General features: G+C 72.5%; 49 protein-coding genes, 3 tRNA genes and 1 pseudogene (1 of these 53 cut by a window edge). 26 read left to right on the top strand and 27 right to left on the bottom strand.

Translation table 11 applies throughout. The annotated features are described in order from the left end of the window. The first annotated feature begins 219 nt into the window (after positions 1 to 219). The 4 genes from ppdK (at position 220) to OG490_RS12190 (ending at position 5700) form a co-directional block, all read left to right on the top strand. The gene (gene ppdK, locus OG490_RS12205) at positions 220 to 2928 is read left to right on the top strand and encodes a pyruvate, phosphate dikinase (protein ID WP_330296309.1); all 2709 of its coding nucleotides are present in this window, start codon (positions 220 to 222) and stop codon (positions 2926 to 2928) included. A gap of 503 nt (positions 2929 to 3431) precedes the next feature. Beyond that, the gene (locus tag OG490_RS12200; protein ID WP_330296308.1) at positions 3432 to 4529 is read left to right on the top strand and encodes an ArsR/SmtB family transcription factor; all 1098 of its coding nucleotides are present in this window, start codon (positions 3432 to 3434) and stop codon (positions 4527 to 4529) included. Positions 4530 to 4693: 164 nt separating this feature from the next. Further along, a complete protein-coding gene (locus tag OG490_RS12195; RefSeq protein ID WP_330296307.1) occupies positions 4694 to 5158 on the top strand; it encodes a group III truncated hemoglobin in 465 nt (154 codons plus the stop codon). 134 nt (positions 5159 to 5292) lie between these two features. Beyond that, complete coding sequence (locus OG490_RS12190; protein ID WP_330296306.1) at positions 5293 to 5700, top strand: VOC family protein; 408 nt, start codon at positions 5293 to 5295, stop codon at positions 5698 to 5700. A 27-nt stretch (positions 5701 to 5727) separates the two neighbouring features. Here OG490_RS12190 and nirD read toward each other — a convergent pair whose 3' ends face one another. Genes nirD through OG490_RS12175 form a run of 3 tightly spaced genes read right to left on the bottom strand, consistent with a single transcriptional unit; the run spans position 5728 to position 9928 of the window. Continuing rightward, positions 5728 to 6063: a nitrite reductase small subunit NirD gene (nirD, locus tag OG490_RS12185; protein WP_330296305.1), complete on the bottom strand. Its 336-nt coding sequence runs from the start codon at positions 6061 to 6063 to the stop codon at positions 5728 to 5730. Next, on the bottom strand, positions 6060 to 8603 hold the full coding sequence (nirB, locus tag OG490_RS12180) for a nitrite reductase large subunit NirB (RefSeq protein WP_330296304.1): 2544 nt from the start codon (positions 8601 to 8603) through the stop codon (positions 6060 to 6062). Before nirB ends, nirD begins: the two co-directional genes overlap by 4 nt. Positions 8604 to 8605: 2 nt before the next feature. Further along, positions 8606 to 9928 (bottom strand): NAD(P)/FAD-dependent oxidoreductase, encoded by a 1323-nt coding sequence (locus OG490_RS12175; RefSeq protein ID WP_330296303.1) that lies wholly within the window; start codon positions 9926 to 9928, stop codon positions 8606 to 8608. A gap of 168 nt (positions 9929 to 10096) precedes the next feature. Here OG490_RS12175 and OG490_RS12170 point away from each other — a divergent pair, with 168 nt between their 5' ends. Genes OG490_RS12170 through OG490_RS12155 form a run of 4 tightly spaced genes read left to right on the top strand, consistent with a single transcriptional unit; the run spans position 10097 to position 13576 of the window. Continuing rightward, positions 10097 to 11392 (top strand): ferredoxin reductase family protein, encoded by a 1296-nt coding sequence (locus OG490_RS12170; RefSeq protein WP_330296302.1) that lies wholly within the window; start codon positions 10097 to 10099, stop codon positions 11390 to 11392. A 53-nt stretch (positions 11393 to 11445) separates the two neighbouring features. Then, entirely contained in the window at positions 11446 to 11760 is a 315-nt protein-coding gene (locus tag OG490_RS12165) for a hypothetical protein (protein ID WP_330296301.1), read from the top strand. Positions 11761 to 11796: 36 nt separating this feature from the next. Continuing rightward, the gene (locus tag OG490_RS12160) at positions 11797 to 12573 is read left to right on the top strand and encodes a sulfite exporter TauE/SafE family protein (RefSeq protein ID WP_330296300.1); all 777 of its coding nucleotides are present in this window, start codon (positions 11797 to 11799) and stop codon (positions 12571 to 12573) included. Between the two features lie 22 nt (positions 12574 to 12595). Then, positions 12596 to 13576, top strand: coding sequence for a class I SAM-dependent methyltransferase (locus OG490_RS12155; RefSeq protein ID WP_330296299.1), 981 nt, complete (start codon positions 12596 to 12598; stop codon positions 13574 to 13576). A 3-nt stretch (positions 13577 to 13579) separates the two neighbouring features. Here OG490_RS12155 and OG490_RS12150 read toward each other — a convergent pair whose 3' ends face one another. The 4 genes from OG490_RS12150 to OG490_RS12135 form a co-directional block, all read right to left on the bottom strand. After that, positions 13580 to 14200: a class F sortase gene (locus OG490_RS12150; protein ID WP_330296298.1), complete on the bottom strand. Its 621-nt coding sequence runs from the start codon at positions 14198 to 14200 to the stop codon at positions 13580 to 13582. A 138-nt stretch (positions 14201 to 14338) separates the two neighbouring features. Then, positions 14339 to 14887, bottom strand: a complete 549-nt coding sequence (locus OG490_RS12145) for a hypothetical protein (protein WP_330296297.1) — start codon at positions 14885 to 14887, stop codon at positions 14339 to 14341. Positions 14888 to 15088: 201 nt separating this feature from the next. Continuing rightward, the gene (locus OG490_RS12140) at positions 15089 to 16396 is read right to left on the bottom strand and encodes a HAMP domain-containing sensor histidine kinase (protein ID WP_330296296.1); all 1308 of its coding nucleotides are present in this window, start codon (positions 16394 to 16396) and stop codon (positions 15089 to 15091) included. Next, positions 16393 to 17088, bottom strand: a complete 696-nt coding sequence (locus tag OG490_RS12135; RefSeq protein WP_330296295.1) for a hypothetical protein — start codon at positions 17086 to 17088, stop codon at positions 16393 to 16395. Before OG490_RS12135 ends, OG490_RS12140 begins: the two co-directional genes overlap by 4 nt. 161 nt (positions 17089 to 17249) lie before the next feature. On the opposite strand from OG490_RS12135, the gene OG490_RS12130 reads away from it, so the two are divergent. Continuing rightward, entirely contained in the window at positions 17250 to 17693 is a 444-nt protein-coding gene (locus OG490_RS12130) for a gamma-glutamylcyclotransferase family protein (protein WP_443065794.1), read from the top strand. 24 nt (positions 17694 to 17717) lie between these two features. On the opposite strand, the gene dnaG is transcribed toward OG490_RS12130, so the two are convergent. From dnaG to OG490_RS12110, 4 genes are all read right to left on the bottom strand, one after another. Further along, entirely contained in the window at positions 17718 to 19631 is a 1914-nt protein-coding gene (gene dnaG, locus OG490_RS12125) for a DNA primase (protein WP_330296293.1), read from the bottom strand. A gap of 35 nt (positions 19632 to 19666) precedes the next feature. Continuing rightward, positions 19667 to 20941, bottom strand: a complete 1275-nt coding sequence (locus tag OG490_RS12120; RefSeq protein WP_330296292.1) for an NAD(P)/FAD-dependent oxidoreductase — start codon at positions 20939 to 20941, stop codon at positions 19667 to 19669. Between the two features lie 93 nt (positions 20942 to 21034). Next, complete coding sequence (locus OG490_RS12115) at positions 21035 to 22357, bottom strand: deoxyguanosinetriphosphate triphosphohydrolase (protein ID WP_330296291.1); 1323 nt, start codon at positions 22355 to 22357, stop codon at positions 21035 to 21037. A gap of 66 nt (positions 22358 to 22423) precedes the next feature. Beyond that, on the bottom strand, positions 22424 to 23161 hold the full coding sequence (locus tag OG490_RS12110; RefSeq protein WP_330296290.1) for a sirohydrochlorin chelatase: 738 nt from the start codon (positions 23159 to 23161) through the stop codon (positions 22424 to 22426). A 330-nt stretch (positions 23162 to 23491) separates the two neighbouring features. Between OG490_RS12110 and OG490_RS12105 the strand changes: the two genes are divergently transcribed. The 3 genes from OG490_RS12105 (at position 23492) to OG490_RS12095 (ending at position 27309) form a co-directional block, all read left to right on the top strand. After that, positions 23492 to 24211 (top strand): SanA/YdcF family protein, encoded by a 720-nt coding sequence (locus tag OG490_RS12105; RefSeq protein WP_330296289.1) that lies wholly within the window; start codon positions 23492 to 23494, stop codon positions 24209 to 24211. Between the two features lie 78 nt (positions 24212 to 24289). Further along, positions 24290 to 25051, top strand: a complete 762-nt coding sequence (locus OG490_RS12100; RefSeq protein ID WP_443065793.1) for a glucose 1-dehydrogenase — start codon at positions 24290 to 24292, stop codon at positions 25049 to 25051. Between the two features lie 80 nt (positions 25052 to 25131). Beyond that, entirely contained in the window at positions 25132 to 27309 is a 2178-nt protein-coding gene (locus OG490_RS12095) for a molybdopterin oxidoreductase family protein (protein WP_330296287.1), read from the top strand. On the opposite strand, the gene OG490_RS12090 is transcribed toward OG490_RS12095, so the two are convergent. Then, positions 27291 to 28379: a nucleotidyl transferase AbiEii/AbiGii toxin family protein gene (locus OG490_RS12090; protein ID WP_330296286.1), complete on the bottom strand. Its 1089-nt coding sequence runs from the start codon at positions 28377 to 28379 to the stop codon at positions 27291 to 27293. The two genes, OG490_RS12095 and OG490_RS12090, sit on opposite strands and share 19 nt — an antisense overlap. Beyond that, the gene (locus OG490_RS12085; RefSeq protein WP_330296285.1) at positions 28376 to 28960 is read right to left on the bottom strand and encodes a hypothetical protein; all 585 of its coding nucleotides are present in this window, start codon (positions 28958 to 28960) and stop codon (positions 28376 to 28378) included. The genes OG490_RS12090 and OG490_RS12085 overlap by 4 nt, the downstream gene beginning before the upstream one ends. 175 nt (positions 28961 to 29135) lie before the next feature. Between OG490_RS12085 and OG490_RS12080 the strand changes: the two genes are divergently transcribed. Continuing rightward, positions 29136 to 30239, top strand: coding sequence for an RNA polymerase sigma factor (locus OG490_RS12080; RefSeq protein WP_330296284.1), 1104 nt, complete (start codon positions 29136 to 29138; stop codon positions 30237 to 30239). A 75-nt stretch (positions 30240 to 30314) separates the two neighbouring features. Here the strand turns inward: OG490_RS12080 and OG490_RS12075 are convergent, their stop codons facing one another. The 4 genes from OG490_RS12075 to OG490_RS12060 all read right to left on the bottom strand — a co-directional run bounded on the left by OG490_RS12075 (position 30315) and on the right by OG490_RS12060 (position 36057). Continuing rightward, complete coding sequence (locus tag OG490_RS12075; RefSeq protein ID WP_330296283.1) at positions 30315 to 32294, bottom strand: ABC transporter ATP-binding protein; 1980 nt, start codon at positions 32292 to 32294, stop codon at positions 30315 to 30317. Next, a complete protein-coding gene (locus OG490_RS12070) occupies positions 32291 to 34024 on the bottom strand; it encodes an ABC transporter ATP-binding protein (protein WP_330296282.1) in 1734 nt (577 codons plus the stop codon). Before OG490_RS12070 ends, OG490_RS12075 begins: the two co-directional genes overlap by 4 nt. A gap of 178 nt (positions 34025 to 34202) precedes the next feature. Continuing rightward, a complete protein-coding gene (locus OG490_RS12065) occupies positions 34203 to 35642 on the bottom strand; it encodes an FGGY family carbohydrate kinase (protein WP_330296281.1) in 1440 nt (479 codons plus the stop codon). A 106-nt stretch (positions 35643 to 35748) separates the two neighbouring features. Beyond that, positions 35749 to 36057, bottom strand: coding sequence for a YtxH domain-containing protein (locus OG490_RS12060; RefSeq protein WP_330296280.1), 309 nt, complete (start codon positions 36055 to 36057; stop codon positions 35749 to 35751). 146 nt (positions 36058 to 36203) lie between these two features. Here OG490_RS12060 and OG490_RS12055 point away from each other — a divergent pair. From OG490_RS12055 to OG490_RS12040, 4 genes are all read left to right on the top strand, one after another. Next, positions 36204 to 36276 (top strand) — tRNA-Asn (locus OG490_RS12055). Between the two features lie 5 nt (positions 36277 to 36281). After that, positions 36282 to 36354, top strand: a tRNA-Asn gene (locus OG490_RS12050). A gap of 188 nt (positions 36355 to 36542) precedes the next feature. After that, positions 36543 to 36616: transfer RNA gene (locus OG490_RS12045), tRNA-Ile, on the top strand. 85 nt (positions 36617 to 36701) lie between these two features. After that, positions 36702 to 37064: a hypothetical protein gene (locus OG490_RS12040; protein ID WP_330296279.1), complete on the top strand. Its 363-nt coding sequence runs from the start codon at positions 36702 to 36704 to the stop codon at positions 37062 to 37064. A gap of 62 nt (positions 37065 to 37126) precedes the next feature. On the opposite strand, the gene OG490_RS12035 is transcribed toward OG490_RS12040, so the two are convergent. Beyond that, positions 37127 to 38281: a carboxylate-amine ligase gene (locus OG490_RS12035; RefSeq protein WP_330296278.1), complete on the bottom strand. Its 1155-nt coding sequence runs from the start codon at positions 38279 to 38281 to the stop codon at positions 37127 to 37129. 226 nt (positions 38282 to 38507) lie between these two features. On the opposite strand from OG490_RS12035, the gene OG490_RS12030 reads away from it, so the two are divergent. Further along, positions 38508 to 39779, top strand: a complete 1272-nt coding sequence (locus OG490_RS12030) for an MFS transporter (protein ID WP_330296277.1) — start codon at positions 38508 to 38510, stop codon at positions 39777 to 39779. 63 nt (positions 39780 to 39842) lie between these two features. Here the strand turns inward: OG490_RS12030 and OG490_RS12025 are convergent, their stop codons facing one another. After that, on the bottom strand, positions 39843 to 40217 hold the full coding sequence (locus tag OG490_RS12025) for a cupin domain-containing protein (protein WP_330296276.1): 375 nt from the start codon (positions 40215 to 40217) through the stop codon (positions 39843 to 39845). A gap of 49 nt (positions 40218 to 40266) precedes the next feature. On the opposite strand from OG490_RS12025, the gene OG490_RS12020 reads away from it, so the two are divergent. Further along, complete coding sequence (locus OG490_RS12020) at positions 40267 to 41085, top strand: AraC family transcriptional regulator (RefSeq protein ID WP_330296275.1); 819 nt, start codon at positions 40267 to 40269, stop codon at positions 41083 to 41085. 134 nt (positions 41086 to 41219) lie between these two features. Next, positions 41220 to 42320: an esterase-like activity of phytase family protein gene (locus OG490_RS12015; RefSeq protein ID WP_330296274.1), complete on the top strand. Its 1101-nt coding sequence runs from the start codon at positions 41220 to 41222 to the stop codon at positions 42318 to 42320. On the opposite strand, the gene OG490_RS12010 is transcribed toward OG490_RS12015, so the two are convergent. The 3 genes from OG490_RS12010 to OG490_RS12000 all read right to left on the bottom strand — a co-directional run bounded on the left by OG490_RS12010 (position 42317) and on the right by OG490_RS12000 (position 46358). After that, positions 42317 to 43669 carry a carboxyl transferase domain-containing protein gene (locus tag OG490_RS12010; protein ID WP_330296273.1) on the bottom strand — a complete coding sequence of 451 codons (1353 nt, stop codon included), beginning with the start codon at positions 43667 to 43669 and terminating at the stop codon, positions 42317 to 42319. The two genes, OG490_RS12015 and OG490_RS12010, sit on opposite strands and share 4 nt — an antisense overlap. Before the next feature lie 77 nt (positions 43670 to 43746). Beyond that, complete coding sequence (locus OG490_RS12005; protein WP_330296272.1) at positions 43747 to 45324, bottom strand: sensor histidine kinase; 1578 nt, start codon at positions 45322 to 45324, stop codon at positions 43747 to 43749. Then, positions 45321 to 46358, bottom strand: coding sequence for a rod shape-determining protein (locus OG490_RS12000; protein WP_330296271.1), 1038 nt, complete (start codon positions 46356 to 46358; stop codon positions 45321 to 45323). The genes OG490_RS12005 and OG490_RS12000 overlap by 4 nt, the downstream gene beginning before the upstream one ends. Before the next feature lie 242 nt (positions 46359 to 46600). Between OG490_RS12000 and OG490_RS11995 the strand changes: the two genes are divergently transcribed. Next, positions 46601 to 47293 (top strand): esterase/lipase family protein, encoded by a 693-nt coding sequence (locus tag OG490_RS11995; RefSeq protein ID WP_330296270.1) that lies wholly within the window; start codon positions 46601 to 46603, stop codon positions 47291 to 47293. A 7-nt stretch (positions 47294 to 47300) separates the two neighbouring features. Here OG490_RS11995 and OG490_RS11990 read toward each other — a convergent pair whose 3' ends face one another. Continuing rightward, positions 47301 to 47891: a hypothetical protein gene (locus OG490_RS11990; RefSeq protein WP_330296269.1), complete on the bottom strand. Its 591-nt coding sequence runs from the start codon at positions 47889 to 47891 to the stop codon at positions 47301 to 47303. A gap of 78 nt (positions 47892 to 47969) precedes the next feature. Between OG490_RS11990 and OG490_RS11985 the strand changes: the two genes are divergently transcribed. Beyond that, positions 47970 to 48683, top strand: a complete 714-nt coding sequence (locus OG490_RS11985; protein WP_330296268.1) for an SCO2400 family protein — start codon at positions 47970 to 47972, stop codon at positions 48681 to 48683. 28 nt (positions 48684 to 48711) lie between these two features. Here the strand turns inward: OG490_RS11985 and OG490_RS11980 are convergent, their stop codons facing one another. Then, a complete protein-coding gene (locus OG490_RS11980; RefSeq protein ID WP_330296267.1) occupies positions 48712 to 49134 on the bottom strand; it encodes a MarR family winged helix-turn-helix transcriptional regulator in 423 nt (140 codons plus the stop codon). A 109-nt stretch (positions 49135 to 49243) separates the two neighbouring features. Here OG490_RS11980 and OG490_RS11975 point away from each other — a divergent pair, with 109 nt between their 5' ends. The 3 genes from OG490_RS11975 (at position 49244) to OG490_RS11965 (ending at position 51657) form a co-directional block, all read left to right on the top strand. Further along, entirely contained in the window at positions 49244 to 50266 is a 1023-nt protein-coding gene (locus OG490_RS11975) for an NADP-dependent oxidoreductase (protein WP_330296266.1), read from the top strand. A gap of 66 nt (positions 50267 to 50332) precedes the next feature. Next, positions 50333 to 50755: an organic hydroperoxide resistance protein gene (locus tag OG490_RS11970; protein ID WP_330296265.1), complete on the top strand. Its 423-nt coding sequence runs from the start codon at positions 50333 to 50335 to the stop codon at positions 50753 to 50755. Between the two features lie 101 nt (positions 50756 to 50856). Further along, entirely contained in the window at positions 50857 to 51657 is an 801-nt protein-coding gene (locus tag OG490_RS11965; protein ID WP_330296264.1) for an EI24 domain-containing protein, read from the top strand. On the opposite strand, the gene OG490_RS11960 is transcribed toward OG490_RS11965, so the two are convergent. After that, positions 51654 to 52406, bottom strand: coding sequence for a class I SAM-dependent methyltransferase (locus OG490_RS11960; RefSeq protein ID WP_330296263.1), 753 nt, complete (start codon positions 52404 to 52406; stop codon positions 51654 to 51656). The two genes, OG490_RS11965 and OG490_RS11960, sit on opposite strands and share 4 nt — an antisense overlap. A 231-nt stretch (positions 52407 to 52637) precedes the next feature. Continuing rightward, on the bottom strand, positions 52638 to 53363 hold the full coding sequence (locus OG490_RS11955; RefSeq protein ID WP_330296262.1) for a carbon-nitrogen hydrolase family protein: 726 nt from the start codon (positions 53361 to 53363) through the stop codon (positions 52638 to 52640). A gap of 153 nt (positions 53364 to 53516) precedes the next feature. Here OG490_RS11955 and OG490_RS11950 point away from each other — a divergent pair, with 153 nt between their 5' ends. Continuing rightward, positions 53517 to 54725 (top strand): RNA-guided endonuclease InsQ/TnpB family protein, encoded by a 1209-nt coding sequence (locus OG490_RS11950; RefSeq protein ID WP_443065949.1) that lies wholly within the window; start codon positions 53517 to 53519, stop codon positions 54723 to 54725. Positions 54726 to 54821: 96 nt separating this feature from the next. Here the strand turns inward: OG490_RS11950 and OG490_RS11945 are convergent. Next, positions 54822 to 55920 (bottom strand): annotated as a pseudogene (locus OG490_RS11945) (low temperature requirement protein A); it runs 55 nt beyond the window's last position.

The raw sequence follows: 55920 nt of genomic DNA, 5'->3' as shown, positions 1-55920 counted from the left end.
TGATCGCTCATCCGAGCGTGAACAGGCCTCAGTGAGCCCCTCAGTCTTCGGGAGATGAAGACTCTTCGTATGTTCTGGCTACTCGCCAGTTACATTCGATCTGCTGGCGGGTGGGTGGTTACGGCCACATGACGGCCAAGTGGACGTACCCATAAGCCTTCGATCTGGGTATGTTCCTGGCCGTCAGGGCAGCCACCGAGCCTCGAGGAGTCGAGACCCGTGTCGGAAAACAAAGATCAGAAGTTCGTCTACGACTTCACCGAGGGCAACCGCGACCTCAAGGACCTTCTCGGCGGCAAGGGTGCCAACCTCGCCGAGATGACCAACCTGGGTCTGCCGGTCCCTCCCGGCTTCACCATCACCACCGAGGCCTGCAAGGTCTACCTCGAAAGCGGCGAGGCCCCGGCCGCGCTGCGCGAGGAAGTCGGCGCGCACCTCGCCGCCCTCGAGGCGAAGATGGGCAAGAAGCTCGGCCAGTCGGACGACCCGCTGCTGGTCTCCGTGCGTTCCGGTGCCAAGTTCTCGATGCCCGGCATGATGGACACCGTCCTCAACATCGGCCTCTCCGACGCGTCCGTGACCGGCCTCGCCACCCAGGCCGGTGACGCGCGCTTCGCGTGGGACTCGTACCGCCGCCTCATCCAGATGTTCGGCAAGACCGTCCTCGGCGTGGAGGGCGAGCTCTTCGAGGACGCCCTCGACCAGGCCAAGGCCGCCAAGAAGGTCACGGTCGACACCGACCTCGACGCCGCCGACCTCAAGAAGCTGGTCACCCGCTTCAAGAAGATCGTCGCGAAGGAGGCCGGCCGCGAGTTCCCGCAGGACGCCCGCGAGCAGATGGACCTCGCCGTCGAGGCGGTCTTCAACTCCTGGAACACCGACCGCGCCAAGCTCTACCGCCGCCAGGAGCGCATCCCCGGCGACCTGGGCACCGCCGTCAACATCTGTTCCATGGTCTTCGGCAACCTCGGTCCCGACTCGGGCACCGGCGTCGCCTTCACCCGCGACCCGGCCAGCGGCCACGCGGGCGTCTACGGCGACTACCTCCAGAACGCCCAGGGCGAGGACGTGGTCGCGGGCATCCGCAACACCGTCCCGCTGGCGGACCTGGAGGCCCTCGACAAGGTCTCGTACGACCAGCTCATGGCGATCATGACGAAGCTGGAGAACCACTACAAGGATCTCTGCGACATCGAGTTCACCATCGAGCGCGGCCAGCTGTGGATGCTCCAGACCCGCGTCGGCAAGCGCACCGCCGGTGCCGCCTTCCGCATCGCGACCCAGCTCGTGGACCAGGGCCTGATCACCGAGGCCGAGGCGCTCCAGCGCGTCAACGGCGCGCAGCTGGCCCAGCTGATGTTCCCGCGCTTCGACGAGGACTCCAAGACCCAGCTGCTCGGCCGCGGCATCGCCGCCTCCCCGGGTGCGGCCGTCGGCAAGGCCGTCTTCGACTCGTACACGGCCGTCAAGTGGTCCCGTTCCGGCGAGAAGGTCATCCTGATCCGCCGCGAGACCAACCCCGACGACCTGGACGGCATGATCGCCGCCGAGGGCATCCTGACCTCGCGCGGCGGCAAGACCTCGCACGCCGCCGTCGTCGCCCGCGGCATGGGCAAGACCTGTGTCTGCGGCGCCGAGGACCTCGAGGTCGACACCAAGCGCCGTCGGATGACGGTCGGCGGTCAGGTCATCGAAGAGGGCGACGTCGTCTCCGTCGACGGCTCCACCGGCAAGGTGTACCTGGGTGAGGTACCGGTCGTACCGTCCCCGGTCGTCGAGTACTTCGAGGGCCGCATGCACGCCGGGGCCGACGACGCCGACGAGCTGGTCGGCGCCGTGCACCGGATCATGGCCTACGCGGACCGTGTCCGCCGGCTGCGCGTGCGCGCCAACGCCGACAACGCCGAGGACGCGCTGCGCGCCCGCCGCTTCGGGGCCCAGGGCATCGGCCTGTGCCGCACGGAGCACATGTTCCTGGGCGAGCGCCGCGAGATGGTCGAGCGCCTGATCCTCGCGGACACCGACAAGGAGCGCGAGGAGGCACTGAGTGCCCTCCTGCCGCTCCAGAAGAAGGACTTCGTCGAGCTGTTCGAGGCGATGGACGGGCTGCCCGTCACCGTCCGCCTCCTCGACCCGCCGCTGCACGAGTTCCTGCCCGACATCACCGAGCTGTCGGTCCGCGTCGCCCTCGCCGAGTCCCGCAAGGACCACAACGAGAACGACCTGCGCCTGCTCCAGGCCGTGCACAAGCTGCACGAGCAGAACCCGATGCTGGGTCTGCGCGGTGTCCGCCTCGGCCTGGTCATCCCCGGCCTGTTCGCCATGCAGGTCAGGGCCATCGCCGAGGCCGCCGCCGAGCGCAAGAACGCCAAGGGCGACCCGCGCGCCGAGATCATGGTCCCGCTCGTGGGCACGGTCCAGGAGCTGGAGATCGTCCGCGAGGAGGCCGACCGGGTCATCGCCGAGGTGGAGGCCGCCACAGGCACCAACCTCAAGCTGACCATCGGCACCATGATCGAGCTGCCGCGCGCCGCGCTGACCGCCGGCCAGATCGCCGAGGCCGCGCAGTTCTTCTCCTTCGGTACGAACGACCTGACCCAGACGGTGTGGGGCTTCTCCCGCGACGACGTCGAGGCCAGCTTCTTCACCGCGTACCTGGAGAAGGGCATCTTCGGGGTCTCTCCCTTCGAGACCATCGACCGCGACGGCGTCGGCTCGCTGGTCCGCAGTGCCGTCGAGGCCGGCCGGGCCACCCGCCCCGACCTCAAGCTCGGCGTCTGCGGAGAGCACGGCGGCGACCCCGAGTCCGTCCACTTCTTCCACGAGGTCGGACTGGACTACGTCTCCTGCTCGCCGTTCCGGATCCCGGTCGCGCGCCTGGAGGCCGGCCGCGCCGCCGCCGAGGCGAAGGGCAGCGACAGCCGCTGACCGCCCCCGGCCCCTTCGTGGGGGCCCGCCTGGCCCTGTCGTGAGGGCCCGCTTGGACTGCGCCTGCCCCCGGGTTCCCTGACACCCGGCGGCAGGCGCGCCTATTTCCCGGCTGTTCGCCGCTGTTCCCGGCTCTTCCGGTCGATCCCGTCGTTCCGGGCCGTTCCGGGCGGGCCCGGCCGGTCAATATTGGTTCAATGTTGTTCCATACGCCTTAACGGCACCAGGCGGTGGACGGATCCCCACCCGTCCACCGCCTGCCGCCAATCCGCCGGACACGTCGGCGCTTCCCGGTGCGACCGACCGCCAGGCCCCGCAAAGCCCCCCACGGCCTTCGCGGAGCGTTTCGGTCGCGCCGGAGTGTGCCCGGCGGAGTACAGGATTTCGGTTGTCACACCTCCGCCGAAAGGGGTTTCAACTGTGGCTGAAAGGCCATGGTGACCACGTGTGACGGCGTGCATACTCATGGGGCGGGGGGTTGCGGTTGCACATGTGGGGGTTCGGTGCTGCGTATCCATTTCACTGGAGTGGACCTCGCTCGCGTAAGGATGGCAGGTCGTCCCGATGCGTTGTGGGAAACGATTCTGAGTTTTCACCGTTTAAGAGACCGGCGAGATACCCGGCTCTTCGGTGAATGGCGTACGGAAACCCGGAGCAGGTTGAATGGTGAAACACGTCTGCTGGGTGCGCTGATACCCAGCCGCGGCTATTTCCCCGATTTCCTGACCCCCGTAGAGGGTCAGTACGGATGGGACGTGGGCCTCGACGCCCTGCGCGGGATCCGTCCCGAGCGGATGCGCCGGGAGCTCGCCATCCTGGGCCGGAGCGCGGGTGCGGGCGCGGGCTCCGGTATGGCCGCGGCCTTCGGGATGCCCGCGGACACGGGTACCCGTGCGGCTACGGGTGCCCGCGCGGCCACGGTCGCCGACGCCCCCGTCCCGCGGCGGCTGCGGGACTTCATGGAGGGTGCCACCGCGCACCTGCCCCGCCTCATGGGCGAGCTGCGCGGCTACCACCGGGCCGCCGTGGAGCCCTACTGGACGCACATCCAGGCCCAGATCGAAGCCGAGCGGGCCGCCCGCGGCCGGGCGCTGCTCGACGGCGGAGCGGACGAGCTACTCGCCTCGCTGCCGTCCATGCTGCGCTGGCGGGCTCCGGTCCTGGAGTGCGACTACCCCGTGGACCGTGACGTACGGCTACGGGGGCGCGGGCTGCTGCTCCAGCCGTCCTTCTTCTGCCGGCGCACGGCGGTGACCCTGCACGACCCGGAGCTGCCGCCGGTGCTGGTCTACCCGGCCGCGGCGCAGCTGGCTTCGGCCCAGCCGGGCGGGGAGGCGGCCCGTCCGGCGGAGGAGCAGCGCCGGTACCGCCAGCGCACCCTGGGCAAGCTCGTCGGGCACACCCGCTCGGTGGTCCTCGAGGCCATCGGCGACGGAGCCACCACGAGCGAGCTCGCCCGCCGGGCCGGGGTCTCGCTGGCCTCCGCGAGCACGCACGCCGGGGTGATGCGGGAGGCCGGCCTGGTGACCACCCTGCGCCAGGGCAACGCCGTCCTGCACACGGTCACCCCGCTCGGGGCGGCGCTGCTCAAGGGGACGTGAGCGCCCGATAGGACATGTGCTCGAACGCACGCTCCGGTTATCGAATTCATGTGCGTTGAATTCCGACCGCCGGAGCGTGTTTTCGGCGCTGTCTGGCCTGATGTGACCTGTCGCGGGACTTTCTCCCCTGGGTGGGCTCCGCCTTGGGGGAGGATGGTGGAGCAATGAACCACTTCGCCGCCGATGCCGACATCTCCGGCCGCGCCGACCTCGACGTCGTGCTGCGCCGCTTCTACACGGCAGCCTTCGCCGACCCGGGGATCGGGCCGTTCTTCACCGAGCTCGCCGGCACCGACCTCGACGTGCACCTGCCCCGGATCACCGACTTCTGGGAGCGGGCCCTGTTCCGCAGCGCCGACTACCGGCGCAACGCCTTCGCCCCGCACGCCGCCCTGCACTCGGCACGCGAGCTGACCGCCGAGGACTTCGGCCGCTGGGTGCAGCTGTGGCGCGCCACGATCGACGGACTGCACCGCGGTCCGAACGCGGAGCGCGCCAAGGCGATGGGCGAGCGGATCGCGCTGACCATGCACAAGCGGCTGAACGGCGCCGAGGCCCCGCTGCGGAGCGAGGACGGGCTCGGCTTCATCCCGCTGGCCGCCCTGGAGCTCGGGCTGGCAACTGCCTGACCCCTGCCCGACCCCGCCTGACCTGCGCTTTCAGGTCATCGGAAAAAAAGTTCGCGGGGAGCGATGAGTTTCCCGGGGCGCCGGGGTCTACCTCTCGAAAGCAACGGAAACACACCGAGAGAAGAGAGACCGCGATGTCCTCCACCATGATCTTCGTCAACCTGCCGGTCAAGGACCTCGAGGCCACCAAGACCTTCTGGAGCAAGCTCGGCTACGGCTTCAACGCCCAGTTCACCGACGAGAACTGCGCCTCGATGCCCATCACCGAATCGATCGTGGCCATGTTCCTGACCGAGGCCCGGTACAAGGACTTCACCCACAAGGCCATCGCGGACGCCACCAAGACCTCCGAGGTGCTGCTGTGTCTGAGCGCCGAGAGCCGCACCGCGGTCGACGAGCTCGTCGACGGGGCCCTGGGGGCCGGGGCCACCGAGCCCCGCCCCGCCCAGGACCACGGCGTCATGTACGGCCGCGCCTTCGACGACCTCGACGGGCACACCTGGGAGATCATGTGGATGGACCCCTCGATGATCCAGGGCTGAGCCCCGGGCCGGGATCCGGCCCGGTCCTCAGGACGAGGTCGCGGCGGTCCGCACCGGGTAGGTCCGGACCGCCACCTCCTCGTCGTCCAGGCAGCGCCCCGACTCCAGGTCGAAGCGCTGCTTGAGCAGCGGGGAGGCCACGAAGGCCCGGCCGGCCGCCGAGCCGACCAGCCCGCGCGAGAGCACGTACGCCCCGGTGAAGGGGTCCCGGTTGCCGATGGCGTACGGGCGCCCCTTGCGGTCGACGAACACCGCGGCCTGGCTCCCGTCGGGGAGCAGGGCCGCGACCCCGCGCCCGGGGACCAGGGAGGACAGCTCGCACACCGTCAGCCAGCCTTCGTCCACCTGCAGTTCGACGGTCATCGGGTGCCTCCTACGGGCTCCAGGGTGAGGATCGCCAGGTCGGGCTTGACCTGGTCGCGCTCGGGGACGAACTTCACGGTCGGGTCGGGGGCGCCGGGCGCGTTGACGAAGGACACGAACCGGCGCAGCCGCTCCGGGTCCTCCAGCGTCTCGGCCCACTCGTCGCGGTAGTGCGCCACGTGGTCCGCCATCAGCGACTCCAGCTCGGCGCACAGCCCCAGCGAGTCGTGCACGACCACGTCCCGCAGGTGGTCCAGGCCGCCCTCCAGCCGGTCCAGCCAGGTGGAGGTGCGCTCCAGGCGGTCGGCGGTGCGGATGTAGAACATCAGGAACCGGTCGATGAGCCGGACCAGTTCGGCGTCCGACAGGTCCTGGGCCAGCAGGTCGGCGTGGCGCGGGGTGGCTCCGCCGTTGCCGCCGACGTACAGGTTCCAGCCACTCGCCGTCGCGATGACCCCGAAGTCCTTGCTCTGCGCCTCCGCGCACTCGCGGGCGCAGCCGGAGACCGCCGACTTCAGCTTGTGCGGGGCGCGCAGCCCCCGGTAGCGCAGCTCCAGGTCGATGGCCATGCGCACGGAGTCCTGGACCCCGTAGCGGCACCAGGTCTGGCCCACGCAGGACTTCACCGTCCGCAGGGCCTTCCCGTACGCGTGCCCGGACTCGAATCCGGCGTCGACGAGCCGGGCCCAGATGCGGGGCAGCTGGTCCACGCTGGCGCCGAAGAGGTCGATGCGCTGGCCGCCGGTGATCTTCGTGTAGAGGCCGAAGTCGCGGGCCACCTCGCCGATCACGATGAGCTTGTCCGGGGTGATCTCGCCGCCCGGGATGCGCGGGACGACCGAGTACGAGCCGTTGCGCTGCATGTTCGCGAGGAAGTGGTCGTTGGTGTCCTGGAGCGCCGCCTGCTCGCGGTCCAGGACGTAGCCGCTGGCGCCCAGGGTGGGGGCGAGCGAGGCGATGATCGAACCGAAGGCAGGCTTGCAGACCTCGCAGCCCTCGCCGCCGCGGGCGCCCTCGCGGCCGTGGCTGTCGAGGAGCTGCTCGTACGAGGTCACGCGCAGGGTCCGGACGATCTCGTAGAGCTCGGCGCGGGTGAAGGGGAAGCAGCCACACAGCCCCTTGTCGGCGGCGGCCGGCAGCAGCTGTCCGATCACCTTGAGGCAACTGCCGCAGCCGGTGCCCGCCTTGGTGCACTTCTTCACCTCGGGCAGGGTGGTGTGCTCGGTGATGGCCTTCTTGGTGACGTTGTGGCAGGAGCAGATCACCGCGTGGTCGGGGAGCGAGGCCGGGCCGAGCGCCACCGGCGCCCCCACCCCGGCGGGCAGCACCAGCTGCTCGGGGGTGACCGGAGGCACGGAGCCGGTGAGCGGGCGCAGCAGGCCGTAGGAATCGGCGTCGCCGACCAGGACCCCGCCGAGCAGGACGCCTTCGGAGGAGACGACCACCTTCTTGTAGACCCCGGAGCGGGAGTCGGAGTAGACGACGTCGAGGCTGCCCTCGGTCGCGCCGTGGGCGTCGCCGAAGGAGGCCACGTCCACGCCGAGCAGCTTGAGCTTGGTGGAGAGGTCGGCCCCGGTGAACTCCTTCTCCCGGCCCAGCAAGTCCTCGGCGGCCGTCTCGGCCATCTCGTAGCCGGGGGCGACCAGCCCGTAGACGCGGCCGTCGGCGGCCAGCGCGCACTCGCCGATGGCGTAGATCTGCGGGTCGGAGGTGCGGCAGTGGGCGTCGACCGCGATGCCGCCGCGCTCGCCGACGGTCAGGCCCGAGTCGCGGGCGAGCTGGTCGCGGGGGCGGACGCCCGCGGAGAAGACGACCAGGTCGGCGGGGACCGTGGAACCGTCGGACAGCTTCATGCCGCTGACCGAACCGTCCTCGCCCGTCACCACCTCCTGGGTGCCGACGCCCGTGTGGACGGTGAGCCCCATGTTCTCGATGGTGCGCAGAAGCGCCGCGCCGCCGCCCTCGTCGACCTGCACGGGCATCAGCCGGGGCGCGAACTCCACTACCCGGGTGGCCAGCCCGAGCCCCTTGAGCGCGCCGGCGGCCTCCAGGCCGAGCAGCCCGCCGCCGACCACGGCGCCGGTCGTGCGCGTCTTGGCGTACTCCTCGATCGCGAGGAGGTCCTCGATGGTGCGGTAGACGAAACAGCCCGGGGCGTCCTTGCCGGGGACGGGCGGCACGAAGGGGTAGCTGCCGGTCGCGAGCACGAGCACGTCGTACGGGAACACCCGCCCCGACCGGGAGGTGACGGTACGGGCCTCCCGGTCGACGGTCTCGGCGGGGTCGTCGAGGTGCAGGGTGATCCCGTGCTCCGCCATGAACCCGGCCGGGACCATCGACAGGTCCTCCGGGGTGCTGCCGGAGAAGTACGAGGTCAGGTGCACCCGGTCGTAGGCGGGCCGGGGCTCCTCGCAGAGCACGGTGATCCGGTGCGTGGCGGTGGCGCCCCGCTCGGCGAGTGCCTCCAGGTAGCGCTGGCCGACCATGCCGTGGCCGATGAGCACGATGGCGGGGGTGGGCGTGGGCGTGGCTGCGGCCATGATCAGGAGCCTCCGTCGTCGGTGAGCAGGTGGAACAGGTCGGTCGGGCCGTGCTCGTCGGTGAGAGCGGCGCTCTCCTCCCAGCTGCGGGCGAGGGCGCCCACGCTGGAGAGTTCGCCGAGCAGGACCCCGCCGACGAGGCGGTCGCCGCGGACGACGACCTTGCGGTAGGTGCGGCGGGTGGCGTCGGTGAGCCGGACCACGTCGTCGCCGGGGAGCGGGGTGGTCTCGCCGAAGGCGGCGAGGTCGAGCGGATGGTCGCCGCCGGCGGTGAGGGTGAGGCGGGTCAGGGCCCGGGTCCCGGTGTATCCGCAGGCGGCGGCGGGGATGCCCTTGCCGGTGCCGAGGAGCACGCCCACGAGGGCGTCGGCCTGCTCCAGGGCGGGGCCGGCCAGACCGTAGACCCGGCCCGCGTGCTCGGCGCAGTCGCCTACAGCGTGGATGCGGGGGTCGCTGGTGCGGAGCTCGTCGTCGACGAGGACGCCCTTGCCGACATCGAGGCCGGCGGCCTGGGCGAGTCCTGTGCGGGGGCGGACGCCGCAGGCGAGGACGACGAGGTCGGCGTCGAGGCGGTAGCCGTCGGCGAGTTCGACCCCGGTGACGCGGCGGGGTGCTCCGGCAATTTCAGCCTCGCCGGCGTTTGAGGCGCGGGGTCCGGGGCGGAGTCCCGGGAGCGGAGCCGCGGAGGTGGTCGACAGCCCGCGGACCCGGCATTCCGTGTGGATCTCCACGCCCAGGCCGGCCAGGTGCAGCCGCAGCAGCGCCGAGGCCTCTGCGTCGAGTTGGCGCTCCATCAGGCGCTCGCCCTGCTGGGCCAGGACCACCTGGGCGCCGCGCTCGGCCAGGGCGCGGGCCGCCGAGACGCCGAGGAGGCCGCCGCCGATCACCACCGCGCGCACGCCGGGACGTACGGCACCGGACAGGGCCAGGCAGTCGTCCATGGTGCGGAACGCGTGGACCCCCTGGGGGAGTTCCCGTCCTTCCGGTTCGAACAGGCCGCGCAGGGCGGGCAGCACCGGGTTGGAGCCCGTGGCCAGGACCAGGGTGGAGTACGGCTCGACCGTTCCGTCGTCGCAGTGCACTACCTGTTCCGCCCGGTCGATCCGGACCGCCCGTACCCCCCGGCGCAGCGCCGGGCCGGGGGACGGGAGCGTGATCACCTCCGGCGCGTACCGGCCCGCGAGGACCTCCGCGAGCAGCACCCGGTTGTAGGGGGAGTGGGCCTCCTCGCCGAGGACGGTCACTCCCGCGCCGAGCCGGGCCGCGACCCGCAGGCCCGCGAGCCCACCGCCGATCACCACCACACGCTGCTGTTCCGAGGTCATGACACGAGCGTGCGCGGCCGCTGTTTCCCCGCCGCATCGCCGTTGTTACCCGCACGGAACGCCGACCTCAGCGTCCGGGTTAAGGGTCCGTGAGGCGTTCCTCAAGGCCGCCTTAAGGATCACCGGGAGGGCCGGGGAGCCGCCCGGAGCGCCCTTAGCGTGGCCCGTATGCGAGATGCGGCGGTACGGGTCAAGGGCGGGATGCTCGGTGGGGCGGGGGTCGTGACCCTGCTGTGGGCCGCCCAGGTGCACCCCTCGGCCCGGCTCGACGCCCTGTTCGCGACCGCCGCCCACCTGTCCGGCCTGCTCGCCGGGTACGGGGTCCTCGTGCTGCTGTTCCTGATGGCCCGGGTCCCCGCCGTCGAGCACGGGGTCGGCGCCGACCGGCTCGCCCGCTGGCACGCGCTGGGCGGCCGCCACGTCCTCCTGCTCTGCTTCGGGCACGGGCTCCTCGCCCTGTGCGGGTACACCGTCCACGAGGGGATCGACGTCCTCTCCGCCGTCCGGGCCCTGCTCGGCTACCCGGCCCTCGCCGCCGCGGCGGCCGGTACCGTCCTGCTGGCCGCCGTCGGCATCACCTCCGCCCGATCCGTACGCCGCCGGGTCCCGCACGAAACCTGGCGCGGGGTGCACCTGCTGGTCTACCTCGCCGCCGCCCTGGCCTTCGGGCACCAGCTCGCCGGGCCCGACCTGGCCCTCGTCGCCTGGTTCTGGGCCCTGGCGCACGCCGTCGTCGCCGTCCTGCTCGTCTGGTACCGCGCCGTGGTCCCCGTACGCCAGGCCCTGCGGCACGCACTGCGCGTCGCCGAGGTCCGCGCCGAGGGGCCGGGGGTGGTCTCCGTCGTCGTCTACGGGGAGCACCTCGCGGAACTGCGCGCCGAGCCGGGGCAGTTCCTGCGCTGGCGGTTCCTCCAGCGGCGGCTGTGGCACACCGCGCTGCCGTTCTCGCTGTCGGCGCCGGTCCGCGGGGACACCCTGCGCATCACCGTGAAGGCCCTCGGAGGCCACTCCCGCCGGATCCGCCGGCTGCGCCCCGGCACCCGGGTCATCGCCACCGGCCCCTTCGGGGCGCTCACCGCCGCCCGCCGGACCCGGACCAAGGTGCTGCTCATCGCCGGCGGGGTCGGGATCACCCCGATGCGGGCCCTGTTCGAGACGCTGCCCGGCGGGCCCGGGGACATCACCCTGCTCTACCGGGCCGGGGCCGAGGAGCAGCTGGTCCTGCGCTCCGAGCTGGAGGCCATCGCCGCCGAACGGCGGGCCGGGCTGCACTACCTGCTCGGGCGTTCGGACGAGGCCTACGATCCGCTGGCTCCGCGGGCGCTGCTCGGGCTGGTCCCGGACCTGGCGGAGCACGACGTGTACCTGTGCGGGCCGCCGGGGATGGCGGACGCCACCCAGTCGGCGCTGCTGCGGGCCGGGGTGCCGGCCGACCGGATCCACTCCGAGTGCTTCAGCTTCTGAGCCACCCGCTCCTGACTCCGCTCCCGATCCTGCTTCCGAGAGGCCGTCGCATCATGCGTCACCCGCTGCACGTCGCGCTGTCCGTGTCCGTACCGGCGGTGTCCGTACCGGCCGGGCCCGGGCCCGGGCCCGGCCCGGCCGTCGCGGCGGTCGCCCGGCACCGCAGGCCGCGTAGCTCCCCGGTGCATGTCGTGCGGGCCGCGCTGGCCTCCGTACCGCCCGCGCGGCGGCTGGCGGCCGGGCTCGGGCTGGCCAGCGTGCTGGCCGCGAGCGTGCTGACGGTGGTGGTGGACCCGGCGGCTCCGGCGGCCCCTGACCGGGTGCCTTCCGGCGGAACCTCAACCTTTGCGAAAGTTTCCCGGGATTGATGGCTGCTACAGCCAACGGCTCCGTAGGGTCGGGCCGTGCCTGACATATCGACAACCATGATCATCATCTTGTGCGTGGCCGCCGCGGCGGCCGGCTGGATCGACGCCGTCGTGGGCGGCGGCGGCCTGCTGCTCCTGCCCGCCCTGCTGCTCGGTCTGCCGAACGCCCACCCCGCCACCGTCCTCGGCACCAACAAGGCCGTGGCCATCGTCGGCACCTCGGGCGCGGCCGTCACCTACCTGCGCAAGACCACGGTGGACGTGAAACTGGCCGTCCGCATCGGACTGGCCGCCCTCATCGGCTCGATGGGCGGAGCCGCCCTGGCCGGCGGGATCAGCAAGGACGCGATGCGCCCGCTGATCATGGCCGTCCTGGTGGTGGTCGCCGGCTTCGTCATCTTCCGCCCCGCCTTCGGCACCGCGCCCGGAGCCACCCCCGTCAGCCGCCAACGCGTCCTGCTGGCCATCGCCCTGGCCGGTCTGGGCATCGGCTTCTACGACGGCCTCATCGGCCCCGGCACCGGCACCTTCCTCGTACTGGCCCTGACCGCCCTGCTCCACCTCGACCTGGTCACCGCCTCCGCCACCGCGAAGATCGTCAACGTGTGCACCAACGCCGGGGCGCTCGCCATGTTCGCCTACCAGGGCATGGTGCTGTGGCAACTGGCCGCCCTGATGGCCGTCTTCAACCTCGCCGGCGGCATGATCGGCGCCCGGATGGCGCTGAAGAAGGGGAGCGGGTTCGTCCGCGGGGTCCTCCTGACGGTGGTCGGCGCCCTGGTCGTCAAGCTGGGCCTCGAACAGTGGGGCTGACCTGGGGCGTAAGGTTCGGGACGTGCCCCGTCTCGAAATATCAGACCTGATCACCGTCACCGACCCGCACAGTCTGGCCCGGTTGCCCGTACGCCGCGCCGATGTGGTCCGCAGGCTCGCGGACAGCGGTGACCGGCTCGGGGCCCGTATCGTCGCGGAACTGCCGGCCGGCCCCGACGACGTACTCGATCCGCTCGCCGTCGACCGCCTGATGATCGGTGTACACACCGGGACGCAGCAGCTCGGCGAGGAACTGCGCCTCGACGAAGGGCTGGCGCGGATCCTCGGCCCGGTCTTCGAAACCGTCCGCGAGCTCACCGGGCGCCGCGGCCGCTTCCGCCTCGTCGACATCGGCTGCGGACTCGGCCACCTCGTCCGCCGGCTCGCCGCCACCGGCGCCCTGGGACCCGGCGTGGAACTCATCGGGGTCGACCTCGATGCCGCGCTGGTCGCCGAGGCCGACCGGCTGGCCCGCTCCGAGGGGCTCGACTGCCGGTTCGTCCACGGCAACGCCTTCGACCTCCCGGAGGTGGCCACCGTCTACGTCTCCACCGGAATGCTGCGCCGGTTCCGCGGCCCCGACCTCGCCGAGTTCTTCCGGGCCCAGGCCGACTCGCCGGCTCTCGCCTTCTGCCACTTCGACATCGCCGCCACCCGGCTGGCACCCGTCGGAGCCTGGATCCAGCACCGCACCCGCACGCGCGATCCGCTCGCCCGCCACGACGGGTTCGCCGCCGCCCTGCGCGCCCACTCCGACGAAACCCTGCTGCGCGCCGCGAGCATTCCGGGCATCCGGCCCCTGGTCTACGGACCCCCGCGGCCGGCCCGTCCCTTCCGTACCGCCATGCGCCCGGTCATCGGCATCCGCCCGGAGCTGGAGGCCCCGCTGCGCGAGGCCCTCGGGCGGTCCTCCGGGCGGCTGATGGGCGCGGAGCGGTTGGGCGCGGGCGGCCCGTGGCCGAGCAGGGACGGTGCCCAGTCCGGCGCCGGCGCGGGTCAGTAGGGGTCAGTAGGTGCCCGTGAGGTGGGCGAAGACGACCACGTTGCCCTGGTAGCCGGTGCGCGGGGAGAAGCCGCCGCCGCAGGTGATGACGCGGAGCTCGGCGCGCGGTGAAGGCCCGTAGACGCGCGCGTCGGGAAAGGCCTTGGCGTCGTAGACCTCCACCGCGTGGACGGTGAACACGGCCGTACGCCCGTCCGCGCGGGCCACCTCGATCAGGGCCCCGCGGCGCAGCGCGCCGAGGTGGTAGAAGACCGCCGGGCCGGTGGCGTCGTCCACGTGTCCCGCGACGACCGCGGTGCCCGTGGCGCCCGGGGTGGTCCCGTCGCGGTACCAGCCGGCCAGGTCCCGGCGGGCGGGCGGCGGCACTTCGAGGCTGCCGTCGGACTGCAGGCCGAGCCCCATGAGCGGGGCGTCCACCCGGATGGACGGGATCCGGATCCGGGTGGGCGGGGATCCGGGGAGCGCGGAGATGGACCCCGGGTACTGCGCCTGGGCGCTCAGCGCCTCGCCGGGGGAGGGCAGCGGGGGCCGGACCTGCTCGCCGGAGCCGCTGCCGACGAGCCAGACGCCGATGCAGGCGGCGAGCGCGACGAGCCCGCCGCGGCGGGCTCGGCCTGTTTCCATGCGGGCCCCCTTGCCGTTGCGCCGTCGGCGCGTTGGTGAGTGTCCGTCGCCCGGCCCCGCGAACGGGGGGGACCTCGCGGGGCGGGCGACGGGGGGCGGTACCGGTCGGACCGCGGCCGGGGCCGCGGTGGGCGTCCGTCAGCTCTGCGTGCCGCTCGCCCGGCGACGCAGGAGCCAGATACCGCCGACGGCGGTGGCGGCCAGCACTGCCACTCCCGCCGTGATCTTGGCGGGGTCGGCGGTGGTGGTCGTGCCACCGCCCACCCCGGTACGGACGTGGCCCTGCGGGCCGCGGTCGTGTTCGGTGACGATCAGGTCGCCGGTGGCGAACTTGCCGTTCGCGCAGGTGGCGCCGATGCCGTAGGTGCCCGGGTGGACGGAGTGGCCGACCTGGAACTGTCCCACGACCACCTCCTTGTGAGTCCCCGGGGCCAGCTTGAAGCGGCCGCCGCCGACGGTGGAGGCATCGCCCTCGGCGTGGCTGTCGGGGCCACAGGCACGGGTGTTCACCGTGACGGTGGTGCCGGGGGAGGCGGACTTGGGCCACACCTCCAGCGGGGCGAAGTCCCCGGGTGCGAAGGCCGCCATCCCCAGGTCCGCTGCGGCGACCGCGCCCGCCACCGGGCCGGCGAACGCGAGAGCGGTCAGCGCGGTGGCGGTGAGCACGTGGGCGGTGCGTCGGCGCATGGTGGGTCTCCTGGGGACACGGGGTCGTGTTCCCGAGGTAACCGGCGGTGGCGACCGGGCGCCTGCTGATGTCCAGTCAGATTCGCCGCGAGCCGTCCTCCGCGGAGCCGTTTGCGCAGCTCAACGCCTGCGAGGCGGCCATCCGTGTACCCCCACCCCGTCCGGGTGACCGCGGCCCGCCGGGGTCACCCCGGGCCGGTGTCACCCTCCGCCGGGGTCGTCCCCGGTGGAGTCCTGCGCCGGGGGCAGGGTGATCGTGGCCGAGGCGCCCGTGGGGGTGGCGTTCGCGAGGGTGACCCGGGCTCCGATGACCTGGGCCTGGCCCAGGGCGATGGTCAGGCCGAGCCCCGTGCCCTGGCCGCGTTCGGCCGTGCCCGTCTGGAACCGCTGGGGCCCGTCGCGCAGCAGGTGCTCGGGGAAGCCCGGACCCCGGTCGAGGACCGTCACCGTGTTCCCCGCCACCGTCACGGTGATCGAGGCCCCGCCGTGCCGGTGGGCATTGACCAGCAGGTTCGTCAGGATGCGCTCGAGGCGCCGTACGTCCGTGCGCACCCGGCTCCCGCCGTCCGCGCCCCGCACGGTCGCCGCCACCCCCGAACGCCGGGTGATCGACTCCACCAGCGGCCCCAGTGGGTGGACGTCCAGCTGGGCCTCCTCCCGGTCCGCGTCCAGCCGGGCCACCTCCAGGAGGTCCTCCGTGAGCGTGCGCAGCGCCGCGACCCGGTCGCGCACCAGCTCCGTGGGCCGGCCCGGAGGCAGCAATTCGGCGGCCGTGTGCAGTCCGGTCAGGGGGGTCCGCAGCTCGTGCGCCACGTCCGCGGTGAACCGCTGCTCGGCCACCAGCCGCCGCTGCAGGCTCGCCGCCATCGTGTCCACGGCCGAGGACAGCTCCGCCACTTCGTTGCGGGTCCCTGGCACCCCCGAAGGTCCGATCCGGGCGTCCAGTTCGCCGGCGCTGATCCGCCGGGCCGTCTCGGCCGCCGACCGCAGGTCCTTGCTGAGCCGGCTCGCGAGCAGCGATCCGCCGAACGCCGCGAGGGTGACGACCGCTGCTCCGGACACCGCCAACTGCTGGTCGAGATCGCGCAGTTCCTGCTGGTTGGCGGTCAGTGACTGCCGTACGGAGAGCACTTGGTCGCCGCCGACCGGCCGGGCGGCCCAGACCGCCGGGTGGGGTCCGTCCAGGTCGAGGTAGGTGGTGCGCTCCCCGGCCAGGGCCGCCCGGCGCAGCGGATCGGGGAGGGAGGGGCAGTCGATCCGGGCGTCGGCCTCGCCGACCTTGTCGAAGTCCAGCTGGCCCGTGAGCTCGTAGACCTGCCGTACGCGCACCAGTTGCGCGGTGGCGCTCTGCCGGGCGGCCTCGGCGACCTGGCGGACCCGGGCCTCGTGGATCAGGACGCCGATGGTGAGGGCGACGAGCGAACAGCCGACGGCGAGGAGCACGGAGATCTTCCAGCGCAGGCCGAGGGCGCGCACGAGCTGGCGGCAGCGCAGCAGGGCGGGCCTCACCGCAGGACACCGCCCTTCCCGGAGGTGGGACCCGTCGGCGCCGGGCACTCCCCGGGGTCGGCGATGGCGTTGCCGAAGTGCTTCTCGTCGCTGACCACGACCATCCGCACCCCGTCCCAGTGGTAGCGGACGGTGTGCGCGGAACCGTCGTCGTCGGCGCTGCGGACCAGCAGGTCGGTGCCCACGGTCTCGGGGCTCAGCCGGCGTCCGCTGGTGTGCAGGATCGGCAGGATCTTCCCGCCGGCCGCGGTGTAGACGGCGAGGATCGAGCGGCCGGTCTCGGTGTCCGCGGCGACGATCAGTTCGGGCTTCCCGTCACCGGTCACGTCCTTGTACCGGGGCGGTCGCAGCCCGGGGCGGCCAGGGGAGGGGATCTCGCTCTTGTTGGTGAAGGACCTCATCTGCCGGTCCGCGTACAGGACGGCCCGTACGTCGACCTTCTCGATCCCTTCGGGCCCCACCGCGGGCGCGTCGTCGAGCGGCGCCGGCGGGGGCGCCTGGCTGGACACCGCCGCGCCGCCCGCCTTCGGGGACTCCTCGGTCCACACCGGCCACAGCGGCTTCGCCCGCGGCTGGGCCGAGACGGCCGGCGCGGGTTCGGCCCGCCCGAGGCCGCCGGGCGCGGCGCAGCCGCCGAGGCCGACGCAGAGCAGGGCGGCGGCCAGGAGGCTGCGGCGGGTCAGTCGAGACATGGGGGGCCAGAACCGTGAGGTGGTGGGGAGGGAGGAGACTGACGGTGGACGGCGTCGGGGACTGTCAGTGTGAGTCGAGGGAGGGCCGTATGGCATCGGTCGATCGGCCGGGGGGCCGGGGCGAAAGTACGAGATCGACACCGGCACCGGCACCCGTGCCCATGCCTGTGCCCGTGCCCGGAACGGAACCGGAGGAGCTCCCGTTCTTCGTCTACGGGACCCTGCGGCCGGGCGAGGTCAACCACGACCTCTTCCTGCGCGGCCGCACCGCCGCCGAGGAGCCCGCCCGCCTCCCGGACGCGGCACTGTACGAGGGCCCCGGCTACCCGTACGCCGTCGACCGCCCCGGCTCCGCCATAGCCGGGGAGCTGATCACCCCGGTCCCGGGGGCGTACGGGGAACTCCTGGCCGCGCTGGACCTGCTGGAGGAGTACGAGGGCCCGGGGAGCCCCGGCAACATCTACGACCGCTCCGCCCGCGAGGCCCTGCGCCCCGACGGCACCGCGGTCCGCGCCTGGGTCTACCTGGCGGCCCCGCCCCTGGCCCGTCGGCTGGCGGACTCCGGTACGGAGATCCCCGGCGGCGACTGGCTGCGCCGCGGCTAGGCCGCCGCGAGGCGGGTGACAGGCCTACAGGCCTTCCGCGCCCCGGTTGCGCAGCCGCTGGCCGTACTGCTGGAGGACCCACAGCTCCTCCTGGACCGCCGCGAGCTGCTCCGGCGAGCCCTGGTGGCCGAGGCGGGCCATCGTGCCCTGGATCTCGTGCACCCGGCGGTCGACGGCGCGCAGCCGGACCTGGACCAGCTGGACCCCGGCGTAGATCTCGTCGACCGTCTTGGCGTGGATGGCTTCGACGACGAGCTCGGTGACGAGCGCGCGGACGGTGTCGTTCGGGGCGGCTTCCCGGACCCGGGTCAGGTAGTCCTCGGTGCCCAGGGAGGCTCCGCCGGCGTCCAGGATGGCCTGGCGGACGGCCGCGTAGGGCGGCGCGGTGAATTCGTCCATGCCGTAGGCGTCGAAGGCGGGGGAGACCAGGGCCGGGCGCTGGAGCGCCAGTTTGAGCAGCTCGCGCTCGGTGATGTGGGCCGGGCTGCGCAGGTTCAGCGCGGGGCCCGCGGGGGCTGCGGCCGGTGCGGCGATGTCCTCGTACGAGTGGGAGGAGTGACCGGCCCGGCCACGGCGCTGCTGCTGGGGCTGGTTGCCGCGCTCCCGGGCCCAGCGGTCGAGCTGGGCGATCCGCTTGACCACGAACTGCTCGTCGCGCATGCCCAGCATGCCCGCCAGCTGGACCGCCGACTCGTGCTGGATCCCGACGTTCTTGATCTTCTTGATGATCGGGGCGGCCTCGTCCAGGGCGGCCGAGCGCCCCGCCGGGTTCTCCAGGTTGTGCCGGGCCACGATGTGCTTGAGGGCGAACTCGAACAGCGGGGTCCGGGCCTCGACCAGCGAGGCCACGGCCGCGTCGCCCTGCGCCAGGCGCAGGTCGCAGGGGTCCATGCCGCCCGGGGCGATGGTGATGGAGGTCTCGGCGGCGAACTTCTGGTCGTCCTCGAAGGCGCGCAGCGCGGCCTTCTGCCCGGCCGCGTCCCCGTCGAAGGTGAAGATCACCTCAGCGGTCGCGTTGTCCATCAGCAGGCGGCGCAGGATCTTGATGTGGTCCCCGCCGAAGGCGGTGCCGCAGGTGGCGATCGCGGTGGTGACCCCGGCCATGTGGCAGGCCATCACGTCGGTGTAACCCTCGACGACGACGGCCCGGGAGGTCTTCGCGATCTCCTTCTTGGCCAGGTCGATGCCGTAGAGCACCTGGGACTTCTTGTAGATCGAGGTCTCGGGGGTGTTCAGGTACTTGGGGCCGTTGTCGTCCTCGCGCAGCTTGCGCGCGCCGAAGCCGACCACTTCGCCGCTGATGTCGCGGATGGGCCACATCAGGCGGCCGCGGAAGCGGTCGATGGGCTTTCCGCTGCGGCTGTCCTGGGCCAGGCCCGAGGTGATCAGTTCCTTGTCGCTGAAGCCCTTGCCGCGCAGGAAGCGGGTCAGGTGGTCCCAGCCGGCCGGGCTGTAGCCCACGCTGAAGTGCGCGGCCGCGGCCTGGTCGAAGCCGCGCTCGGCCAGGAACTTGCGGCCGATCTCCGCTTCGGCGCTGCCCAGCTGCTCCATGTAGAAGAGGGCGGCGGCCTTGTGCGCCTCGACGAGCCGGATGCGCTCCCCGCGGCCGCTGGTGCCGGCGGTGTAGCCGCCCTCTTCGTACCGCAGGGTGATTCCGGCCAGGCCGGCCAGGCGCTCGACCGCCTCCGAGAAGGAGAGGTGGTCGATCTTCATGACGAAGTCGAGGGTGTCCCCGCCCGCCTGGCAGCCGAAGCAGTGGTAGAAGCCCTTGCTGGGGCTGACCTGGAAGGACGGGGACTTCTCGTCGTGGAACGGGCAGAGGCCCTTGAGGTTGCCGCCGCCGGCGTTGCGCAGCTGGAGGTACTCCGAGACCACGGCGTCGATAGGGACCGCGTCCCGTACCGCCTTCACGTCGTCGTCGTTGATCCGTCCTGCCACGCGGGCAAGTCTACGGCCGGGGGCCGACAATCCCGTCAGGCCCCCTCCGCCGGTACCAGGGAGGAAATCGGAACCGTGGGATCCGCCAGCCTTTCGCGGTCTACGGGCGCCTTCGACCTGATCAGGGCCTGGATGTGCTCGGCGACGTCCCACACGTTGACGTTCATCCCGGCCAGGACCCGGCCGTCCGACAGCCAGAAGGCGATGAACTCCCGCTTGCCCACGTCCCCGCGGATCAGCACCTGGTCGTAGCCGCCCACCGGGGCGTACCCGGAGTACTCCAGGCCCACGTCGTACTGGTCCGAGAAGAAGTACGGCACCCGGTCGTAGCTGACCTCCTGCCCCAGCATCGCCCGCGCGGCCGCCGGACCCCCGTTCAGGGCGTTCGCCCAGTGCTCGACCCGCAGCCGGGTCCCCAGCACCGGATGGTGCGCCGCGGCCACGTCCCCGACCGCGAAGATGTCCGGGTCCGAGGTGCGCAGCGAGGCGTCCACGGCGATCCCGCCGCCGTGCTCCCGGTCCACCAGGGCCAGTCCCGAGGTCTCCGCGAGGGCCGTGCGCGGCGCCGCCCCGATCGCGGAGAGGACCGCGTGCGCCGGGTGCTCCTCCCCGTCGTCGGTGCGCGCCGCCAGCACCATCCCGTCGTGCCCGACGATCTCGGTCAGCCGGGCCCCGAAGTGGAACCGGACCCCGTGCGAGGCGTGCAGGTCCGCGAAGAGCCGGCCGATCTCCGGACCGAGCACCGCGTGGAGCGGGGTCGCCTCCGGTTCGATGACCGTGACCTCGGCCCCGTACCCGCGGGCCGCCGCGGCGACCTCCAGTCCGATCCAGCCGGCGCCCGCGATCAGCAGGTGCCCGTTGTCGCGGCCGAGCCCGGCCAGCGCCCCCCGCAGCCGTTCGGCGTGCGCGAGGCGGCGCAGGTGGTGCACCCCGACCAGCCCGGTGCCCGGGATGTCCAGCCGGCGCGGCTCGGCGCCGGTGGCCAGCAGCAGCTTGTCGTAGGGCAGCGCGGTGCCGTCGCCGAGGACCACCTTCTTGGCTTCCCGGTCGAGCTGGACCGCCGGCTGGCCGAGGTGCAGCTCGATGTCGGAGGCCGCGTACCAGGAGGGCTCGTGGACGAAGACGCTCTCGCGCTCCTCCTTGCCCGTCAGGTATCCCTTGGAGAGCGGTGGCCGCTCGTAGGGATGGTCGCGCTCGTCTCCGATGAGGATCACCCGCCCCGTGAACCCCTCGGACCTCAGCGTCTCGGCCGCCTTAGCTCCGGCAAGCCCTGCGCCGACGATGACGAATGTCCGGTGTGCGTCGACCACCTGATGCCTCCTCATAACCTCTCCGCCACATGCGACCACATGCGAGCGTCCCGCACTGAGCCTGCCGCGTGAAGGGGCAGTGGCCCGATCGGCTCACCCTTCGGCGCGTCGCGTGCGCATCGTGAGCCGTGAGTGGAGGGAGCGCGCGGAGGCGTCCGTGAGCATCGCGATCTGGTCGACGACCGCGCGTTTACGGGCCTTGTCGTCCGGTGCGGCGTCGAAGACGGCCCGGAACTGCGGGTCCAGGCCCTCCGGCGCCTGGGCGCTCAGCGCCTCCGCGAGCTCGGCCAGGACGATCCGCTGATCGGCGCGGATCCGCTCCTGCTCGTCGCGCTGCATGACGTACAGATCGGCGACCGCCTTGAGGACGGCGCATTCGTTGCGCGCCTCGCGCGGGACCATCAGCTCCGCCCCGTACCGGGTCAGGCGACCGGTGCCGTACGCCTGCCGGGTGGCCCCCTCGGCGGCCAGGCAGAAGCGGCCGATCAGCTGGCTCGTGGCGTCCTTCAGGCGGGCCTGGGCCACGGCCGAGCCGTCGTACCCGTGCGGCCACCACTCCTGCTCCATCAGCCGGTCCAGCGCCTCGCGCAGCTCCTCCGGCTCGGTGTCGGCCGGTACGTACCGGCCGATCGCCACCCGCCAGATCGCGGTGCGCTCGGGCTCGGCGAAGAGCAGGTTCGGGTCGAGGTGGCCGGCGTGCAGGCCGTCCTCGAAGTCGTGGACGGAGTACGCCACGTCGTCGGCCCAGTCCATGACCTGCGCCTCGAAGCACTTGCGGTCGGCGGGCGCGCCGCGGCGCAGCCACTCGAAGACCGGCAGGTCGTCCTCGTACGCGCCGAACTTCACCGATCCGGGGTCGGTGGGGTGGTCCCCGCGCGCCCAGGGGTACTTGGTGGCGGCGTCCAGGCAGGCCCGGGTGAGGTTGAGCCCCACGCTGACGAGCTCGCCGGTGGCCGGATCCGGAACGAACCGCTTGGGCTCCAGCCGGGTCAGCAGGCGCAGCGACTGGGCGTTGCCCTCGAAGCCGCCGCAGTCCTTGGCGAACTCGTTGAGGGCTTCCTCGCCGTTGTGGCCGAAAGGCGGGTGTCCCATGTCGTGCGAGAGGCAGGCGGCCTCGACCAGATCGGGATCGCAGCCGAGCGCGGCGCCGAGCTCACGGCCGACCTGGGCGCATTCCAGGGAGTGCGTCAGGCGCGTACGGGGACTCGCGTCCCAGTCGTACGAACGCGTACCGGGGGTGACCACCTGGGTCTTCCCGGCGAGGCGGCGCAGGGCCGCGGAGTGCAGTACGCGGGCGCGGTCGCGCTGGAAGGCGGTCCGGCCCGGCCGTTTGTCGGGCTCGGCGGCCCAGCGCTCGGTGTCGGCGGAGTCGTAGGGCGGACGGGCGGACGCGGTGGTGCCTTCCAAGCCTTCCATGCCCGAAACGGTAACCGGAGTCACCGACAAGAGGAGCAATCCGAGCAATCCGAACCAACACGCCCTTTAAGCGGTGGCCAGTTCCAGAGCTCCGCTCCGCCCCCCGTACCCCTCCTCCTGTCGCGCCGCCAGGGCTTCGTCGTAGCGCTGGAGCACCAGGCGGGCCAGCGCCGGATGATCGCCCAGCGGGGCGGCGGCCGCTCCCGGCGCGGCGGCGGCGCTCGCGGAGGCGAACCGCCCCGGTGCGGTGAAGTACGAGGCCACCGCGGGCCGGTGGCAGCCCCGCGCGGCCAGGGCCCGTACCGCTTCGGGCACGGTGGGCGCGGCGGCCGAGGCGTAGGCCGCCACCACGGGCACCCCGCCGAGCCGTTCGGACAACAGGGCGGCGGTGGCCCGCACATCGGCGGCGGACTCGGGGTCGCGCGATCCGGCGGCGGCCAGCACCACCGCCGACCCGGCGGCCCAGCCGGCCTCCACGAGCCGCTCGTAGAGGGCTTCGACCAGCAGTGGATGCGGGCCGAGGGGGGCCGCCACCCGGGTCCGCAGGTGCCCGGCGCGGGCGGCCGCGGCAGGCAGGTCCCGCTTGACGTGGGTTCCGCGCCCCAGCAGCAGCGGCACGAGCACGGCCTCTCCGGTGGCCCGTTCGAGCGTGTGGTCGAGCAGGGGCCGGTTCAGCTCGACGTGCCCGAGCCGGACACGGAGGCGGGGGCGGAGCTCGCGGACCCGCTCGAGCAGGGCTTCGACGGCGGGGAGGGCGCGCGGGTCACGGCTGCCGTGGGCCACGGCGACGAGGGTGGGCTGCATGGGAGGACTCCCTGGTGTCGGGGGCGCAGCCCGCTGAGCTGCGTGCCGAGCTGGGCGGTGAACCGGGTCAGCAGCTCGGCCGTGGTGGCGGGCTGGAAGGGAAGGGACTCGGGAGGGTGCGCCGGCTCCGTCATGAACCGATCCTGCGCGCCGCACGTTGCCGGTGCGTTGCGCCGGGGTGACGGGTCTTTTCCACCTGCTCACAGGGAGGTGGACGGCGAGCGGCGGGCGCGCGCCCCGGCGTCGGCCCGGGTGGCCCCGGCAACCGTGCGATCTTCCTCGGCGTCCTGAGCTGCGGAACACGTACCGGGAACAACACGGGGGTCGGGCATGCGCGGGATCGGGACACGGCTGGCGGGGCGGCTGCGGCGGCTGCGGCCGGGGGCGCTGCTGCCCGGGAGCGTACGGGCCCGGCGGCGGGCCGTGCAGCTGGTGATGGCCGGCTGCGTGGTGGCGTTGCTGCCCTCCGCGTGGACCCACGCGGCCGCCGGACCCCGGCTGCGCACCACCGCCGACGCGCCCGCCGCCGAGGTGGCGGTGGTCTTCGGAGCCGGGCTGTGGAACGGCCGCCCGACCCCGTACCTCGCGAACCGGCTCGACGCCGCGGCCGAGCTCTACCGCGCGGGCAAGGTCAAGGTCGTCCTGGTCACCGGGGACAACAGCCGCACCGAGTACGACGAGCCCGACGCGATGCGCACGTACCTGACCGGCCACGGCGTGCCCGACCAGCGGATCGTCAGCGATTTCGCGGGATTCGACACCTGGGACTCCTGCGTCCGGGCCCGGGAGGTCTTCGGGGTCCACCGGGCGGTGCTCATCAGCCAGGGCTTCCACATCCGCCGGGCGGTCGCCCTGTGCGAGGCCGCGGGCGTGGACTCGTACGGGGTCGGCGTCGCGGACGCACACGACGCGACCTGGTACTACGGCGGCATCCGCGAGGTGTTCGCGGCGGGCAAGGCGGCGCTGGACGCGGTGTTCGAGCCGGAGCCGAAGTTCCTGGGCCCGAAGGAGGAGGGGGTGTCGCGGGCCCTGGCCGCTCTGACAGACTGACGCCACTCATCGGTGTATGCCGATTAGTCATATACCTATCTGTCTCGTGCGTCAGGGGTCGTGGATACCGTGGCTGTAGTGGATCTGAGTGACAAGGTCGTCGTCATCACCGGCGGGGCCCGCGGCCTCGGCGCGGCGGCCGCGCAGGCCGTCGTGGACGGCGGCGGCAAGGTGCTGATCACCGACGTCCTGGAGGCGGAGGGCACCGAGACGGCGGCCGGGCTCGGCGACGCGGCGCGCTTCCTCAAGCACGACGTGACCAGCGAGTCCGACTGGCAGGCGGCGCTGGAGTACGCGGTCGCCGAGTTCGGCCGCATCGACGGCCTGGTCAACAACGCGGGCATCTCCACCGGCCAGTTCCTGGAGCACGAGAGCGTCGAGCACTTCCGCCGGGTCCTCGAGATCAACCTGGTCGGCGTCTTCATCGGCATCAAGGCCGCGATCCCGCTGATGCGGGAGAACGGCGGCGGCTCCATCGTCAACATCTCCTCCGCCGCAGGCCTCACCGGCCTCGCGCTGACCGCCGGATACGGGGCCTCGAAGTGGGGCGTGCGCGGACTGTCGAAGATCGGCGCGGTCGAGCTCGCCGAATCCAGGATCCGCGTCAACTCCGTCCACCCCGGCATGACGCTGACCCCGATGACCGCCCCGATCGGCATCCAGCAGGGCGAGGGCAACTACCCCGGCGCCCCGCTGGGCCGCGTCGGCCTCCCCGAGGAGATCGCCGCCGCCGTCGCCTTCCTCCTCTCGGACGCCGCGGGCTACATGACCGGCGCGGAACTGGCCGTGGACGGCGGCTGGACGGCCGGCCTCACGGTGAAGTACCTCACCGGGCAGTAGGGCCCGCGCTGAGGTGCCCGTACAAGAGGCGTAACCGGGCGCGGCGGCGGGCGTAACACCCGCGACGCATGGTGAGGCGCATGCACACCCCGGGAGCCGCACCGGCCGACACCGCCTCCTCCGCCGTCACCGACACGGCCACCGTGACCGGCACGGCCACGGCCACCGACGCCGTGACCGCCACGCACTGCCCGTACTGCGCGCTGCAGTGCGGCATGAACCTCCGCCCCGGACCGGGCGGAGCGTCGGTGACGGTGGAGGAGCGCGCGGACTTCCCCGTCAACCGGGGCGCGCTGTGCGGCAAGGGCCGCACCGCCCCCGCCGTGCTCTCCTCCCGGGTGCGCCTCACCGAGCCGCTCGTCCGCACCCACGCCGGCCGGCTCGAGCCGGCCACCTGGGAGGAGGCCCTCGACGCCGTCGCCGAGGGCCTGGCCCGTACCCAAGGGGCGTACGGGGCCGACGCGGTCGGGGTGTTCGGCGGAGGCGGGCTGACCAACGAGAAGGCCTACGCCCTCGGGAAGTTCGCCCGCGTCGCCCTCGGGACCTCGCAGATCGACTACAACGGCCGGTTCTGCATGTCCTCGGCCGCCGCCGCGCACCAGCGGGCCTTCGGGCTCGACCGGGGGCTGCCCTTCCCGCTGGAGGACATCCCCCGGACCGGCTGCGTCATCCTCGTCGGCTCCAACCCCGCCGAGACCATGCCGCCCGCCCTGCGCTTCTTCCGGGAACTCCGCGAGAACGGCGGCACGTTGATCGTGGTGGACCCGCGCCGCACGCGGACCGCCGAACAGGCCGACCTGCACCTGGCCCCGCGCCCCGGCACGGACCTGGCACTGGCCCTCGGCCTGCTCCACCTCGTCGTCGCGGGCGGCCACACGGACGAGGAGTTCATCGCCTCCCGCACCACCGGCTGGGAGGAGGCCCGGGCAGGCGCGATGGCGCACTGGCCGGAGCTGGTCGAGCGGATCACGGGCGTGCCCGTGCCCAAGCTCCGCGAAGCGGTGCGGATGTTCTGCGCGCCGCAGTCCGCGATGGTCCTCACCGCCCGCGGCCCCGAGCAGCAGTCCAAGGGCACCGACACCGTCGGCGCCTGGATCAACCTCTGCCTCGCCACCGGCCGCGCGGGCCGCCCGCTCTCCGGCTACGGGTGCCTCACCGGGCAGGGCAACGGCCAAGGCGGCCGCGAACACGGCCAGAAGGCCGACCAGCTCCCCGGCTACCGCAAGCTCACCGACCCGGCGGCGCGCGCGCACGTGGCCGGAGTCTGGGGCATCGACCCCGCGGACCTCCCCGGCCCCGGCCGCAGCGCCTACGAACTCCTCGACTCCCTCGGCACGGACGTCAGGGCCCTGCTCCTGATGGGCTCCAACCCGGTGGTCTCCGCCCCCCGCGCCTCCCACATCGAGGACCGCATCCGCTCCCTGGACTTCCTGGCCGTCGCGGACGTGGTCCTGTCGGAGACCGCGGCCCTCGCCGACGTGGTCCTGCCCGTCACCCAGTGGGCGGAGGAGACCGGCACCACCACCAACCTGGAGGGCAGGGTCCTGCTCCGCCGCCAGGCCCTGACCCCGCCCCCGGGCGTCCGCAGCGACCTGGAGGTCCTGCACGCACTGGCCGCCCGGCTGGGCATGCCGAAGGCCTTCCCGGTCTCGCCCGAGGAGGTCTTCGAAGAACTGCGCCGCGCCTCGGCGGGCGGCCCGGCGGACTACGCGGGCATCAGCTACGCCCGCATCGAAGCAGAACAGGGCGTCTTCTGGCCCTGCCCGGACGAAACCCACCCCGGCACCGAGCGCCTCTTCCTCGACCGCTTCGCCACCGAGGACGGCCGGGCCCGCTTCGTCCCCGTCGTCCACCGCGACTCCGCCGAGGTCCCGGACGCCGAGTACCCCCTCCTCCTCACCACCGGCCGGGTGGTCGCCCAGTACCAGTCGGGCGCGCAGACCCGCCGGGTGGACGAGCTCAACGAAGCCGCCCCCGGCCCCTTCGTGGAACTCCACCCCCGCCTCGCGGCCCGCATCGGCGCGGTCGACGGAGCCCCCCTCGCGGTCACCTCCCGCCGCGGCCGCGCGGTGGCCCCGGCCCGCATCACCGACACCATCCGCGCGGACACGGTCTTCATGCCCTTCCACTGGCCGGGCGAGGGCCGCGCCAACACCCTGACCAACCCGGCCCTGGACCCCGTGTCCCGGATGCCGGAATTCAAGGTCTGCGCGGTCCGGGTGGAGCCCGTCGCCCCTCCTCAGCCCTCGGCGGACTGATCCCCGGCCGACTCCTCCTCGTACTCCTCGTCGTACTGCGCATCGAACTCCGCGAACACCTCGGCATCATCAAGCCACTGCCTGACCCGCTCGGTCGACCGACCCCGGAAGGTCGGATAGATGGCCGCGAGCAGCCGCTCTTTGTAGTCCGCACCCTGTTCGGGGCCGGCCAGATGCGGGTACTCGGCGGCGAAGTGCCGCCACTCCCGGTCGACCCTCGGCTCGATGACGACGTCCTGCAGGTCCGGCTCCCGGCCCATCGTCATCGGCCACGCCTCCGCCGCCCGGAACACCTCCAGCAGCAGCTCGTACGACAGCGGATACTCCTCGGCGAGCAGCACGGCGTCGTACAGGTCCTTGCCCTGCGGGTTGTCGTCGGTGACCAGCCACATCACCTTCCAGGCCAGGGAGAGAGCGGGCGAGGCCGCCAGTACGGTCGCCCCGCAGGCGAGTTCGACCGGCTCCGGTGCGACGGCCAGCTCCTCGTTGAAGACGAAGTCCAGCTGCACCTGCCCGGCGGGCAGCCCCGGCACTTCCCAGGGCAGCACCAGCCGTGTTCCCGGCACCCGGTCGTACGTCCAGATGCCCTCGCGGATCGCGCCGGAATCCTTGATCCCGGCCCGGCCCGCCGCGCTGGCGGCGATCCCCTCCAGCATCCGGTCCGTCCGCCCGTCGTCGATGTGCCAGCTCTGCGGCACCACCACGAAGTCCAGGTCGCCCGGCTCCCGGGCCTCCTCCCCGAACCAGTCGGCGAGCAGCACGCTGCCCCGCAGGACGAGCGAGTCCACCCACTCGGACTCGGAGACCGCCAGCAGCACGGCGTCCATGGCGGCCCGCCGCGCCCGCGCCCAGGCGGCGGTCCGCTGCGGGTCGTCGAAGACCGGATCGCCGGCCCGGTAGGCCCGCGCCAGGTGCTTCAGCGAAGGATCGAAGACCGCCTGCTGGCGCACGTCGTCACCGGCCACCGGCCGCAAGGTGCGGGGCAGTTCCTTCTCGGCCCGGGTGTTCTCGTCCAGGGGTTCCCGGGGCAGCTCGATGGGCTGCCATCCGAACTCGCTCCACTTGCTCATCGCGGTCCCTCCTGGATCCACCCGTCGTCCACCGACAGGTCACTGTCGTACAGCACGAACTCCCGCTCCTCCGAGTCGATTTCGTACCCGGCGCCCACCAGCTCCGCGATCAGCACGTCGCAGGCCCGCTCGGCCCCCGCCGGCCCCGCCGTGCCCGCGCACCGCTGCGTCACGAAGCGTTCGTGGCGTCCGCCGACCAGGGCCCGGCGGGCGTTCCACGAGACGTGCGCCCCGTGGGGGACCACCAGGGACTCCAGGGCGGCGCGGTCGTAGTCGGCCGGGAGCCGGAGTTTGACGTGGTGCTCGAAGTAGCCGCCGCCGGGGCCCGGCCGGTCCGTGGTCCACGGGACGGTCTCCACCTTGACCCGGACCGGGTCGAAGCCGGCCGCCCGCAGCGCGGGGACGAGCCGCTCGTGGCTTTCGCGGTCGGGCAGCGTCAGCATCGGCTGCGAGACCATCCGGCCCCGGGCCAGCAGGATGTGGGTGACCTTCAACTCCCGCGCCCCGGACCACGCTTCGAGCCGGTCCAGCTCCGCCGGATCCGGGCAGCGCACGGTGACATGGGTTTCGTACACAGACATGGCAGTGATCTTCTCGGACATGCGTCCGATCCGCATCGGGGTTCTGGTCCGGGGGTAACGATGGGTTACGCGCCGGACCCAGAAAGTGCCCGCACGCCCCTCGTGGCAGTGATGTGTCGTACGCCACACTGAGGTCCGGTGCCCCCGTCCTCGGAGCCCTGTGGAGGTCGCCCCCGTGCAGACCCAGAGCCTGACCGTCAGCGTGAGCCCGCCCGGAAACGCCGCCGCGGAAGCCGAAGCCGCCGGCGAAGAGCCCGAGGCGGACGCCGTGGACGAGGAGGAGCCCGAGGAGGAGCCCGAGGTCCGTGAGTTGGCCGAACCGGTGCCCGCGCAGCGCAGGCGCACGAGTGACAGCTCCGCCGGAGCGGGCCCGTCCGCCGACCTGTTCCGCCAGTACCTGCGGGAGATAGGCCGCATCCCGCTGCTGACCGCCGCCGACGAGGTCGATCTCGCGCGGCGCGTGGAGGCGGGACTGTTCGCCGAGGAGAAGCTCGGCAGCGGAGAGCGGCTCGATCTCCAGCTCACGCTCGACCTGGACAAGCTCGTCGTCATGGGCCGGATGGCCAAGCGCCGCCTCATCGAGTCGAACCTGCGGCTCGTCGTCTCCGTAGCCAAGCGCTACGTGGGCCGCGGACTGACCATGCTCGACCTGGTCCAGGAGGGGAACCTCGGACTGATCCGGGCCGTTGAGAAGTTCGACTACGCCCGCGGCTACAAGTTCTCCACCTACGCCACCTGGTGGATCCGCCAGGCCATGTCCCGGGCCCTCGCCGACCAGGCCCGGACCATCCGCGTGCCGGTCCATGTGGTCGAGCTGATCAACCGCGTCGTCCGCGTCCAGCGCCGCATGCTCCAGGAGCGCGGCTACGAACCCACCGCCGAAGAGGTCGCCGCCCACCTGGAGCTGACCCCCGAGCGGGTCCTGGAGGTGCTGCGCCTCGCCCAGGAGCCGGTCTCGCTGCACGCCCCCGTGGGCGAGGAGGACGATGTCGCGCTCGGCGACCTCATCGAGGACGGCGACGCCGCCTCGCCCGTGGAATCGGCCGCGTTCTTCCTGCTCCGCGAGCACCTGGAAGCGGTCCTGTCCACCCTCGGCGAGCGGGAGCGCAAGGTCGTCCAGCTGCGCTACGGGCTCGCCGACGGCCGTCCGCGCACCCTGGAGGAGATCGGCCGGATCTTCGGCGTGACCCGCGAGCGGATCCGCCAGATCGAGTCCAAGACCCTCAACAAGCTCCGCGACCACGCCTTCGCCGACCAGCTCCGCGGATATCTGGACTGACGGGGCGGGACGGGGCGGGGCGGGAACGGGGAAGGGGCGCCCCGAAGGACGCCCCCACCCGCTCGCGCCGGAAGGTCAGTCGACCTCGGCCACCGCCTGCGCGAACTGCGCCGCGTACAGCCGTGCGTACGCGCCGTCCGAGCCCAGCAGCTCCTCGTGCGTGCCCTGCTCCACGATCGAGCCGCTCTCCATCACCAGGATCAGGTCGGCGTCGCGGATCGTGGACAGCCGGTGCGCGATCACGAAGGAGGTGCGGCCGGCCGCGAGGCGGGCCATCGCCTTCTGGATCAGCACCTCGGTACGGGTGTCCACCGAGCTCGTCGCCTCGTCGAGCACCAGGATCACCGGGTCGGACAGGAACGCCCGCGCGATGGTGATCAGCTGCTTCTCGCCCGCGCTGACGCCCGCGCCCTCGTCGTCCAGCACCGTGTCGTAGCCCTCGGGCAGGGTACGGACGAACCGGTCGGCGTGCGCCGCCCGCGCGGCCTCCTCGATCTCGGCGCGCGTCACCTCGCCCGCCCGTCGCCCGCCGCCACCCTGACCGAGTGCGCTTCGCGCACCCCCTCCTACTCCGGCTCCGTAGGCGATGTTCTGCGCGATGGTGCCGCCGAACAGCCAGGTGTCCTGGAGCACCATGCCGATGCCGCTGCGCAGTTCCTCGCGGGTCATCTTCGCGATGTCCACGCCGTCGAGGGCGATCCGGCCGCCCGTGACCTCGTAGAACCGCATCAGGAGGTTGACCAGCGTGGTCTTGCCGGCGCCGGTCGGGCCGACGATCGCGACCGTGTGGCCGGGGTCGACCGTGAGCGAGAGGTCCTCGATCAGCGGCTTGTCCAGCTCGTAGCGGAAGGCGACCTTGTCGAAGGTGACCTGTCCGCGCACGGTCTCGGGGCGCTCCGGAACCTCGACGTCCGGGTCCTGCTCCTCCGCGTCGAGCAGCTCGTAGACCCGCTCCGCCGAGGCGACGCCGGACTGCACCAGGTTGGCCATCGAGGCGACCTGGCTCAGCGGCATCGAGAACTGCCGGGAGTACTGGATGAAGGCCTGCACGTCACCGATCGACAGGGTGCCGGAGGCGACCTTCAGACCGCCGACGACCGCGACGAGCACGTAGTTGATGTTCGAGATGAACATCATCACGGGCTGCATGATCCCGGTGACCAGCTGCGCCTTGAACGAGGCCTTGTACAGCTCCTCGTTCTGCTCGGCGAAGAGGGCCGCGGACTCCTTCTGCCGGCCGAAGACCTTGACCAGGGTGTGGCCCGAGTACATCTCCTCCACGTGCGCGTTGAGCGCGCCCGTGGACTTCCACTGCGCCACGAACTGCGGCTGGGACTTCTTGCCGATCTTCGCGGCCACGTACCCGGAGACCGGAATGGTCACCAGGGCGACCAGCGCCAGCACCGGGGAGATCCAGAACATCATCGCCAGCACGCCGACGATGGTGAGCAGCGAGTTCATCAGCTGCCCCATCGTCTGCTGGAGCGTCTGCCCGATGTTGTCGATGTCGTTCGTGGCCCGGCTGAGCACCTCGCCGCGCTTCTGCTTGTCGAAGTACGACAGCGGCAGCCGCGACAGCTTCGCCTGGAGGTCCTCGCGCATCCGGTACACGGTGCCGTTCTGGATGTGGTTGGACAGCCGTGTCGCGACCAGCATCAGCAGACCGGCGAGCGTGAAGACGGCCAGCGCCCACAGCGCCACCGCCCCGACCGCGCCGAAGTCCACGCCCTTGCCCGGGGTGAAGTCGGTGCCGGACAGCATGTCCGCCATGCCGCCGTTGCCGTGGGCGCGCATCCCCTCCAGGGCCTGTTCCTTGGTGAGCCGCGGATCCAGGTTCTTGCCGACGATCCCGGCGAAGACCAGGTCGGTGGCCTTGCCGAGGATCTTCGGACCGGTCACCGAAGCGGCGACGGAGCAGATGACCGCGACGACCATGCCGAAGAGCTTGGCCCGGTCGCGGGCCAGCTCGCGCAGCAGCCGCTTGCCCGAGCCCTTGAAGTCCATGGACCGCGTCGTCGGCGGTCCCATCATCATTCGTCCTCCGGGCCCGCTCATGCGGCCTCCGCCTCCGTCAGCTGGGAGAGCACGATCTCCCGGTAGGTCTCATTGCCGGCCATCAGCTCGTGATGGCGTCCCTCGCCCACGACCTGCCCCTCGTCGAGGACGATGATCCGGTCGGCGTCGCGGATCGTGGAGACCCGCTGGGCGACGATGACCACGGTCGCGTCCTCGGTCTCGCGGGCGAGCGCGGCGCGCAGCGCCGCGTCCGTCGCGTAGTCCAGGGCCGAGAAGGAGTCGTCGAACAGGTAGATCTCCGGGCGCTGTACGAGCGTGCGCGCGATCGCGAGCCGCTGGCGCTGGCCACCGGAGACATTGGTTCCGCCCTGGGCGATGGGCGCGTCGAGCCCGCCCTCCAGCTCGGAGACGAAGCCCTTGGCCTGCGCCACCTCCAGCGCGTGCCACAACTCTTCGTCGGTGGCGTCGGGGCGCCCGTAGCGCAGGTTGGTGGCGACCGTCCCGGAGAACAGGTACGGCTTCTGCGGCACCATGCCGACCGTCTTGGCCAGCAGTTCCGGGTCGAGGCGGCGTACGTCCTCGCCGTCGACGAGGACCTCGCCGCCGGTCGCGTCGAACAGCCGGGGGACCAGGCCCAGCAGCGTGGACTTGCCGCTGCCCGTGGAGCCGATCACGGCGGTGGTCTCGCCGGGGCTGGCCAGCAGGTCGACCCCGCGCAGGACGGGGGACTCGGCGCCCGGGTAGCGGAAGTCGGCGCCGCGCAGTTCGAGGCGGCCGTGGCTCAGCAGCTTGCGGACCGGGTCGGTGGGCGGGACCACGCTGGAGTCGGTGTCCAGGACCTCCTGGACGCGCTCGGCGCAGACCTCGGCGCGCGGCACCATCATGAACATGAAGGTGGCCATCATCACGGCCATGACGATCTGCATCAGGTAGGCCAGGAAGGCCGTCAGCTGGCCGATCTCCATGCCGCCGCTGTCGACGCGCATCGCACCGAACCAGATGACGGCGACGCTGGAGATGTTCACGACCACGATGACGGTCGGGAACATCAGCGCGAGCAGCTTGCCGGCCGCCAGCGAGACGCCGGTCAGGTCGGCGTTGGCCTCGCGGAAGCGGTCCTTCTCGTAGTCGTCGCGGATGAAGGCGCGGATCACCCGGTTGCCGGTGATCTGCTCGCGCAGGACCCGGTTCACGGTGTCCAGGCGCGTCTGCATCGTGCGGAACAGCGGCCGCGTCTTCAGGACGATCGCGCCGACCGACAGGCCCAGGACGGGGACGACGGCGAGCAGGACGCCCGACAGCTTCACGTCGAGGGAGAGCGCCATGAAGATGCCGCCGACGCACATGATCGGAGCCGAGACCATCAGCGTGAAGGTCATCAGGACGAGCATCTGGATCTGCTGCACGTCATTGGTCGTGCGGGTGATCAGCGAGGGCGCGCCGAACTGGCCGAGCTCGCGTGCGGAGAAGCTCTGCACGCGGTCGAAGACGCCGGCCCGCAGATCGCGGCCGAAGGCGGCGGCGGTGCGGGCGCCGAAGTAGACGGCGCCGCAGTTGCAGACGAGCTGCACGAGCGAGACGCCGAGCATCAGGGCGCCGGAGCGCAGGATGTAGCCGGTGTCGCCGTGGACGACACCGTTGTCAATGATGTCGGCGTTGAGCGTGGGCAGGTAGAGGCTCGCGCTGGTCTGCAGCAGTTGCAGCAGGACCAGCACGGCGATCGGTTTCCGGTACGGACCGAGGTGGGTCCGCAGAAGTCGTATGAGCACGCGCAGGCTCCGGTCGGCATATCGAGGGGGTTCACCCCATCTTCGGCCAACCGGGTGCCCGATCCCCACCGGTTTTCGCAAAGCCCGGCCAAAAGGAGTAGACCGGCCCGCTTCGGTCCTAAGCCTCCGCGAGCCGGTCGCGAGCCCGTTACGAGTCTTCGTGCCGGGCCCGCCGGGTTTAGAAGGCGCCCGGGTGGATCTGCTCCCGCGTGGCGATGTACTGCTGGCGCACGCCCTGCCAGGCGGGGTACTCCTCGTCCGGCTCGAAGACCTGCGCGGCCGGGGCGGGCCACACCGGAGGGGTGTGCGGGGTCAGCGTGCCGCGTGCGACGCCCAGCGCCCACGCCGCCTGACGGGCCGCGCCCAGGGCCGCGTAGTCCGCCGGCGCCGGTACGACGATCTGCGTGCCGAAGAGCCCCGGCGCGAAGGCCTGGACCGCGGGCAGCTCGGCCGCCGCGCCCAGCAGGAACACCCGGCGGATCTCCACCCCGCGGCTGCGGAGCACGTCGAGCGCGTCGACCAGCCCGCACAGCATGCCCTCGAAGGAGGCCCGCGCCAGGTGCTCCGGCTTCATGGAGTCCCGGCGCAGCCCCGACAGGGTCCCGGCGGTCTGCGGCAGGTTCGGCGTCCGCTCACCCTCCAGGTACGGCAGGAGTACGAGTCCGTGGGCGCCCGGGGTCGACTTCAGCGCGAGCTCGCTCAGCCCGTCCAGGTCGGTGCCCAGCAGTTCGGCGGTGCCGCGCAGGGCCCGTACCGCGTTGGAGACGTTCACCACGGGCAGGTGCATCCCGGCGGCGTCCGCGAGCGAGGTGATCAGCCCGCCCGGCTCCGACAGCGCCTCGTGGTGCACCGCCATCACCGACCCGGACGCGCCCAGCGAGACCACCGCGTCGCCGGGGCCCATGCCGAGCCCGAGCGCGGCGGCCATGGTCTCGCCGGTCCCGGCGGAGATCAGCAGCCCCTCGGGCGTGGTCCCGGCGGCTTCGCAGGGGCCGAGCACCTCGGGCAGCAGTGCCCGGTGCCCGAGCGCCAGCTCGACGAGGTCGGGGCGCCAGGAGCCGGTGGCCGCCGACCAGTACCCCGTGCCGGAAGCGCCGCCCCGGTCGGTGGTCCGCCGGGCCGGGCGGCCCAGCAGCTGCCACACCAGCCAGTCGTGGGGGGACATCACCACGGCGACCCGGCGGGCGGCCTCGGGCTCGGTACGGGCCAGCCAGGCGAGCTTCGCGAGCGGTTGCGCCGAATGGGGGACGGAGCCGACGGCTTCGACCCAGGCCTGGCGGCCGCCGAGGGACTCGATGAGATCGGCGGCGGCGACCTGGCCGCGCTTGTCGTTGCCCACCAGGGCGGAGCGGACGAGGCCGCCCTGCGCGTCCAGTGGCAGCACGGCGTGCTGCTGGGCGGAGACCCCGATGGCTTCGACGCCTTCGAGGAGCCCGCCGCCGGCGGCCTCTCCGAGGGAGAGCAGCCAGGCCTGCGGGTCCGTCTCGTGCGGTACGGCGTCGCCGGTGGGCTGCGGATGGGGGGCGTACCCCTGGCGCAGCACGGCGCCCGTCTCGGTGTCACAGACGACGATGCGAGTGAAGGCGGAAGAACTGTCCAGCCCGGCGACTATCCCCATGCGGAGAATTCTGCCGCACGTATGGACGAACTCCGCCGCCCCGAGCCCCGCGGGACCCCGGCCGGAGACCGGCCGGGGCCCGCACGGCTTGTCCCGGAGGTTGCCGTCAGGTGTTGCTGGTGCCCCAGTCGTCCTCGCCGGCGCCGCTGCCGCCGACCCGGGCGCGCAGGCCCCGTACCCGCCCGGCCAGGGCGTCGGGCACGGCGTCGCCCACCTTGTCGCTCACCGCGGCGAAGGCCTTGCCCGCGAAGTCGCGGCTGCTGTGACCTGCGGTCTCGGCGGCGTTGCGGACGACCGGACTCTGCGCCAGCTCGCGCGCGGACTTCTTCAACTGTTCATAACGCTCGCGCCCGGCCCGGGTCCCGAGCACGTACCCGAGGGCCAGCCCGACCGCGAACGTGACCTTGTACCGCATGCCTGTCACCCTTCGTCGTGTGGTGCCCGGCCTGCTGTCGATACCGATTGGCGGAGCACCCCCCTGCTTGCGCTAATCTATGACTCGCAACGGGCGCTCGCCCCCTGGCCAAGGCCGGAGGTGGGCTGTTCGGTGCAACGCAGCAATCCCCTGTAGCTCAATTGGCAGAGCAGCCGACTGTTAATCGGCAGGTTACTGGTTCGAGTCCAGTCGGGGGAGCGCGGTCCCCTGTAGCTCAATTGGCAGAGCAGCCGACTGTTAATCGGCAGGTTACTGGTTCGAGTCCAGTCGGGGGAGCAAGAGAGAACGAGGACCCCGTGTGGGTCCTTTTTCTTTTTTTCTGCCCCGGTCCGGAACCGCGCGGAGCCCGATGCGGTCTCTCTGGGCAGGCGAAGCCGATCATGCGAGGCATCCGAGGCAGGAGATCGTATGAGCGGCTATGCTGCGGCAGACGGCGCGCACACATGTACGCGCCACGCCGTGAAGGGGCGGTAGCTCAGCCGGTTAGAGCAGCGGACTCATAATCCGTCGGCCGTGGGTTCGAGTCCCACCCGCCCCACTGCGAGCCGCAGGTGAAGAAACGATCTCACCTGCGGCTTTGGCGTTTCCGGGGCTTTATCCGGTTTTCCTGGCGGGGGAGAAGCGTGGCAAGAGGCGATGAGGCCCGGGTACAGGCGGTCTTCGAGGAATGGCTGGTCGCCCGGGGTTGGAGTCTGCGCGGCGTGGCCGAGCGGGGCCATGTCGACGTCGACGCGGTCCATCGCGACGGCCGACGGCTGCTGGCCGAGGTCAAGGGTGCGACTGCCGCGACCGGGACGGACGTCGACACGGCCTACGGCCAACTCCTGCGCCGGATGACCGATGAGGAACGCACCTCCTATGCCGTCGTGGTCCCCGAGGGAGTCGCCACGACCGCGGCGCGCCGGGTTCCGGACCGGGTTCGGCGGACTCTGGGCATCGCCCTCTACAGCGTCACCTCCGAGGGTGCGGTGCACGGCCCGGTCTGAGCGGCGGGGGCCGCAGGCCGCGGAGTCGGGGGCCTGCGGCCCGTGCGGGCCGGCGGGACGGGTCAGAAGGCCTCCGTTTCGTCTGCCAAGTAGCGCAGGACGTCCGTCAGGTCGCCGCGGCGCGCGAAGGCTGCGCGTTGGCGGTGGGCGCCCGAGCCGTCGCGCAGGAGCGACGCCATGGTTTTCGCGGCGTGGTCGAGGTCGCCGGCGGCGGCCAGGTCGGGGGCCACCAGGTCGAGGAGGGCCTCCGCCAGGTCCGCCGCCGGGAGTTCGGTGCCCGTGTACGGGTCCAGGCCGAAGCCTTCGAGGCCGTCGTGGGCCGCGCGCCAGCGGGCCAGGCGCAGTACGTCGTCCCGGACGGGCGGATCGGGGCGCTGCTCGGCGATCTCCCGCAGGGCCGTCGCGACGAGGGCGCGGGCCAGTTCGGCCTGGAGGACGGCCGAGTCGAGGTCCGGGGACATGTCGGGTGCCCGGATCTCGAGGGTCGGCCAGTTCCCCGAAGGGCGCAGGTCCCAATAGACCATCTTCGTGTCGAGGGCCGCCCCGGAGCCGAGCAGGGTCTGCACCGAACGCCGGAAGTGGGCCGTCGAGGTGAAGTGCGGGGGCAGGCCCGCCGAGGGCCAGCCCGACCAGGCCATCGCCCGCCAGCTCGCGTGGCCGGTGTCGCGGCCGCCCCAGAAGGGCGAGTTGGCCGCCAGTGCGATCAGGGTGGGAAGCCAGGGTCTGACCCGGTTGGACACCGCGACGGCCGTGTCCACGTCGAGGGTGCCGATGTGGATGTGCCGGCCGCAGCTGACGAGGGTGTCGGTGAGGGCGCCGAAGCGCCGGTGCTGCTCGCGCTGGCGCGGCTCGTCATCGGTGAGGTGGAGCGGGCCCTCCACGGCGAACACCGGCGAGGGGGCCGCCAGCAGCCGGCAGCCGTGGGCGCGGGCCGCCCGCGCGAGGGTGCGCCGCAGTCCGGCGAGCTCCCTGCGCAGGGTCGCCGCCGAGTCGGCGACCGGGGTGGAGATCTCCACCTGGTAGCGGGTGCCCTCGGGGTGCAGTTCCTGGGGGAGTCCCGCGGCGGTGGACAGGACGAGCGGGGCGGCCGGGACCACTCTCAGGGTGCGGGCGTCGATGAGGAGGAACTCCTCCTCGACCCCCACGGTGAGCGGGAAGACCGGATCGGCCGCGCTCGGGGTGCTGGTGCTCGTGGTGCTGGTGCCAGGTTCGATCACTGCGCCTCCCTGGACATACGAGTCTTTTCATCATGAGCTGAACTCCAGGCGAGGAGCGCACGTCTATTCGGTCAAATGTCCGGTGATAGTGGCGAGTTACCGGCAGGATCCGGCCCGCCGCGGGGCCCCGGATTCCGGTGGGGCGATTGTTTCGGGCGGGTGGCGGGGGAGTGCGGTCCGCCGAAAATCCGGCCGGACGCCGGGTGGCGCCTGGTTAAGATCCGATGTGACTCGTACAACGGCTCCACCCTCGCCCACGCGCCCCAGGCGCCGCATATTCGCCGACCTGACCCCGCTGAAGACCTCTGCGGACTACCGGCGCCTGTGGATCGGTGGAACCATTTCCTGGCTCGGCCAGGCGATGACGGCCCTCGCGATCTCGCTCCAGGTCTACGAGATCACCGGCTCCAGCTTCTCCGTCGGACTGGTCGGGCTCTTCTCGCTCGTCCCGCTCGTCGTCTTCGGCCTCTACGGCGGCGCCATCGCCGACACCGTCGACCGCCGCAAGCTCGGCCTCTACAGCTCCCTCGGCCTGACTGCCCTGTCGATCGCCCTGGCCTGCGCCGCGCTCCTGGACTACCACCGGGTCTGGCTGCTGTACTCCGTCGTCGCGCTCCAGTCCCTGTGCGGGGCGCTCAACGGGCCGGCCCGCTCCGCGATGATCCCGCGGCTCCTGCCCAACGAGCAGCTGCCCGCCGCCAACGCGCTGAACTCCGTCACCATGACCTTCGGGATGACGGCCGGCCCGATGCTGGGCGGGGTCATCGTCGGCTGGTGGGGCTACCAGGCCGCCTACCTGATCGACGCCGTCACCTTCAGCGCCGCCCTCTACGCGATGTGGCGGCTGCCGTCGATGAAGCCGGAGCGCGAGGAGGGCGACAAGGGCCGGGCCTCCGTACTCGACGGCCTGCGCTTCCTCGGCACCCGGCCCAACATCCGGATGACCTTCTTCTCCGACCTGGCCGCCATGGTGCTGGCCCAGCCGAAGGCGCTGTTCCCGGCCATCGCCGTGCTCTGGTACGGCGGCGACGCCAAGACGGTGGGCCTGCTCGTGGCCGCGCCCGCGGTGGGCGCGCTGCTCGGCGGGCTGTTCTCCGGCTGGCAGGGGCGGATCCGCCGGCACGGGGTGGCGATCCTGATCTCCGTCGCCGGCTGGGGGCTGGCCATCGCGGTGTTCGGGCTGACCCGCAACCTCTGGCTCGGGCTGCTCTTCCTGGCCCTGGCCGGCGCCTCGGACACCGTGTCGATGGTGTTCCGCACCACCATGCTCCAGGCCGCGACCCCCGACGACATGCGGGGCCGCCTCCAGGGCGTCTTCATCGTGGTCGTCGCGGGCGGTCCCCGGCTAGGCGACTTCCTCGCCGGGACCGCCGCCGACCTCACCTCCCCGGGCGTCGCGATCACCGGCGGGGGGCTCGCGTGCGTCCTCGTACTGGCCCTGCTGGCCCTGCGGTGGCGGGGGTTCGCCCGGTACGACGCGCGGTCGCCGCAGGCCTGAGCGGGACCGGAGCCGGGACCGGAGCCGGGATCCGAGGGGCCCCGGGCAGCACAGGCGCGGGGCCTACGCGTCCACCGGCTCCCGGGTGCGCTCGCCGCCCTGCGCGCCGGTGTTGGCCGTGCCGGTCGGCTCGAACAGCAGGATCGCCGTCTCCTCGTCGGCCTGCGGGCAGTGCTCCACCCCGCGCGGGACCACGTGGATCTCGCCGGGGTTCAGTACGACGTCCCCGGCCCGGAGCCGGATCGTGAGGGTGCCGCTGACGACGAGGAAGAGCTCGTCGGTGTCCTCGTGGGTGTGCCAGACGAACTCGCCCTGCACCTTGGCGATCTTGACCTCGTAGTCGTTGACGCGGGCGATCCGGCGCGGGGCCCACTGCTCGGTGAAGCCGGCCAGCTTCTCTGCGATGTTCACCGCGCGCGTGCTCTCGGATGTGGTCATGCGGACAGGCTGCCCGGTGCGGCGGGGCCCGGTCTTGTACGTTCCTGACATGGCCGCGATATCCCGTCCGCGCAGCACGGTCCACGCCTGGAAGCCGCAGGTGCCGGGCATCGCAGAGGTCTTCCACGCCCGGTTCACCGACCACGCCTACCCGGCCCACGTCCACGACACCTGGGCCCTGATGATCCTCGACGGCGGCCGCGTCGACTTCGCGCTCGACCGCGAGCGGCACGGCGTGGGCGTCTCGGACACGGTGATCCTGCTCCCGCCCGGGGTGGTCCACGACGGCCGCACCGTCACCGAGGCCGGCTTCCGCAAGCGCGTGCTGTACCTGGAGACCTCGCTGCTCCCGCCGTCGCTGACCGGAGCCGCCGTGGACGCCCCGCTGCTGCTCGACGGCGCCCTGCGCGAGCGGGTCCACGCACTGCACGGGGCGCTGGGCGGGCGGGACGATCCTCTGGAGGCGCAGTCGCGGCTCGTCTTCGTCCAGGAGCGGCTGCGCGGGTGGCTGGAGGGGCGGCCCGTGATTCCGTACGGGGTTCCGGATGCGCGGACCGCCGTCCGACTGCGCGAGCTCCTGGACGCGCGGGTCCTCGGCGGGATCACCCTGGACGAGGCTTCCGCGCTCCTGGGACACGCCCATCCCACCCACCTGATCCGCAGCTTCCGGCAGGCGTTCGGGCTCCCTCCGCACGCCTACCTCACCGGGCTCCGGGTCGCGCGGGCGCGGCGGCTGCTGCTCGCGGGGATGCGGCCGGCGCAGGCGGCGACGGCGGCGGGGTTCTACGACCAGGCGCACCTGACGCGGCACTTCGGGCGCCATGTGGGGATCAGCCCGGCGAAGTTCGCCCGATCCGGCCGGGTGTGAAGGGAAGTCGGCGGGTTCGTTGCCGTTGCGTTGCCGGGTCTTCCGTTCTCTTTCGATTCGCCATATGACAGCTCGGTAGACCTACTTGCGCCGGTCGCCCCGCTGACTCCCCTTGATCCAGGAGGAAGGCCTTCATGCGCCTTCGTACGCTCGTCACCGCCATCGCGGCCACCACCGCGCTCTGCGGAGCGCTCGCCCCGCAGGCCCTCGCGGCCCCGGTGGGGTCCAAGGCCCCGAGGGAGGACCGGTCCTGCTCCCCGTACCTCTCGGTCGCGGGCTACTCGGACTCCCTGGACAAGACCGGCATCGACGGGAAGTTGGTCGGCGGGCTCTCCGGGATCTCGGTGGACAAGGACGGCACGATCGCCGCGATCTCCGACAAGTCGGCGCTGTACAGGCTGGAGGTGGGCCGCGGTGACACCCCGACGGCCAAGGCCACCGCGCGGCTGCCGCTGACGGTCGACGGAACCGCAACCGGCAAGGTCCTCGACTCCGAGGGGATCGTGGTCGACCGCGACGGCTCGTACCTGGTGACCGACGAGACCACCCCGGCGATCCGCCGCTACAGCCGCACCGGCCGGGTGCTGGAGACGCTGCCGGTCCCCGACGCCTTCAAGCTCGCTCCCGAGGGCCGGGCCACCGTCAACCAGACCTTCGAATCGCTGACCCTGCTGCCCGGAGGGCACACCCTGGTGGCGGGGGTGGAGGGCGTGCTGGCCGGAGACGGGAAGGACGCGCAGGGGCGGACGCTCCAGCGGATCCAGACCTGGGAACGGCGCGGCCGCGACGGGCAGTTCGTGCTGGGCCGCCAGTACGCGTACCCGGTGGACGCCGGGCACGGACTGGTGGAACTCGCGCCCACGCCCGACGGCCGGCTCCTCGTGCTGGAGCGCGGATTCACCCAGCAGTTCAAGATCACGGTCCGGCTGTACGTGGCTGACCCCCTCGGCGCGACGGACACCTCGAAGGTGGCGGCGCTGGCCGAGGGCCCGGGGCTGCGGACCGCGCGCAAGACGGCCATCGGCGACTTCGACGGCTGCCCGACGCTGGGCGCGCCGTCGAAGCTGCCGCAGAACCACCCGCTGGTCGACAACATCGAGGGCATGGCGGTGACCGGCCACGACGGGCTCGGCCGCGTGCGGCTGCTGCTGGTCAGCGACGACAACGAGCTGGCGCAGCAGATCTCCCGGCTGTACCGGATGGACGTGAAGCTGCCGCCGCGCAGCCGGCGTTAGCCCTTCGGCTCCTCCAGCGGGACGATTCCGCGGGCGACGCCCAGGGCGACCAGGTCCTGGGGGCGGATGCGCAGCTGGTCCGCCGTCGCCGGGGCCGCCTCCGGGGGGCGCTTGAGGATGGCCGCCGCCAGTTCGGGGGCGATCACCGAGAAGTAACTGTCCGGGGTGACCCAGGTGTTGCCCGGTGCGGCCAGGGCCAGGGCGCCGCCCGAACCGCCCTCGCCGATCAGCAGGGTGGTCACGGGGACGGTGGCCGAGGCGAGCACCGCGAAGGTGTCGGCGATGGCCGCGCCCGCGCCCGCGTGTTCGGCGGCGGCGTCGTTGGCCGCGCCCGGGGTGTCCACCAGGGTCAGCACCGGGATGCCGAGCCGGTCCGCGAGCCGGATGACGCGGGCCGCCGTACGGTAGCCCGCCGGGCGGGTGGCGGTGCCGCACTGGGCGGCGTACGCGACCGCCCCGCCCTGTCGGAGGCCGAAACCGCACAGCATCCCCGGGTCGGTGCCGCCGGCCCGGTCGCCGGAGAGGGGCAGGCGCAGGTCGAAGTACGCGTCCAGGTACTGCGGTGCGTGCGGCCGGGCGGGGCGGCGGGCCTGGCGCACGGCGTCCCAACCGGTGGGCGGAAGCGGTACGTCGGCCAGCGCGGCCGGCGGCGCGACGGCCTCGGGGGAGCGGGGCGCGGCGAACACCCGCAGCCAGGCCGCCAGGGTCGCGGGCAGCTCCGCCGCGGGGACGACGGCGTCCACGTGCCCGGCGGCGTACTGCCCCTCGGCGGTGTAGGCCGCCGGGTCCGCGTCGGCCGGCCGCACCCGGGAGCCGGCGAAGCCGACCTGGGCCCCCGGCAGCGCGAGCACCACGTCGGCCCCGGCCCCCAGGGTGGCCCAGCCGCCGCCGGTGGTGGGGTCGCGCAGCACGGCGATCTGCGGCAGGCCCGCGGCGCGGGTGAGGGCGCACTGGCGGGCTGCGCGCTGGAGTTGGGTCAGCGCGAGCATGCCCTCCTGCATCCGGGATCCGCCGGTGGCGATCAGCGACACCAGGGGCAGGCGGTGGGTGCGGGCATGGGTGTAGGCGGCTTCGATGCGGTCGCCGGTGCGGTGGCCGAGGGATCCGCCGAGGAAGCCGAACTCGAAGGAGATCAGGGTGGCGGGGTGGCCGTCGACCAGCGCGGTGCCGATGACCACGGACTCGTCCTCGCCGGTCCGCTGCGCGGCGCGCTCGCGGGAGTCGCCGTAGCCGCTCCAGGCGAGGGGCCCGTCGGGGGCCGACTCGCCTGGTGGGACGGGGAGTTCGGCGAAGCTGCCGGGGTCGGTCACGGAGGCGATGGCCGCGCGGGCCGATTGGCGGATCGTCACGGGGTCACCCTAGGGCCTGTCGTCCATTGGCTGGCTGCCCCGTGACGAACGTCGCTCGCAGGCGGCTGGGAGACGACTTAGATCGGGGATTCCCAGGTCAGTGTGGTGCCGCTGCTGCCCGAATCCGTCTGGCCGTCGTCGGAGACGGTGAGGCGGGCGCGGGTGGGGACCGCGTCGACCTCGACCTCGATCGAGGTGACCCCCGAGCGGCGGTGTGCCGCGGCCAGGGCGCCGCGCAGGGCCGAGAGGAGGTCGGTGGCCACCGGTTCCGGGAGCAGGGCGTCCACCGCGCCCGCGAAGTGGACCGACGGCTGGAAGCCCAGCAGGACCGCCGCCCCGCCGGTCTCGCGCAGGACCCGGCCGCGGAAGGTGGTGGGGGCGTCGGTGGGGGGCTGCTGGAGGGTGAAGATGGCGGTGCGGACCTCCTGGATGGTGGAGTCGAGCTCGTCCACCGCCCGGCTGAGCTCGTCGCCGACCGTATCGCCCGCCGGGGAGGAGACGGAGCGCTTCCTCGTGCTCTCCAGCATCATCTCCGTGGCGAACAGCCGCTGGACCACCAGGTCGTGCAGGTCCCGCGCGATGCGGTCGCGGTCCTCGTAGACCGCCAGCTGCTCGCGGTCGTGCTGGGCGTCGGCCAGGACCAGGGCCAGGGCCGCCTGCGAGGCGAACTGCGAGGCGAGGAGCCGGTCCACCGCGTCGTACGGCGGGCCGCCCCGGGACCGGGGCAGGGCCAGGGTGCCGATCAGCTGGCCGCCGCTCTGGAGCGGGAGCATCATGCTGGGGCCGAAGCGCTCCCTCACGTGGGTGGTCATCCGGGGGTCCGTCGCGGAGTCCTCTATGAAGACCGGTTCGCCGCCCAGGAGTTGTTCCAGGACCGGGGAGCCCGGCGCGATGGCCGTGCCGACCAGGTCCCCCGGGTCCCCGTGGGTGGAGGCGGCCACGATCTCCATGCCGCCCTCGGGGGTCGGCTGCAGGACCACCCCCGCCTCCGCGTCCGCCAGCAACCGGGCCCGTTCGGCCACGCACATCAGGGCGTCCGCCGCGGGCCGGCCCGCCAGCAGGGTGGTGGTCACGGCGGCCGCGCCCTCGATCCAGCGCTCCCGGCGGCGCGCGGTCTCGTACAGCCGGGCGTTGCCGATCGCTATCCCCGCCTGCGAGGCCAGGACGCGCAGCAGGGCGAGGTCCTCGTCCGTGAAGGGGCCGCCGCCGCGCTTCTCGGTGAGGTAGAGGTTGCCGAACACCTCGGTGTGGACGCGGATCGGGACGCCGAGGAAGCTGCGCATCGGCGGGTGGCCCGGCGGGAAGCCCGCCGAGCGGGGGTCCTGGCTCAGATCGTCCAGCAGCAGGGGGCGCGGATCGGCGATGAGCGCGCCGAGCAGGCCGGAGCGGCCGTCCGGCAGGTGGCCGATCGCGGCCTTCTCGGCCTCGCTCACCCCGGCCGTGAACAGTTCGGTCAGCCGGATGCGCTCGGGGTCGACGACCCCGAGCGCACCGTAGCGGGCCGCGCACAGCTCGGTCGCCGAGTCCACGATGTGCTGGAGGGTGGTCCGCAGTTCGAGTTCGGAGCCGACGCTGAGCACCGCCTCCAGGAGGACGGGCAGGCTGGAGGGGTGCCCGTCGCCGTCGTCCGGGGGGAGCGGTTCGGCGTGCGTCATTCGGCCAGCGGGTTCAGGACCATGGGGGAGATCTTCCCTTCCAGCATCATGCCGAGACCCAGTACCGCGCAGATGTCGGGCCGTTCCGCGATGGCCACCGGCATTCCGGTCGCGTCGCGGAGCATCTGGTCCAGGCCGGGCAGCAGGGCGCTGCCACCCACCATCATGATCCCTCGGTCCGTCAGGTCCGCCACCAGGTCCGGCGGGCAGTCGCGCAGCACCTTCCCGATGCCGTCGAGCACGGCGGTCAGCGGGGTGTAGATGGCGTCCCGGACGGCCGCGGTGTCCACGTGGACGGAGCGGGCGAGTCCGGTGGACACGTCGCGGCCGTGGATGAGGGTGGAGGCCGGGCCCTCGGCGGTGATGCCGTTGCCGTGCAGGGCCAGCTGGAGCGGGCGGACGGCCTGGCTGGGCAGCATCAGCTCGTGCGCGTGGCGCAGGTGCTGGACCACCGCGTGGTCGATGGCCTCGCCGCCGACCGGGATCCGTACGGCGGTGACGATCGAGCCGAGGGACAGGACGGCGACCTGGGTGGCAGCGGCCCCGCACACCATGATCATCGTCGCGGTCGGCTGCTCCACGGGCAGGCCGCAGCCGACGGCCGCCGCGATCAGGGTGTCGACCAGTTCGACGCGGCGGGCACCGAGTCCGACGAGGGTTTCCACGGTGGCCCGCTGGGCGAGCGGGTCGGCGTCGTGCGGGGTGCAGGCGGCGGCCCGCAGCCGCGGCTTGCGGCGCAGGGCGCGCCGCAGCTTCTCGCCGAGGAGGTGGCGCAGCATGCGCTGGGCCATCTCGATGTCCACGACGGTGCCGCCGGAGACGGGGCGCACGACGCGGATGTAGTCGGGCGTGCGGCCGGTCATCCGTTCGGCGAAGGTGCCGACGGCGATGAGTGCGCCGGTCCGCGTGTTCACCGCGGCGACGCTGGGCTCGTCCACGACCAGCCCGGCGCCCTTGACGTAGACGCGGGTTCTGGCTGCTCCGAGGTCGACGGCAACGTGGCAGCGGCGCAACTGCTCAAGACTGACGGTCACGGCAGATCCTCCCGAGAGCGCTGACGCAAGAAGACCGGCGAGTGCCGGTCACACTTCGTATCTTCTCGGGTGAATTACCCGTATTGCCCGATTTGATGCTCCGGGTGGGGGGTGTCGTGCGATACGGGAGGGGTGCGAGAGGCGCCGGAGGGTGCTGCACGGGGGTGGATTTCTGTCCCGACAGGCGCGACCATGCCCGCACTGATCGTGCTACTGGCGCGTAACAAGGTAAAGGGGACTCCATGCTGACGGCCCGCCAGAGACTGCTCGCCCTCCTGACGCTCTGCCTGGCGCTGCTCGCCGCGCCCGTCCTCCCGGCCCAGGCGGCCGTCCCCGCCTCCGGACACGTTCCGGTGGTCTTCGTCCACGGCTACAACGCCGATCCCGGAGTCTGGGGTTCCCTGCGCGAGGACCTGCGCGCTGACGGGTACGCCGACTCCGAGCTCTTCTCCTTCGGCTACGACACCCACCAGTCCGTCAACGAGGTCCTCTCCGGCCGTCTCGCCGCCTACGTGGACGAGGTCCGCCGCCAGACCGGCGCCGCCCGCGTGGACCTCGTCGCCCACTCCTTCGGCTCGCTCGTCACCCGCTGGTACGTGAAGTTCGGCGGCGGCGGCGCCTGGGTGGACCACTGGGTCTCCCTGGCCGGCCCCAACCACGGCACCTCCACCGCTTGGGCCTGCGCCCTGTGGGACCAGGCGTGCCGCGACATGACCCCCGGCTCGTACGTGGTGAAGAACCTCAACGCGGGAGACGAGACCCCCGGCGCCGTGAAGTACGCGACCTTCTGGTCGAACTGCGACGAGGTCATCAACCCCGACGACAGCGTCCCGCTCACCGGCGCCGCGAACACCCCCGTGGGCTGCCTCAAGCACAACGACCTGCTCGGCGACGACCCCACCTCGGCGGGGGTACGGGCCTTCCTGCGCTCCTAGTGCTGCGTCAGGGGAGGTCCGCCCGTACGGAGACCTCCTGGAGCAGCCCGTACGTGAACTCCGCGACGCACGCCCGCCCCGACGCGGTGAACGCGAGCCGCCACCGCGTCGGTGCCGTCCCCTCCATCGGACGCACCGGCGCGAAGGCCCGCGCCACCTCGTCCACCGTCGCCGACCAGGGCAGCAGGTCCTGCGGCGACTCCAGTACGGGGCCTCGCGCCCCCGGAGCCCGGACCAGCCACTCGTTCCAGACGCCCCCGTCCGGCGCGGCGAGCACCTCGAAGCGCAGGTCGGGCCAGAGCGGTACCCGCCACAGCAGGGCCTCGCAGGTCAGATCCCCGATCGCGCGGGACCCGGTGGACTCCGGCGGGCCGAGCACCGAGCGGTAGCGGGCCAGGGCGCCCCGGGAGCGGGGCGACCGGACCATGGCCTGCCAGCGCTTGTTGGCCTCCCGCTGCTGCGCGAGCGAGGCGCCGAGTCGGTGGCGGGCCTCCTCGGCCAGACCGGGCTGGAAGTCGGCCATCCGGCGCAGCAGCACCAGCTGGAAGTCGGCCGGGCCGAAGGATTCCCGGGCGGCCGGGCTTGGGTTCACGGGCATGGAGGAAACGATTCCACACAGGATCCTTACGTTCCCGCGATGCGGATGTTGCCGCTGAACGCATAGCCTGCGGGCGCCATGAACTACTGCCCCGCCTGCCGGAGACACCTCAACGGCGCGCTCGCGTGCGCCGGGTGCGGAACCCCGGCCGAATACCTGATACCCGCCGCGCCCGCCGGACCGGCCGCGGCTCCCGCCGCGGAGCCGGTGCCCACCGCGCTCGCCGACGTGTACGCCGACTCCCTCGTCGTACTGTCCGGCCCCGAGCGGGGCCGGGCCGGTGCCCGCCGCCGCTCCGGGCGCCGGCGGCGTCGCCGGACCGTGCTGACGGTCGGGCTCGGGCTGGTGCTCGCGACCGGTGCCTCGGTGGCGATGGCCCGGATGGCGACCGACGGGGGGAGCTCCGACCGGGCGGCCAGGGTGGAGCTGACGGACAACGCCGGTCCCACGGCTCCGGCCCCGCTGCCGAGCCTGGAGGGTGCCCCGGCCGCGCCGTCGGCCCTGCCGCCGGGCAAGGGTTCTGCCACCGCGAAGGCCACCGCCGGGGCTGCGAAGACGGCCGGGCCGGGCCGCGCCACCGGGGGGCCCGGGACCCCCGGGGTCACTCCGCCGGCCTCCGCCCCGGGGGCGCCGGGGCCGACGCGGAGCGCTCCCGGGACAGGTGGGACCGTAAAGCCGACCGCACCGGGGCAGCCCGCGCCGAGCGGGTCCGGGACGGCGCAGCCCACCGCGTCGGCCAGCCCGACGCCCACGGCCAGCCCGACCTGCCGGTTCTTCTGGCCCTTCTGCTGAGCAGCTGAGCGGCCGGGCCGGGCCGGGCTCAGCCCAGCATCCGCCTGAGCAGGTCCCGCAGGACCGTCCGCTCCTGCGTGGAGAGGCCGGCCAGCGGTTCGCGCGCGAAGTCCAGCGATTCGCGCAGCCGGTCGGCGGTCTGCAGTCCCTCGTCGGTGGGCGCGGCCAGCTTCACGCGGCGGTCGGCCGGGTCCGGGCGGCGCTCGACCAGACCGCGGGTCTCCAGGCGGTCCACGATGCCGGTGATGTTGGACGGCTCGCACTTCAGTTTCTGGGCGATCTTGCGCATCGCCATCGGCTCCAGCGAGAGCAGATTGAGGACGCGGGCCTGGGCCCCGGTGAGCTGGTGGCTGGCGGCCGCGTGCTCGTATTCCTCGTGGTAGCGGGCCACGACGGTACCGATGAGCTCGACGACCTCAACGGTCAGGGGGTCTACGCGACGACTGGGCATGGAACCAGCGTACCCATTTACTTGACAACATGAAATATCCAGGCGCATGGTTGTTTCACGTTGTGAAGCATTTCCACCCCGCATCTCCACCCCCATCCTGGAGCGACGCATGTCCGAGATCCCTGCCGTCAGCCGTGAGTGGCACCTCGTCCGCCGCCCGCAGGGCTGGCCCGTCGCCGAGGACTTCGCCCTGCGCGAGGCCCCGGTGAACACCGAGCCCGCCGCCGGCCGGATTCTGGTGCGCAACCTCCACATGTCCGTGGACCCGTACATGCGCGGCCGGATGAACGACGCGAAGTCCTACGTCCCGCCCTTCCAGCTCGACCAGCCCATGCAGGGCGGTGCGGTCGGCGAGGTCGTCGCCTCCGCCGCCGAGGGCTTCGCCGTGGGCGACCACGTCCTGCACCCGCTGGGCTGGCGCGAGTACGCGGAGCTCGACGCCGCGCACGCCACCAAGGTCGACGCCTCGCTCGCCCCGCTCTCCGCCTACCTCGGCGTGCTCGGCATGCCCGGCCTGACCGCCTACGCCGGACTCTTCGAGGTCGCCTCCTTCAAGGAGGGCGACGCCGTCTTCGTCTCCGGAGCCGCCGGTGCGGTCGGCAGCCTCGTCGGCCAGTTCGCGAAGCTCAAGGGCGCCTCCCGCGTCATCGGCTCCGCCGGATCCGACGAGAAGGTGACGCTCCTCACGGAGAAGTACGGCTTCGACGCCGCCTTCAACTACAAGAACGCCCCCGTCGCCGAGCAGCTGCCGCAGGCCGCCCCCGAGGGCATCGACGTCTACTTCGACAACGTCGGCGGCGACCACCTGGAGGCGGCCATCTCCGCCCTCAACGTGAACGGCCGGGCCACCCTGTGCGGGGCCATCGCCCACTACAACGACACCGAGGTCGCGCCCGGTCCGCGCAACCTGATGATGGTCATCGGCAAGCGCCTGCGCCTGCAGGGCATCCTGGTCAGCGACCACGCCGGGCTGCAGCCGCAGTTCGTCCAGGACGTGGCCGGCTGGCTGCGCTCCGGGCAGCTCGTGGCCGACGAAACGGTCGTGGAGGGCGTGGAGAACGCCACCGAGGCCTTCCTCGGAATGCTGCGCGGGGACAACACCGGAAAGATGATCGTTTCTTTCACCCGTTAGGCTCACTCCACACCGTCGTGACGCGTGGGCGCGAGTCGCGACGATTTACCAGGAGGATCTTCTTACATGTCCATCCAGCAGTCCGACGTTCTCTACACCGCCGTCGCCACCGCCGAGAACGGCCGTGACGGTCGCGTCGCCACCAACGACGGCCAGCTCGACGTCGTCGTGAACCCGCCGAAGGAGATGGGCGGCAGCGGCGCCGGCACCAACCCGGAGCAGCTCTTCGCCGCCGGCTACAGCGCCTGCTTCCAGGGTGCGCTCGGCGTCGTCGCCCGCAACGAGAACGCCGACATCTCCGGCTCCACGGTCACCGCCGAGGTCGGCATCGGCAAGAACGACGAGGGCTTCGGCATCATCGTCAAGATCTCGGCCACCATCCCGAACGTGGACGCCGCCACCGCCAAGGACCTCATCGAGAAGGCCCACCAGGTCTGCCCGTACTCCAAGGCGACCCGTGGCAACATCACGGTCGAGCTCGCGGTCTGATCTGCGGATCTCGCAGCTCGAAGCTTGTGCTCGCAGAAGGCCGCACCCTGGCACCGGGGTGCGGCCTTCGCCGTGCGCGGGGCCCGTCCTAAACTGGCCCCATGCGTGATCTTGCGGGGGGATTCGGCTATCTGCTGGCCGGACAGCGATGGGTGCTGCGGCACGGCCGGTGGCTCGGCTTCGGACTGCTGCCGGGGCTCGTCTCCCTGGTGCTCTACGCCGGGGCCCTGATCGGCCTCGGCTACGGCGCCGACGACCTCACCGTCTGGGCGACCCCCTTCGCCGACGGCTGGTCCTCGCCGTGGCTCGGGCTCTTCCGCGGGTTCCTGACCGCCCTGCTCTTCTCCCTCGGGCTCTTCGTCGCGGTGATCACCTTCACCGCCGTGACCCTGCTCGTGGGCCAGCCGTTCTACGAGTCCCTCTCGGAGCAGGTCGACCGCACCGAGGGCGGCGAGGTCCCCGAGTCGGGGCTCACGCTCTGGCAGGAGCTGTGGATCTCCGCCCGGGACAGCCTGCGGATCGTCGGCAAGGTCCTGCTCTACGGGATCCTGCTCTTCGGCCTCGGTTTCATCCCGGTCCTCGGGCAGACCGTGGTCCCGGCCGTCGGATTCTGCGTCTCGGGCTTCTTCCTGACCCAGGAGCTCACCTCCGTCGCCCTGATGCGCCGCCGGGTGGAGCTCTCCGGGCAGCTGGAACTGCTGCGCTCCCGGCGGATGCTGGCGCTCGGCTTCGGGGTGCCGCTGGTGCTGGCGTTCCTGGTGCCGCTCGTCGCCGTGTTCCTGATGCCCGGCGCAGTGGCCGGAGCCACGCTGATGGCCCGCGACCTGGTCGGCGCCGACGAGCCGCCGGAGCCGGAGCCGGAGCGGGGCGAGGCGGCCACCGGAGCCCCCGCGCAGGCCTAGGCCGCCGCCCCGGTCCCGTCCGGCCGGCGGAAGAGCGCCGTCCAGAGGAAGGCCTCGCCGAAGGAGGCCGAGGCGGGCGGCTCGTCGTTCATCCGGCGCAGCTCGACCTCATCGAGGTCGCAGAACACCCACCGCAGCGACTCCGGCGTGTACGCGAGGCCGCCTTCGAGGCGGGCCCGGCCGTAGAACTCGGCGTCGGGCAGCTCGGACCCCATCGCGCCCGAGGCGAAGCAGGTGAGGGCGAAGCGGCCGCCGGGCGCCAGGAGCCGCTCCAGCAGGGCCAGGTAGCTGACGCGGCGGTGCGGGGGCAGGTGGTGGAAGCAGCCGGAGTCGTAGATCAGGTCGTACGGTCCCACGAGCGCGGCCCCCGCCGTGCCGAGGGCGTCCCCGCGGTGGAAGCGGACCGCCGAACCCGCCGTGCGGGCGCGCTCCCCGGCCCAGGCCAGGGCGGTGGGGGAGAGGTCGACGGCGTCCACCTCGAAGCCCAGCGAGTCGAGGTACAGGGCGTTGCGGCCGGGGCCGCAGCCCAGGTCGAGGGCGCGGCCGCCGCGGGGGATCAGGCCGCGGTCCAGGCAGGAGGCGAGGTTCTCGTCGGGCTTGGCCGCGAAGAACGGCACGGGCCGGTCGCGGTCCGCGTAGAAGCCGTCCCACCAGGAGGCGCCGTTAGGCGTCCAGCGGTCGGCCTCCGGTGCGAAGAGCGAATCCATCAGGGCGAGCACGTCGTCGACACTGCGTACGTTCCGGTCCATTCGAACCCCTTTCCCGTGTCCCCGATTTTATCGGTGGGTACGATAAAAGGCCAGGTCAGACCTGGTGTGGTGATCGGCTGGCCGGGCCCGTGGTCGCCTGGGGCGCACCGGCCGGTCCGCCCCCTCGCGGGTGCGGGCAGCGGCTGCCCGAGACCCCCGCCGAGGGCCGCCACGGCACCTTCCGCCGCCGCGCGGGGCACGGTTTCGCAAGGAGTTCGCGGGCCGCTGCCGTCAGGCTCCGACGGGCGGTTCGACCTCCGCCAGGGCGAGCGACGGCGTACGGTCGTCGGCCTCGGCCAGCAGTGCCCCGCCCGGGGCCCATACGGCCGCGCCGCCGCATCCGGTCCACGGGCCGGCCGGTCCGACGTGGTTGGCGAGGGCCACGTACATCCCGTGGTCCCGGGCGATCCCGGGGTGGATCGTGCTCCGCTCGGCGATGCCGCCGCCCGTCCCGTAGAGCGAGCTCGCCAGGTGGACCCGGCAGCCGGCGGCCGCACCCGCGCCGGGCACCTCCGGGAAGTGGTTGTCGTAGCAGATGCCCAAGGAGAAGCCGATCCCGCCGAGTTCGAAGCGGCCGGGGACCCCGCCCGCGGCGAAGACCTCCTGCTCGTGCAGGTAGAGGTGCTGCTTGACGTACGTGGTCACGTGCGCGCCCCGCGCGTCGTGCACCAGGGTCGCGATGACGGGCCGGGGGCCGTCCGCGCGCAGGGCGACGTTGACGGCGGTGGCGATCCCGGCGGAGCGTACGGGGTCCAGCCGGGGATCCTCGGGGCCGCTCAGCCACAGGCCGGGGTCGGCGGCGATCGCGGGCAGCGCGTAGCCGCTCAGCACCAGCTCGGGGAAGACCACCAGCTCCGCACCCTCCTCGCGGGCCCGGACGGCGAGGGCGGCCGCCCGCGCGGCGTTGGCGGGCACGTCGGCGGGGGCGCAGGCCAGCTGCGCGGCGGCGATCTTCACTGGATTTCTCTCAGGATGCCCCGGAACTTAGCCCGGGAGGCATGGGTCCTTGGGGCGGAGCCGCGGAGCGGCGGACTTCGCTGTACATCTGACCTGCAGTCTCTTTCGTTGTCAGTGGGGGAGACTAGCTTGGGGAGCATGTCGACAGCATTGATGGACCTTGGGGAGGCCGGGCATGCCCGGCACACCTTCCGGGTCCGCGTGTCGTCCACTGCGCTTACCCGGCTTGAGGCGGAGTGGGCGCGGTGCCGGTGGGTGTGGAACGAGTGCGTGGCCATGTCCCGCAAGGTCCACACCCGGAACAAGACGGCCGGCGAGAAGGTGACGTGTGGTCCGTCGCAGCTCGACAAGACGCTGACCGAGGCCCGACGCTCGATGGCGTGGCTGCGTGAGGGCAGCAGCGTTCCGCAGCAGCAGATCATCCGGGACTTCGCCAAGTCCCGCGCGAAGGCGCTCAAGGACATCAAGGCCCGGTTGCCGATGCGGCAGCGTGCCGGGATGCCGAAGTACAAGAAGAAGCACGTAACGGATCCCACGCTCAACTACACGCAGCGCGGCTTCCGGCTGAAGGACGGGCGTCTGCATCTGGCCGGGGGCATCAGTGTGACCGTGGTGTGGTCGCGGGATCTGCCCAAGCCGCCGTCGTCGGTGCGTGTGTACCGGGACAGCCTTGGGCACTGGTACGCCAGTTTCGTGGTCCCCGCGACCACCGAGACACTGCCCTCCACGGGCGCGGTGATCGGCATCGACTGGGGTGTGAGGGAGACCGCGACCACCACCTCCGACGACCACGACCTGCCCCACGGCGAGTACGGCAGGAGAGCCGCCGGTCGCCTGGCGCACTATCAGCGGTTGATGGCCCGCCGCCGCGCACCCAGGGGAAAGGCCCAGTCGAAGGGCTACCGTGAAGCCCGGCGTCAGGCTGCGAGGGCGTACAAGAAGATCGCCCGGAGGCGCCAGGACACCGGCCGCAAGTGGGCCAAGAAGGTGGTCCGCGACCATGATGCCCTCGCGGTGGAGGACTTCCGCCCGAAGTTCCTCGCCAAGTCCACCATGGCCCGCAAAGCGGCAGACGCCGCGATCGGCGGCGCCAAGACGGCCCTGATCGAGATGGCGCGCAAGCACGGGCGCATCGTGCACCTTGTCCATCCCGCGCACACCACCATGGACTGCGCGCAGTGCGGAGCGAGAACCAAGCACGCACTACCTCTCTCAGAACGTACCTACACCTGCACCGCGTGCGGAGCCGTGTCCCCCAGGGACAAGAACTCCGCCCGCGTCATGCTGGTCCGGGCTGGTCTCAACCCGGCTGGTGCCGATCGTGTAAGACCTGACAGCCCGCTGGGCCGCCAGGCTGCGTGAGCCAGAAGTCCCCTCCCATTAGGGAGGGGAGGATTCAACCGGACAGCATGCCAGCCGGGGCGCAGGCCGCCCGAAGCGGTGCCGGGCGGTGCGGGCCTACGCCGGCGCGCGGCTGGGGAGTTCGCCGCGGCGGCGTACGAAGCCCAGCTCTGTCAGGTTGAGCGCCGCGACCGCCCCGGCCAGCAGGGCGAGCGCGCCCAGGGCGGGCAGCGCCGCCGCGGCGGGGAGCAGGGCGAGGACGGCCGCCGCCGCGGTCAGCCGGGTCAGCGACCACTTGTGGAACAGGTGCCAGCGCGTGTACCCGTACGTGGCGAGGTAGAGCGCGCAGCCCCCGTACAGCAGGGCGGTCACGGCCAGCGGCAGCCGGCCGCCCGGCCGGGCGACGGCCTCCGCCATGCCGACGGCCACGGCGATCACCGAGGCGATGAGGGAGAGGTGCCCGTAGGAGAGCACCTGGCGCACCACGTCGGCCGGTACGGCCGCCGCCTGCAGCCCGTGCCGGATCGCGTCGGCGGCGAGGTGGAAGTACACCCACCACAGGCCGCAGGCCAGGGCGAAGGCGGTGGCCACCGCCAGCAGCGGGCCCGCGGTCAGGTGCTCGCGCGCCGCGACCGGCGCCCCGATCGCCACGATCGACTCACCAGGGCGATCATCACGAACAGCCCGAACCGCTCCGCGAGATGCCCCGAGTCGAAGGGGATGCGGATCATGTGGCGGCGCGTCAGCCGCGGGGAGGCGAGGTCGGCCGCGGCGGCCAGTGCCCACAGCCCGGTCCGCGCCCACCCGTCGAGGAAGGCCCCCGCCACCAGCAGGGGTCCGCTGAAGACCACGGACAGGGCCACCGGGGACGGCCGCAGGCGCAGGCCGGGGTGGACGAGCAGGGCGAGCGCGAGCCGCGCACCGAGGTAGCCGCAGGCGAAGAGCGGTCCGCGCTCCCCGAAGGCGCCGGGTACGGCCAGGGCCATCATGAGTCCGCACAGACCGATGGCGAAGAGGCCCAGCCGGGTCCGCGCGCGGTCCGCGTCATGGGTGTTGGCGTGGACGGTGGCACCGACCCACACCCAGTAGACCGGCACGAAGACGATCAGGGCGCGGCCGACGCCGCCCCAGGTGTGGTCGTGGTGCAGGAGTGCGGACACCTGGGTGACCGCGAACACCAGGACCAGGTCGAAGAACAGCTCCGACCACGCGACCT

Source organism: Streptomyces sp. NBC_00503, from assembly GCF_036346895.1.
GTDB lineage: Bacteria > Actinomycetota > Actinomycetes > Streptomycetales > Streptomycetaceae > Streptomyces.
Note: the sequence above shows the minus strand (reverse complement) of the source record. Positions and strands in the feature narration are given on the sequence as shown.

What these genes read in the sequence shown, in the direction of transcription:
- OG490_RS12195 (WP_330296307.1), top strand. Translation starts at nt 4,694, where the DNA reads ATGAACCACTTCGCCGCCGATGCCGACATCTCCGGCCGCGCCGACCTC.
- OG490_RS12190 (WP_330296306.1), top strand. Translation starts at nt 5,293, where the DNA reads ATGTCCTCCACCATGATCTTCGTCAACCTGCCGGTCAAGGACCTCGAG.
- nirD (WP_330296305.1), bottom strand. Translation starts at nt 6,063, where the DNA reads ATGACCGTCGAACTGCAGGTGGACGAAGGCTGGCTGACGGTGTGCGAG.
- nirB (WP_330296304.1), bottom strand. Translation starts at nt 8,603, where the DNA reads ATGGCCGCAGCCACGCCCACGCCCACCCCCGCCATCGTGCTCATCGGC.
- OG490_RS12175 (WP_330296303.1), bottom strand. Translation starts at nt 9,928, where the DNA reads ATGACCTCGGAACAGCAGCGTGTGGTGGTGATCGGCGGTGGGCTCGCG.
- OG490_RS12170 (WP_330296302.1), top strand. Translation starts at nt 10,097, where the DNA reads ATGCGAGATGCGGCGGTACGGGTCAAGGGCGGGATGCTCGGTGGGGCG.
- OG490_RS12165 (WP_330296301.1), top strand. Translation starts at nt 11,446, where the DNA reads ATGCGTCACCCGCTGCACGTCGCGCTGTCCGTGTCCGTACCGGCGGTG.
- OG490_RS12150 (WP_330296298.1), bottom strand. Translation starts at nt 14,200, where the DNA reads ATGGAAACAGGCCGAGCCCGCCGCGGCGGGCTCGTCGCGCTCGCCGCC.
- OG490_RS12145 (WP_330296297.1), bottom strand. Translation starts at nt 14,887, where the DNA reads ATGCGCCGACGCACCGCCCACGTGCTCACCGCCACCGCGCTGACCGCT.
- OG490_RS12135 (WP_330296295.1), bottom strand. Translation starts at nt 17,088, where the DNA reads ATGTCTCGACTGACCCGCCGCAGCCTCCTGGCCGCCGCCCTGCTCTGC.
- OG490_RS12130 (WP_443065794.1), top strand. Translation starts at nt 17,250, where the DNA reads ATGCCTGTGCCCGTGCCCGGAACGGAACCGGAGGAGCTCCCGTTCTTC.
- OG490_RS12115 (WP_330296291.1), bottom strand. Translation starts at nt 22,357, where the DNA reads ATGGAAGGCTTGGAAGGCACCACCGCGTCCGCCCGTCCGCCCTACGAC.
- OG490_RS12110 (WP_330296290.1), bottom strand. Translation starts at nt 23,161, where the DNA reads ATGCAGCCCACCCTCGTCGCCGTGGCCCACGGCAGCCGTGACCCGCGC.
- OG490_RS12105 (WP_330296289.1), top strand. Translation starts at nt 23,492, where the DNA reads ATGCGCGGGATCGGGACACGGCTGGCGGGGCGGCTGCGGCGGCTGCGG.
- OG490_RS12095 (WP_330296287.1), top strand. Translation starts at nt 25,132, where the DNA reads ATGCACACCCCGGGAGCCGCACCGGCCGACACCGCCTCCTCCGCCGTC.
- OG490_RS12090 (WP_330296286.1), bottom strand. Translation starts at nt 28,379, where the DNA reads ATGAGCAAGTGGAGCGAGTTCGGATGGCAGCCCATCGAGCTGCCCCGG.
- OG490_RS12085 (WP_330296285.1), bottom strand. Translation starts at nt 28,960, where the DNA reads ATGTCTGTGTACGAAACCCATGTCACCGTGCGCTGCCCGGATCCGGCG.
- OG490_RS12075 (WP_330296283.1), bottom strand. Translation starts at nt 32,294, where the DNA reads ATGAGCGGGCCCGGAGGACGAATGATGATGGGACCGCCGACGACGCGG.
- OG490_RS12065 (WP_330296281.1), bottom strand. Translation starts at nt 35,642, where the DNA reads ATGGGGATAGTCGCCGGGCTGGACAGTTCTTCCGCCTTCACTCGCATC.
- OG490_RS12060 (WP_330296280.1), bottom strand. Translation starts at nt 36,057, where the DNA reads ATGCGGTACAAGGTCACGTTCGCGGTCGGGCTGGCCCTCGGGTACGTG.
- OG490_RS12025 (WP_330296276.1), bottom strand. Translation starts at nt 40,217, where the DNA reads ATGACCACATCCGAGAGCACGCGCGCGGTGAACATCGCAGAGAAGCTG.
- OG490_RS12020 (WP_330296275.1), top strand. Translation starts at nt 40,267, where the DNA reads ATGGCCGCGATATCCCGTCCGCGCAGCACGGTCCACGCCTGGAAGCCG.
- OG490_RS12015 (WP_330296274.1), top strand. Translation starts at nt 41,220, where the DNA reads ATGCGCCTTCGTACGCTCGTCACCGCCATCGCGGCCACCACCGCGCTC.
- OG490_RS12005 (WP_330296272.1), bottom strand. Translation starts at nt 45,324, where the DNA reads ATGACGCACGCCGAACCGCTCCCCCCGGACGACGGCGACGGGCACCCC.
- OG490_RS11995 (WP_330296270.1), top strand. Translation starts at nt 46,601, where the DNA reads ATGCTGACGGCCCGCCAGAGACTGCTCGCCCTCCTGACGCTCTGCCTG.
- OG490_RS11990 (WP_330296269.1), bottom strand. Translation starts at nt 47,891, where the DNA reads ATGCCCGTGAACCCAAGCCCGGCCGCCCGGGAATCCTTCGGCCCGGCC.
- OG490_RS11985 (WP_330296268.1), top strand. Translation starts at nt 47,970, where the DNA reads ATGAACTACTGCCCCGCCTGCCGGAGACACCTCAACGGCGCGCTCGCG.
- OG490_RS11980 (WP_330296267.1), bottom strand. Translation starts at nt 49,134, where the DNA reads ATGCCCAGTCGTCGCGTAGACCCCCTGACCGTTGAGGTCGTCGAGCTC.
- OG490_RS11975 (WP_330296266.1), top strand. Translation starts at nt 49,244, where the DNA reads ATGTCCGAGATCCCTGCCGTCAGCCGTGAGTGGCACCTCGTCCGCCGC.
- OG490_RS11970 (WP_330296265.1), top strand. Translation starts at nt 50,333, where the DNA reads ATGTCCATCCAGCAGTCCGACGTTCTCTACACCGCCGTCGCCACCGCC.
- OG490_RS11965 (WP_330296264.1), top strand. Translation starts at nt 50,857, where the DNA reads ATGCGTGATCTTGCGGGGGGATTCGGCTATCTGCTGGCCGGACAGCGA.
- OG490_RS11960 (WP_330296263.1), bottom strand. Translation starts at nt 52,406, where the DNA reads ATGGACCGGAACGTACGCAGTGTCGACGACGTGCTCGCCCTGATGGAT.
- OG490_RS11950 (WP_443065949.1), top strand. Translation starts at nt 53,517, where the DNA reads ATGGACCTTGGGGAGGCCGGGCATGCCCGGCACACCTTCCGGGTCCGC.